Source organism: Bacillus sp. BB081 (assembly GCF_008368895.1).
In the GTDB taxonomy this organism is placed as follows: domain Bacteria; phylum Bacillota; class Bacilli; order Bacillales; family Bacillaceae_G; genus Bacillus_A; species Bacillus_A wiedmannii.
In genome coordinates this window covers 1-48,012 of sequence record NZ_QOZX01000057.1, presented here as the reverse complement: position 1 = coordinate 48,012, position 48,012 = coordinate 1, and the positions used below count along the sequence as shown (strand labels likewise).

Here is a 48,012-nt window from a genome sequence, read left to right as displayed (position 1 = left end):
GTCGCTCATTTGCGACTTCCTTATGTTAACATCTTCGTTTTTCGATGTCAACTAAGTTTTTCAATTTCTTTTTTGTCGTTTTCTGCGTTTCCGCATCAGCGACGGTTATTAATATATCATGCAGTATATAAAGGGTCAATACTTTTCACAAAAAAATTTCACAGCCCGTTAAAACTTTAAAAATATGTTCCAAAAATCATTATAGCCTCCCTTCATTCTTCGTTATACTCCATATTTCATATCTTATCGGTTTATCAAGTTTACGGACGAGTGAAAATTCTAAATTTTATGTTATATTATTGTTATAGGGGAGTGGTGAGAATGAGCATTAAGTATTCAAACAAAATCAATAAAATTCGGACCTTTGCATTAAGTTTAGTATTTATCGGCCTCTTCATTGCATACTTAGGTGTCTTTTTCCGTGAAAACATTATTATTATGACGACATTTATGATGGTTGGCTTTTTAGCTGTTATCGCTAGTACTGTTGTTTACTTTTGGATTGGCATGTTATCTACTAAAACTGTACAAATTATTTGTCCAAGCTGCGATAAGCCAACAAAAATGCTCGGTCGTGTCGATGCTTGTATGCATTGCAATCAACCTTTAACGATGGATCGGAATCTAGAGGGAAAAGAATTTGATGAGAAATATAATAAGAAAAGCTATAAATCATAGGTATATATGGGTAAAGCGATTAAAATGAAGCCTTACAAAACTAAAGAAGTTTTAACTCATTAAAAAGGTGATTTCTCAACCAAGAAATCACCTTTTATCTTTGTCCTTAATTAAGTTAGGTTCTTCACTTAACATTTTAAATCCTCCTGAACCTAACGTAATTACCATATATAATAAAGAAAGAGGTTGACGTATAGCCGTCAGCCTCTTTCTTTATTATATATTACGCCTTATGACACTCTGGACAAACGCCATAAATTTCTAAGCGATGACTATTAATAACGAAGCCTGTCGTTTTCGCAGCTTCCTCTTCAAGCTTTTCCAAGCCTCCATAAGGAAAATCAACAATCTTACCACATTTTTCACAAATCACATGATAATGTTGACTTGTAACATAATCAAATCTACTTGAAGCGTCCCCATAAGTTAATTCCTTTACAAGTCCAACCTCTTTAAATACACGTAAGTTATTATAGACAGTTGCAACACTCATATTTGGAAACTTACCTTCTAATGCTTTATAAATGTCATCCGCTGTTGGGTGCGTCATAGATTCCACAAGGTACTCTAAAATAGCATGACGCTGTGGAGTAATGCGTACACCCGTATTTTTCAGCATTTCTAGCGCTTCTTTTAATTCTTCTTTGACCACCGTCATGCACCCCGATTCTATACGGATTATTATTTTATAATTCTTATAAAGAGTGTACTCCTTTTCTTATAAATCGTCAATATTTCTACTATAAGTATGTGGTTTATTTTTATATACAGCCTTATTCTTATGTATCTTTCCCCATTTTCTATACATTTACATAGAAAAAAAGTGCGACATAATCGCACTTGGAATACTATCATCTGAGGAGGTATGCCCTACACTTCACTTTATGTAAGACGATAAAATATGTATAGACACTCGCCTTACTTCTATATATTTTATCTCCACAATGGATTTACTTTATATAAGAAAGAACATCTTCAGTATGTCCTTTCACTTTCACTTTACGCCACTCTTTTACAAGCTCACCGTCTTTATTAATAAGGAATGTAGAGCGCTCGATTCCCATATACTCTTTTCCAAAGTTCTTTTTCAATTTCCAAACGTCGTATAATTCCGCTACCTTATGATCTTCATCTACTAAAAGTACAAATGGAAGCTCATGCTTCTCAATGAATTTCAGATGTCTGTTCGCTGAATCAGGACTTACACCTAGAATAACTGTATCTTTCTCTTGAAATAATCCATACGCATCGCGAAAATCACATGCTTCAGTTGTACACCCTGGAGTCATATCTTTCGGATAAAAATATAGCACTACGTTTTTACCACGAAAATCAGTTAAGCGAACTTGTTCCCCGTTACTTCCCTCTAATGTAAATTCTGGAGCCATTTCTCCTACTGTGATCATTGTTATCACTCCTACTCTTTTCTTTTACTATATCAAATGCTATCTTATTTTTCATTGTCTATTACAGACCTCATTACAAAAGCAAACGGTAATGTATATCCAATTAGCGCTTCTGCAATCGCAATCCATCTCCCTATTCCAATCGGAGCTATATCACCGTACCCAACGGACAATAAAGTAACCGCGCTAAAATATAAGCAAATTTCTACAAGTTGAAAAGATTGGGCATGCAAGCTTTCTCCATCTTCTTTCAAAACTGCAAAACCCATTTCTTCTAATACAACATAACTTAACCCAAACGCAATCAATACCGTTGTATAAATTAAAAATAAGGAGGCTAAATTATAAAGCGAAAAGAAACGCCTAGAATCTGAATATGAACTCCATAACAATTGGACACTTCTCAAAATAGCAATTGCTGCAATTAATAGAATAAATCCCCATAACATGTCCTCCACCTCATTTTATATGTATGAGACAGCCATTGGATTTATCCCTTAGAAACAAACAAGCTTCTATAATTAATTCCCAGCACCACGGTACCTTTTTACTCCTTGATTCCAAAGAGTAATTGCAATCGTAAAACAGATAACACCAACGAGTGGTGTTGCAAATGCATAGCTATTCCACTCTGTTTTTCTTAAAAAGTATGCTGCTGGATACACTCCGACAAACGCAAATGGTAAAACAAACGTTAAAATGAAGCGAATCACACGGTTATAAATGTTAACAGGATAGCGACCATAGTTACCTATGTTATACATTAGCGGCATAATTGAACTTTTCGCATCCGACCAAAAACCAAGGCTCGCAAGCGTAACAAATATCCCTCCGTATACAAGTGCTCCTCCTCCTACCATCAGTAAGAATAAGAAGAAATCGTACCAGTAAAAAGATAATTGCAGCTCCACTGCTGCATATCCCATTACAATTATTCCTGTAATCGCTCCAATTAAAGATTCAAGTTCCATTCTTTCTAATATAATTTGAAATAAACTATGAATCGGTCTCGTTAATATACGATCCATTTCTCCTTTAATAATGTAACGATCATTAAAATCCCATATGTTAAAGAAAGCTGAGAATATGGCAAACGGTACTAAAAAGAAACCATAAATAAAGATTACTTCTTCTCTACTCCAGCCCTTTAATGCTTGTGTATGCCCAAACACAACGAGAATAAAGATTAAATTAACAGCCTGTAGTGCTAAATCAGAAAGTAATCCAACGATAAAATCGCCCCGATACTCCAATTTTGTTTTTATATATTGGCTTGCATATTGCAAAAATAGGTTTATATATATCATCTCATCATCCCCCTTGTACAATTAGACGTTTTCTCGCCGTTCTCCACATGAGTACAATTGGAATAATAAGTACAATTGCCCAAATTACTTGGAATAATAATGCCTCATACAATTTACTTCCTTGTATACCTTCTGAAAAAATCATACTCGGAATATAACTAATAGCCTGAAACGGTAAAAATACCATTGCTTTTTGGGCCCATAACGGATAAAAACTAATTGGTAATAATAGACCTGAAAATAAATCAATAACAACACGTTTTGCATACATAATTCCACTATTATTAAATAGGAAGAACGTGAGCATTCCCGTCATTAAATTAATTTGTGTATTAATAATAAAACTAAATATTAAAGATAAGAAGAAATATAACCACGTTTGAAAACTCGTTGTAATTTGCAATGAAAATAATAAGGTAACGATAACCATACCTGGAATTGAAAAGAAAGCAAAACGAAATATTCCTTCACCAAGACCTTGCATCACTTTCATGCCTAAATAGTTATATGGACGAATGAGTTCTACTGCTACACGTCCTTCTTGAATCTCCATCGCAATTTCCCTGTCTATATTATTAAAATAAAAGGCACGTGCCATCCATGCAATTGCGATATAAGTAGTCATTTGCGAAATAGATAAACTTTCAATATTCTCTTTTCCACTATAAATTGCTTGCCATAAAAAATAATACGCACCGATATTAATTGTATAAATTAAAATCCCGCTATAATAGTTTGTACGATACGCAAGCATCATTAAAAAGCGAATCCGAATCATTTCAATGTACTTACCCATGTTTAATACCTTCTTCATAAATGTTACGAATAATTTCCTCTGTAGACACTTCGTTAATTTTTAAATCTTTAATTTGAAAGGCTTGTACTACTTTAGAAATAAGCATTGAAATGATAACTTCTTCATTCGGTATTTTTGCAACCCACGCGTTTTCCTCTTTCGCTTTCGACCAAACGACATGACTATCTGGCATAACCATTGATAAAGCCTGATAGGAAACTGGTGCAATAAATTGAAAATGTATTTCCTTCTCTGCTCCCCACTGCGTACGAAGATTATTTAAAGAACCGTCATACATAATATTTCCTTCATCCAGCATGATAACGCGTTCACATAAAGCTTCAATATCAGTAATATCATGGGTTGTTAATAAAATTGTTGTTTTGTAACGTTCATTCATTTCTTTTAAAAATTCACGTATTTTTAATTTCACAAGAACATCCAATCCAATTGTTGGTTCATCTAAAAATAATAACGGCGGATTATGAATTAATGCTGCCGCTAATTCACAACGCATCCTTTGACCTAGAGATAACTTTCGAACTGGCTTATCTAATAAAGGACCAATATCTAACGTTTCAATCACGTGTTCCATATGCTCTTTATACTGAGCATCTGATACACCGTACACTTTTTTTAATAAACGAAAAGATTCTTGTACAGCAATATCCCACCAAAGTTGTGAGCGTTGACCGAAAACAACACCAATTGTTCTTACGAATTCTTCTCTCTGCTTATGCGGGTTCATCCCATTTACTAAAATTTCTCCTGATGTCGGAGTCAAAATCCCCGTAAGCATTTTAATAGTTGTTGATTTACCAGCACCGTTCTCACCGATATATCCAACCATTTCACCTTGTTTCACATTAAAAGATACATCATTTACTGCTGGTACTATTTTATAATTACGATTTAATAAATCGCGAAAAGCACCCTTTAATCCCGGACGACTTGAATAGGCTGTAAACTCTTTACGTAACCCTTGTACCTCAATTACCGATTTCATAATCGGACCCCCTTCCTAAATGTCACAACGAATAGTTTACCCAACTGCCTTCTCTATCACAAACAATACGTCTTTTCGAAAAACATGTTAGAATAATACATAGATTTTTGTAAGGAGATGAATTGTAGTGAAATTCACAAAATCAGAAGCATTACATAAAGAAGCTTTAGAACATATCGTTGGCGGCGTTAATAGTCCTTCTCGTTCTTTTAAAGCAGTTGGCGGCGGCGCTCCTGTTGCTATGGAACGTGGAAAAGGTGCTTATTTCTGGGATGTAGACGGAAATAAATATATCGATTATTTAGCAGCATACGGTCCTATTATTACTGGACATGCTCACCCGCACATTACAAAAGCAATTACAACAGCTGCTGAAAATGGTGTACTTTACGGAACACCAACAGCACTAGAAGTAAAATTTGCAAAAATGTTAAAAGAAGCAATGCCTGCATTAGATAAAGTACGCTTCGTAAACTCTGGTACTGAATCAGTAATGACAACAATTCGTGTCGCTCGTGCTTACACAGGCCGCACAAAAATTATGAAATTTGCTGGTTGTTACCACGGTCATTCTGATTTAGTACTTGTAGCAGCTGGATCTGGCCCTTCTACGCTAGGAACTCCTGACTCAGCCGGTGTACCACAAAGTATCGCTCAAGAAGTTATTACTGTTCCATTTAATAATGTAGAAACCTTAAAAGAAGCTTTAGATAAATGGGGACACGAAGTAGCAGCTATCCTTGTAGAACCGATTGTTGGAAACTTCGGTATTGTAGAGCCAAAACCTGGCTTCCTTGAGAAAGTGAATGAACTTGTTCACGAAGCTGGTGCACTAGTAATTTATGATGAAGTTATTACTGCTTTCCGCTTCATGTACGGTGGTGCTCAAGACTTACTTGGCGTAACACCAGACTTAACAGCGCTTGGTAAAGTTATTGGCGGCGGACTTCCAATCGGTGCTTATGGTGGTAAGAAAGAAATTATGGAACAAGTTGCCCCGCTCGGACCTGCATATCAAGCTGGTACAATGGCAGGAAATCCTGCTTCTATGGCATCCGGTATCGCTTGTCTAGAAGTTCTTCAACAAGAAGGTCTTTATGAGAAATTAGATGAACTTGGTGCAATGCTTGAAAAGGGAATTTTAGAGCAAGCTGCAAAACATAATATTGATATTACATTAAACCGACTAAAAGGTGCTTTAACTGTATACTTCACAACAAATACAATTGAAGATTACGATGCAGCACAAGATACAGACGGTGAAATGTTCGGTAAATTCTTCAAGCTTATGCTTCAAGAAGGAGTTAACTTAGCACCTTCTAAATACGAGGCATGGTTCTTAACGACAGAACATACAAAAGAAGATATTGAATATACAATTGAAGCTGTAGGCAGAGCATTCGCTGCTTTAGCGGATAATAAATAATCCCGCCATTAAAAGGAAAAAAGAAAGCACATCTTTCTTTTTTCCTTTTTTCTATTTCATAAATCCCTCATTAATAGTATAATTATTCATAATTATCTGTTTAAATTTCTTTTATATCCTTACTACCTTTGTATACAAGGCTGCTCACGCCTTAAATAGTAAGATTATTCAAACTTCAATAAGAGGGGGGATTGACGGATGCTCAATAAAACAAATACATGGACACCGTCTTTATTTCGAGATTATAAAAATGCAGAACATGATGCGTGTGGAATCGTTTCCGTTATGGAGAAACGAAAAGTTGCCACGAAAGAAAACATTGATCTTTGCATACAATCACTTGTCAAAATGAATCATCGAGCTGGTTTCATTAATGGTGAAGGAGATGGTATCGGAATTCACATTGATGTCCCAAAAGCACTTTGGAATGAAAAGCTGAAAAATAACGGATACAATCCAACGATTGTGGATCATCCCCACTTTATCGTTGGACATTTTTTTCTAAACAAAAACGCAAATATCGTTAATTTAAAAAATCATATTCGTACGCAATTAAATAACGAAAGTTTTACTATTATTTTTGAAAGTGATGATGTAATAAATTCCGATGCACTCGGTCCACTTGGTAAACAGGAAGAACCTTTATTTTGGCAAGTTGCTCTTATCGCAGAAAATAAAGTTGAAAATGTTGAGCAAACATTATTTTCAGTAACGATAAAAATAGAGGAAAACGAAGCGATTCATGTTGCTTCATTAAGTCGTGACCATGTTGTATATAAAGTTCTAGGCGCTGGGGATACACTTGTTGCCTATTACAATGATTTACAACATCCACTTATCGCTTCAACTATGACACTAGGACATAACCGCTATTCTACTAATACATTATCTAATTTTTTTCGTGTACAACCATTTAGCATTCTCGGACATAATGGTGAAATTAACACAATTGCAAAATTACGTGATCAAGCTGACATGATTCATGTTCCACTTACTGCTGGGGGCAGTGACTCCCAAGATTTAAACCGCACCTTAGAAACTCTACTTGTTCAATACGACTACAGTTTATTTGAAGCAATGGATATACTATTCCCACCAATTATTAATGAAATGAAACTATATGAACCGCATTTACAAGATTTATATACGTATATACGTGAAGCTTGGGGCCATTTTGCGCAAGGTCCAGCTGGTATTATTTCACGTTATAAAGATGAGGCTGTTTTCAGCGTTGATTCCCTTGGACTACGACCAGTATGGAAAGTAGAGACAGCGAGTTCTTACGTTTTCTCTTCTGAACCTGGAGTTGTATCACCAACTGAATATGTAGCAGAACCAAAACCACTCGCTCCTGGAGAAAAAGTCGGTCTAAAGTGGAATGAACAAGATGAACTTGTACTCTACGAATACGATGACTACCAAACTCAAGTATATAACCGTTTTAAAAAGCGAGTTGATACTAAAGATTATCATTTAAACTTATCTATCCCTGAAACGAAAGAAATCCCAGGATTATGTGATTCTATACAAGTCGAAACGAAACAATACGTTGCTTTTGGATGGGACCGAGAACATATTCAGCTTCTTGAACAGATGGCAACAAAAGGCGTTGAGCCAATTCGCTCACTTGGGCATGACTCACCACTTGCAGCACTCGATACTGATAGACGAAATATCGCTGATTTCATTAAGGAAAGTGTAGCCGTTGTTACAAATCCAGCAATCGATCGTGATCGAGAGGTCGAGCACTTCTCCACACGAACAATACTTGGAGAGCGCCCAAGTTTATTAAGCGGAGCTAAACGGCCATTTGTAGTTGAGATGCTTTCCCCCATTATTTTAGAAGGAAGTGTAGCACAATCTATTACAGAGGAATTACACACAATTACGTACGAACAACTTATACAGCTATTCAATACTCATAGCTCTATCGCTACAATCTCTGCTACATTCAGTCCGACAGAAACTTTACAATGCGCCTTAAATCGAATTAGTTCTGAAGCGATAAAGGCCGTGAACGATGGAGCTTCCCTACTATTAATAGACGATGCCAACGCTCATCTAAATGAACAGTTATGGATTGATCCGCATTTAGTTACCGCTAAAGTACATCAAGTATTATGCGAAAATAAATTACGCCGAAACTGCTCTCTCGTTATACGTTCTGGTGCCCTTCGCTCTTTACATGATATCGTCACACTGTATGGATTAGGAGCAGATGGTATGAATCCATATTTATTATTTGCAACCGTAAATGATGGAACAAAAACGCCAATTACGAATTTGTATAATGCTCTTAATAAAGGACTAGAAAAAGTCATTTCAACAATTGGAATTCATGAATTACGTGGTTACGGTCGCCTCTATTCTTCTATCGGATTACATGAGGAAATCGCAAATATATTACAAATTACGAATTTCTTCGGTTCAAATGATTTAGCTTTTTCGCTTGAATCACTTGCTGAAGATGCACAATTGCGAGCGGATGATTATAACAATCCTAAAGTTAGAATGCGAAAATCTTTTCATATATTCCCGCGAATTTGGAAAGCAATCGGCGATGTCGCAAAAGGAAATTCTTATGATGATTACCGTGACAAATTAAGTGAGTTAGAAGAAAATAATCCAATCGCGATTAGACATCTTGTTCAAACGAAAGAAACAAAACATGTCGTTCCGGCCGAAGAAGTATCCATCAGCATTCAAAATCATGATTTACCATTTATTATTAGTTCCATGTCATTCGGTTCTCAAAATGAAATTGCCTTTCGTGCATATGCAGAAGCGGCCGATCAGCTAAATATGATTAGCTTGAACGGTGAAGGCGGCGAAATTAAAGATATGATTGGAAAATATCCACATACACGTGGACAACAAGTTGCATCTGGGCGATTTGGTGTAAACGCCGAACTACTAAATTCATCAAACTTAATTGAAATAAAAATTGGGCAAGGCGCAAAGCCTGGTGAAGGCGGACATTTGCCTGGTTCAAAAGTAACAGCAAAAATCGCTGAAGCGCGTAATGCTACAATTGGCTCTGATTTAATTTCACCTTCTAACAACCATGATATTTATTCCATTGAAGATTTAGCTCAAATGATTACAGAAATTAAAACGGCTAATCAACTTGCGAAAGTAGCTGTAAAGGTCCCTGTTGTCCCTAACATTGGAACAATTGCTGTCGGTATCGCAAAGGCTGGTGCTGACTTTATTAACATTAGCGGATTTGATGGTGGTACAGGTGCCGCACGTATTCACGCATTGCAACATGTAGGCCTTCCTGTAGAAATTGGTGTGAAAGCCGCTCACAATGCTTTATTAGAAGCAAATATGAGACAAAAGGTAGAAATTTGGGCTGACGGTGGTATTCGAAGTGTTAATGATGCCTTGAAAATCATGCTCCTTGGGGCAAACCGTATTGGATTTGGTACATTATCCATGATTGCAATCGGCTGTACAACTTGCCGCGGATGTCATCTAGATACTTGTCACGTTGGAATTGCAACACAAATCGATTCTGAAGCTCAGGCGAAAGAACACGGATTACGCCGCTTCGTCCCGCGCGAATTAGAAAGCGCCGTTGCTGGATTATTACATTTATTCACCACTTTTGGCGTAGAACTAAAACGATTAACAGGAAATCTTGGTTATACAAATTTACAAGAAATTGTCGGACATTCCGATTTATTAGAACAAGTTCGAGGCGAAAATTTATTAGACTTATGTAATTTACTACAAACGATAGAACACCCATCTGTTACAAAAACAGAATACGTACCGGAAAAACAATTTGAAACAGTTCATTCCCCTCATTCAAAGGAATTAGTAGGCGTTGGCGTAGAGCAACGCGTTATGGGTGGTCTAGAATCTTGCTATCGCGTTCGTAGTAAATTATATGAAGACACGAAGCTTGAACCACTTACATTAAAGTATACGAATGGCTCTATTCCTGGAAATGGATTAGGTGCTTATAATAGTGAGAACTTATTTATACACGTAAATGGCGGTGCACAAGATGGTATTGGTAAAACCTCCTTTGGTGGTGGTATTTATATAACGAAAGCAAAAGGAAAAGACGGCATATATTATAACGGTTCTGTCGGAAAAGGTTTTGGGTACGGTGCACAAAAAGGAGCGCTATACGTTCAAGGTAACGCTGATGCTCGCGCTGGCATTCGCCTCTCTGGAGCAGACATGATAATTGGAGGGCGAATGACAAAGCCACTCCGTGAAAAAGAGCAAGGGAATATAGGTGTATACTCTAATATTAAAGGTTTCGCTTTTGAATATATGACAAATGGGCGAGCGCTTGTTTTAGGGGATCCTGGTCCATGGATTTGTGCTGGTATGACTGGTGGTGTTGTTTATTTACGTCATGATTCAAGCTCGGGTTTAACAGAACACGCCTTAAAAAGAAGAATCGCAAAAGGGGCAAATGTTACATTACAACCAATTAGTAAAAACGGCGTGCAAGATGTGACTGAGTTATTGGTAGATTACATTCGTGTATTAAATGAACATGAGCAATACGAGGAAGTTGCTTTATTAACACCGTTACTCGATGATATGCAGCAACAGTTTTTTGAAATTATCCCGAAAAAAGAGCAGGCTGATCCATCTATCTCCACAGAGTGATATACCAACTTTTCATTTTCAAGAAAAAATTGACGAAGTACACTTCTCATAGTAATCTATAGTAACAATTTGAAACCTGCTGAAATTCAGCAGGTTTTTTCACTAAAAATTGATGTTTAAAAAGAATTAGGAAAAAGTATAAAATGAATCTTAATTTCTTATTAACGTCACTAAAATATCACTTGCTAACATATTGTAATGAATGTATAGTATCATGTTGTACATTCATTATGACAAGAGAAAGGATCTTATTAAGGGTATGAAACTTGGTGCTCGCATTTTAAAAACGGGTATTGCCATCACATTAGCTTTATTTGCTTGTATTTTACTTCAATTACCGAGTCCAGTATTCGCGGGAATCTCAGCTATATTCGCTGTTCAACCGTCTGTATACCGCTCGTATTTAACAGCTCTTGAGCAAATTCAAGCAAACGTCATTGGTGCGGTATTCGCTATCGTATTTGCTACTGCTTTTGGACATAATCCTTTTATTATTGGATTAACATGTATATTAGTAATTGCGCTTACGTTACAATTACGATTAGAAAACACAATATCAATTGCTTTAGTAACAGTTATCGCCATTATGGAGTATCAGGGCGACGATTTCTTTAGTTTTGCCTTACTTCGCTTTGCGACGATTATGATTGGAATTATTGCGGCTTCACTTGTAAATTTAGTGTTTATGCCGCCAAAATACGAAACAAAACTATATCATCGTATCGTTGATAATACAGAAGAAATTGTAAAATGGATTCGAATGAATAGCAGGCAAGCTTCTGATTTTACAACGCTAAAAACTGATATTGATCGTATGAAAGAAAAAATGATCAAACTAAACCATTACTATTTGCTGTATAAAGAAGAAAGAAGCTACACGAAAAAAGTAAAGTTCGCAAAAATTCGTAAGCTCGTTTTATTCAGACAAATGTTAGCGACGACAAGCCGTGCTTTAAGTACGTTAAAATCATTACATCGTACTGAAAATGAACTGCGCTATATGCCAGAAGAATTTCAGGAATCTATCCAAAACGAACTTGACTCGTTAACCCATTACCATGAACAAGTTTTATTAAAATTTATTGGTAAAGCAAAAAAACAACAATCCGTTGAAATGCTTGATGAAGTTGAAACAGGTAAACAAGAATTAATTGATATCTTTATGGATTATCAAAACAAGGACGATGAGGAAGCGTATAAAACATGGCTACACCTTTTCCCTCTTATTTCTGCCATTATTAACTATAGTGAAGAAGTAGAGCATTTAGATTTACTTGTGGATAGCTTCTACACATACCATAAACCAGAAGCAGAACTCCAAATCGAAGATAAAAAAGAAGACGAATAAAGAAAACAGCTCCTTTTACGCTAAAGGAGCTGTTTCTGTTATATGTTGAAGTTGATATAAATTGTAATAAAACCCTCTTTTTTTCATTAACTCTTCATGAGAACCTGTTTCTTTAATTTCACCATCTTCAATGTAAATAATCGTATCCACATGTGTAATCGTCGCCAATCGATGTGCGATTACGATCGTCGTCCGATCAGCAGCTAACGTCTGAAGCGCCTGCTGAATATACCGTTCATTTTCTAAATCTAAAGCGGAAGTCGCCTCATCTAATATAAGTAACGATGGATTCTTTAGAAACACTCTTGCAATCGCTACACGTTGCCTTTGCCCACCAGATAACTTCACACCGCGTTCCCCAACGACAGTATTATAGCCATCAGGTAACTCTATAATAAAATCATGGATTTGCGCAGCTTTAGCAGCTGCAATCACTTCTTCCTCTGTAGCTTTCGGGTTTCCATATAAAATATTTGCCCCGATTGTATCACTAAATAACAAATTATCTTGCAGTACAATTCCAATATGACTACGTAAATTTCTCATATCATACTTTCTAACATCTATCCCATCTACATAAACTGCACCTGAAGAAACATCATAGAAACGTGGGATTAAGCTAGCAAGAGATGACTTCCCTCCCCCACTTGCTCCTACAAGTGCTACCTTCTCTCCTGGCAACATAGTTAACGAAAGGTTATGTAATATCTCTTTTTCATCCGAATTGTAACGAAAAGATACATTATCAAATATCACTTCACCATTTAATTTTGTCGTTTTTACCGCACTTGGCACATTGACAATATCGTATTTTTCATCTAACAATTCAAACACTCGATCCATCGATGCGAAAGACTGTGTTAATGTTGTAGAGGAATTGACAAGGCGGCGAAGCGGACTATACAAACTATCCATATATCCAACAAAGGCAACCATAGTCCCTAATGTTAACTGCCCCTGAATTACTTCATATGCTGCAAAACCGATCACCAGTAACGGGCCTAAATCGGTTAACGTATTCACTACCGAAAATGTCCTTGCAGTCCAACTCGTATGCGTTAATGCTTTCGTCAAAAATTCATTATTTCTTTTTTCAAATTGCTTACCCTCATACTCTTCTAATGCAAAGCTACGTGTCACTTGCATCCCTTGAATACGTTCATGTAAATACCCTTGCATCGTTGCTAAAGCTTGCGAACGCTCTTTCGTTAATTTTCGAAGACGCCCGAAAAAATATTTCACTGCCACTACATAAATAGGTAAAATTAATAACGCAACAAATGTTAATTTTATATTCATAGAAAACATAACAATAATAGCAATAGCAATCGTTGCCGTATCTAGCCAAACATTCATCAAACCAGTAATTACAAAATCCTTTGTTTGTTCTACATCATGGATTACACGTGAAATAAGCTCCCCTGTTTTTGTATTCGAATAATAGCGTAAACTCAACTTTTGTAAATGACCAAAAATATGTTTTCGTAAATCATATAGTATTGTATTTGCGATACGCTGCGCGAAATATTGACGATAATATTCAATTGGCGGTCTTACTACTGCAAAAATAAAAAAAGCAATCCCAACGGCTGTTACTAATTGGGATGTTTTATCTTGAAGTGACCCTCCGCCTTGAATTACATCATCGATAATATATTTTAATAACCACGGCATAATAAGCGGGATGCCGAATTTAACTAGACCAATCATAATTGTAATAGCAATAAGCCATCGATACGGTTTAACAAATTGCAAATATCTTTTTATACCTTGCACATAATCCCCCCTCTAATAGGACAAACCTGCCGGGAAATCCCCTGCAGGTTTGTTTTAATTTCTGTACATTAAATATCTTTCATACCACATATCTACGAAATCTGGCGCGAATGGCCCTTTTCTTTGATGAATCCATTGTGTTAATTGTGCTACATTTCGTTTTAAAATAGTATCAATAACAGGTGGATACTGCATAATTTGACTATGCTTTTCATACTCATCTTCATCTAAAAGCGTATATGTCATATCTGGATATACTTTAATATCTAAATCATAATCAATGTACTTTAATGCTTCAGAATCATATGCAAAAGGTGAGCCTAAATTACAATAATAATATACTCCCTCTTCCCTTAGCATCCCAATCACATTAAACCAATAGTTTGCATGAAAATAACAAATTGCTGGTTCACGAGTAATCCATGTTCGGCCATCTGATTCTGTCACTACTGTACGATCATTTGCTCCGATCACAAGGCTCTGTGTCCCTTTTAAAATTGTTGTCTCTTCCCACATTCTATGAATGGAGCCATTATGTTTATAACTATGTATTTGTACTTTTTCTCCTTCTTTGGGAAATCCCATATATACTCCCTTCTTTCAACTGCAAATGCCCTTTGAGCTGCATTCACTTTTTTTTCTATTATAACTTTTTTGTCGAAATTTTAAAACTAAAGCGACAAGACTCTATTTTTCACACTGAATACCATATCCCTAATCTTCTTAGGAGACGGGGCCTTCGCTGAATGATTTACAAACGAGGAAATGGAAATAGAAAAAGCCCTTCCTTATTTCTATCTAAAGAAGGACCTTTCACCGGAAGGTAACAATATGCCTTATCCTAAACTCGAAATCATTTTTTCAGTTTCAAAAGATTGAATCACACTATTTGTTTGCTCTTCAAATTTCTCATGTAACAGTTTTAATGCTAATTCTGTTCTATATATTTCTTGGCGGATAAAATGTAATTCCTTTTTATCGCACGTATCCTTTTCGCTCATTTCAATTTGCTGATACTTCTCTAGATGAGCTTGTAACTTTAACAACTCATCCATCGTTTCCAATTGCTCTCCTACCAACTTATCAAAATCGTTCATTACTTACCCCCTTTTGAACTTATTTATCAGTTATTATTCCTCATTACATATTTCTCATCTTTACCTTCCTTCTCCTTTGACTACATTTGTTGACTTATTAGAAGTTATGTCGTTCACTTTATTTTCATTACCATGACCCAGGCACAAAGAAAACACTTCTCCCGAATTAGAGAAGTGTTTTTCTTTCATTACTGATTTGAACTAGAAGATTGTGATTGTTTTGCAGCTGATTGTGCATTTTGTTTTTTCACAGCGTGCACATCTGTTTCAGTTGCGAATTCTGTACCATAACTAGCGTTTGCACTTTGTGCACCGGAAGCTTGTGCTTTCTTTGCTTCTGATTGTGCGTTTGCTTGTTTTACTGCTTGTACATTTGTTTCAGTTGCGAACTCTGTACCATAACTAGCATTTGTACTTTGAATGCTAGCACCAGAAGTTGCCTTGTTATAACCTTGTTGTTTTTTACTCATCTTTCTCACCTCCACAACCAATAATGTAACCAATTTACTTAGAAGCTATCCGTAATTTTCTTTTTAAAAAATTTCGCATATATCTCTTATTACTCATTCAAACTATAGGAAATGGAGGTGGGAGTATGTATATAGGACGCGATATGACTGAACTAACGATGATTTCAAAAAATGAATGGAAAGAAGATGAATTAGCTTATTTTCATCACTCATTACAACAGATTTTGCCGTATTTAAATTCAGAAGGTCAAAGTATCTATAAAGAAATTGTAGTAGAAATTGAATCAAGAGGTGGCTTACAACAAGGTGAAGCTAATTGGACTCATGGGACAAAAATTTCTTACGATTAAAAAAGTGTTCCCAATCTAGGGAACACTTTTTTAATTTATTGCATTGTAATTTTCTCAACGCAATTCTCATAAATCGTACGATGCGATTTCGAGAATGGTAACTGCTCAAATGCTTCTTTCGATACAAATTTCAATGTATCTGTTTCAACAATATCACCAGTTACTTTTCCGTAAAATACGAATATATCCCAAGTGCGATGTGTAAATGTATGTTGTACATTCATTGCGTATTCTTCAATAGAAATCGAGAGCTCAAATTTTTCTTTCATATAATCTGTAAGCTGCTCTTTCTGATTCCGAATCCCTTCCCCAAGTTCAGCATTTGGAAACTCCCACATGTTAGCTAATAACCCGGTACTTGGACGTTTATTAATGACGTAACGACCATCTTCTGTTTGAAGTACCCCTGCAACAATCGGTACCATTGTAGGAGCCTTCGCTTTACTTTTTACTGGTAACTCCTTTTGAACACCTTCAGCATATCCTCGGCAATGTTCACGTACAGGACAAAGTAAGCAAGATGGATTTTTGGGAATACAAATTAGTGCACCTAATTCCATCAAACCTTGATTAAAATAAGATGGATTTTCAGCCGAAATAATTTCACGTACAATCTCTTCAAACACTTTTCTAGTTTTCGGTTTTGCAATGTCATCCCATACTGATAAAATGCGAGATAATACACGCATAACATTTCCGTCAACTGCCGGCTCTGGTATACCATATGCGATACTTAAAATAGCACCTTTTGTATATGGGCCAACCCCTTTTAATTTTTCAATTTTCTTTACATCACTCGGTACTATCCCGCCGTATACTTCTTTCACTTCTTTTACAGCCGCATGTAAATTTCGTGCTCTAGAATAATACCCTAAACCTTCCCATGCTTTTAACACTTCTTCATCACCAGCATTTGCCAAAGCTTCTAGAGTAGGAAACTTCCCCATAAAATTCGCGTAATATGGTTTTACAGCTTCTACCCTCGTTTGCTGCAACATAATTTCCGAAACCCAGACGCGGTATGGATCTTTATTTTTACGCCACGGTAAGTCGCGTTGCTCTTTTTCAAACCAACCAATTAAATCATTTTGAAACTGCTCTATGTTAAAATTATTTAATATTTCAAGTGTCAAACTTGATCCCCCTCATTTTTTTGCATATAAGTACTATTATAAAGATTTTAGGAAAAAATTTAAGTAAGATGACATAGGAAATAGAAGGCAAAGGACTTGAGGTATCGAATAAAAAGAGTTACATTAATAAAAAAACGGAGGTGGATTTCTATGGACACAGCCACTCACCTTGTTATGGGCGTTACTCTAGGCAGTTTGGCAATGTTAGATCCAGCCATAGCACAAAGTGATATTGGGCCACAAGCAGTTATGCTTGCTACAATTGCCGGTTCCAATATTCCTGACATCGATACAGTTTTAAAATTGCGTAATAACGCTAAATATATAAGAAATCATCGCGGGATTACTCATTCCATTCCTGCAGTGATTCTTTGGTCATTCCTTATAAGTGGCATCTCTTTCGCCTTCTTTTCAGACGCTCCATATTTGCATCTACTACTTTGGTCATTTATTGCCGTCTTTCTTCATGTCTTTGTAGATATTTTCAACGCCTACGGTACACAGGCATTACGGCCCTTCACAAAAAAATGGGTAGCACTCGGCATCATTAATACATTTGATACCGTCATTTTCTTTATCCACCTACTCGCGATTGCTTGTATGCTTGTAGGTTCCCATAAAGGGTATACTGCTTTAGCAGCGTATATATTGATGATTATTTACTATATCGGACGGATTATGATGCATAGAAACATACGTAGCGTCGTATATAAACGTTTCAATCATGTGGAGAAAATAATCATTTCCCCTTCTTACAGATTTTATCATTATCATTTAGCAATCGTTACAACTGATTATTACTACGTTGCTAGATGGCATCGTGGTAACATCATGATATATGATAAGTTCGACCGGGTACCGTTCCCAGATAATACTATTATGCGCGCAGCTAAACAAGATGAAAACATCTCAGCATTTCTATCTTTCTCCCCTGTGTATCGCTGGGACATTTTCGATTATGATCATTATTACGAAGTTCGCTTCATTGATTTGCGCTATCGCAGTAAAGATTATTATCCATTCGTTGCAATCGTTCAACTCGACCACAATTTAAATATTATTAGTTCCTATACAGGATGGATTTTTAGTGAAGAAAAACTTCGAAAAAAACTGGAATTACTTCCACATTAAAAAAAGCGACTTAAGTCGCTTTTTTTAATGTTTCAAATGATCTTCTTGATTGATTAAATGGCTATATTTCGGATTATTTGTACGCATTTCATGAAGGCGACCTCCATGATTATTAATCCATGTTCGTACCACTTGTTCAGTCATTTCATCACCTTGATAACGACCTGATTTAGCATAAGTTGTTTGAAAGTCTTCCCACAATAATTCAACCCACGCACGAGCTTGTGCGTAAGAAAGTTTGTCATTTTTGTCTAATAATTCTTTTGTTAATGTTTCGTGAATATCATTCATGTTCTATTCTCCTTTTACCTATTTATTCCCTTAATTTCTAAAGGATAGTTTCCTCTATTTTGCACATTCTATAAGTGATACTTCTTAAAGAGGTATCAACTGATGATGAGGAGGGCGTTCGCAATGGGTAAACAAGCCGAATTTTGGTCTGAGTCAAAAAACAACAGCAAAATCGATGGTCAGCCGAAAGCGAAATCACGCTTCGCTTCGAAACGACCTAACGGCACAATTAACACGCACCCACAAGAACGTATGCGTGCTGCAAATCAGCAGGAAGAATAGTTCAGGTACAACCTAAAAAATTAACTTCCTACACGAGGTGATAAAGATGAGCTACCGTGATCGCTTAGATAGTCGTTCTGAATTATTTAACCATACGTGGACTCGTCCGAAACATGCAAAAGCGCAAGTTAACGGACAGACGCAACAAACCCAGTCTCTCATTATACTGGCGAATGAATGTAAAAAACGCCAATTTTAGAATCTCCTATCTCCTGTAACGCCTACCAAAGATGAAAACCAGAGAGATATTCGCTCTCTGGTTTTCATTTTTCTTGCAATAAAGAAATCGGTATTCCAATCTCTTCATTATCATTTTGCTTATGTCCCCAAGCAAATACCCCGTTGAAATACGTAATTTCAAATAATATACCAGGTTCTTCTACTAATTCATATGTCTCACCAATATGAAATTTGTTTATATCAGTCATATAAGCACGAGCCATTGCCATCTTTCGCATTAATACATCGAACTCATTTACAATACCAAGCTGCTCTGCCTTTATTGCTTGCTCTTTCAAAACCCCAATTTCTTCCCTTAGCTCATGTGGTGTCATTTCACTGTAGCGCTTTGGCATATTCATCTTATTCCCCTCATCCCTCTTCACGTTTCATCTGCAAAAATATCTCTATCTCATCAATAGAGAACCCTTTGCGATATAACGCTTGTTTCATCTTATTTTCGAATGTCCATCCATCATACTTCTTATATTTCTCATAATATTTATTCCCATGATAGTGTAACGCTTCTTGTTGCTGTTCGTCATCTTTTTCGTCTTTCAATTCTTCCAAACAAATTTGAATCACATCTCTAGAATATCCTTTACGAACAAGCATTTCGTCTAACTTTAGCTTCATTTGTAAAAAGGAATGCTTTTGATAAGACCTTTTCTTCTTTTCTATAAGAAGTAAAGCATTCTCAATTTGCTTTTCCTTCGGATATTCTTGTAAACTATGTGTAATGATTAGATCCTGAACACCTTTATTTAATAACTCTCTTTTAATAACAGTCGGACCCTTTCGATTCACATTACTTTGCGTTCGCGTATATAAAACAGCGTACTCTTTATCATTAATATATCGATCATGTAATAATTTCGAAACGACTTCAGAGATGACGGCCTGTCCCACTTCTTTTTTTCGTAAATAGTCTTCTACTTCTTTTTTTGTTCTCATTTGATAGGATAGATAGGAAATTGCTTGTAAATATGCTTTTTGTACCTCTTCATTGTATAAAATATTCCCTAACGCTATTTCATCAATTTCTAATCCTTTTTGTAATCCATGTTTCATTAAGATTACTTGATCCACACTAAATCCGTATTCTTCACCTTGACCTTTATCAATATAAATATTAAATCGTTCTTTCGATCGTTTTTGCACTTCTATTTTTGTAATGACAGCCATACTCTCACCTCTCTATTATTTTAACATAGTCAAGGAACGTTTTTGCTTTTCAAGAATATATATAATGAGGAGGAAATAATTGTGAGAATCGCAATTTCTGGTGGTACCGGCTTTATCGGTAAATACCTTTCTACTTTTTTTATTCAAAAAGGATATAATGTTTACATTCTTACTCGAAACAAAACTACTGAAACTTCCCATCCTAACCTTCAGTATGTAGAATGGACACCAGATTTACAAACCTTCCCCCTCTCTTCTATCGATGTAGTTATTAATCTAGCTGGAGAGTCTATTAATAGTAGATGGACAAAGAAACAAAAGGAATCCATTTTAAACAGTCGAATTCAAACAACAAAAGGACTCATTAAACAATTGCAAACACTTGGTACAAAGCCAAATACATTTATTAACGCAAGTGCTATTGGATACTATGGAACGTCTGAAACTGAGTCTTTTACAGAACAGCATGAGATTCCTGGAAATGACTTTTTAGCAAATACAGTATATTCATGGGAACAAGAAGCATCTAAAGCACGTTCTCTTGGAATGCGAACAATCTACGCAAGACTTGGAGTTGTATTAGGCGCAGACGGAGGAGCTCTTCCCAAAATGCTACTCCCCTATCAATTCTATATTGGAGGTACAATTGGATCTGGAAACCAATGGTTATCATGGATTCATATAGACGACGTCGTTCGCCTAATTGATTTCATCATACACAAAGAAGAAATTGATGGCCCTTTTAACATCACAGCTCCCCTACCTATAAGAATGAAGGAATTTGGAGAAACCATTGCAACTATAATGAAAAAACCTCATTGGTTACCTGTCCCTTCATTTATGCTTCACACTTTATTAGGTGAGATGAGTATACTTGTACTCGAAGGACAACATGTATTACCTAGTAAAGCAATTGAACATGGGTATCAATACACATTTCCGGCAATAGACCATGCATTACAAAATATACTTTCGCATACAATGTAGTACTTCTAAAACACAGTTTTACAGGGTCCCCTTTCAAAACTTTCATTTTCTAGAATCCGGAGCATTATTACACAAATAACCTTTCAGTTACTTTCCCTTAAATTCCATTAACATTGTAAAGTAACAGAAATGAGGTACCTATGAAAATATTGCTCAAACAAGCCATTGTCTATCCTATTACATCCCAAAAATTTCAAGGGGATGTACTCGTTATAGGAGAAAGAATTGCCGAGGTCAAGCCTTCCATTCAACCTACTCAAGATATGACAGTTATAGACGCTCGTGCTCTTCATCTTTTACCTGGATTTATTGATGTCCATACTCATCTTGGTCTCTATGATGAAGGTACTGGTTGGGCTGGCAATGATGCAAATGAAACATCTGAAGTTTCAACACCACATATCCGTTCTTTGGACGGAATCCACCCTTTTGATATTGCATTTCAAGATGCTGTACAAAACGGAATCACAACTGTTCACGTTATGCCAGGAAGTCAAAACATTATCGGTGGTACGACTTGTGTAATAAAAACAGCTGGAACTTGTATTGATCATATGATTATTCAAGAACCTGCCGGCTTAAAGATTGCCTTTGGAGAAAATCCTAAAAAGGTCCATAGTAATGGAACAAAAGAATCCATAACACGTATGGGAATTATGGGATTACTTCGGGAATCATTCTATGAAGCACAGCACTACGGGCATGAAGCTGATTTTCGAATGCTTCCTATCTTAAAAGCATTACGCCGCGAAATACCCGTACGTATCCACGCTCACCGAGCAGATGATATTAGTTCTGCTCTACGCTTTGCAACAGAGTTCAATCTCGATTTACGTATTGAACATTGTACAGAAGGACACTTTATTGTTGAAGAGCTTTCGAAACACAATTTGAAGGTTTCAGTTGGCCCCACTCTTACACGCCGTTCTAAAATCGAACTTAAAAACAAAACATGGGATACTTACCATATATTATCGAAAAATGGAGTGGAAGTTTCTATAACAACAGATCACCCTTATACACCAATTCAATATTTAAATATTTGTGCTGCTGTCGCAGTAAGAGAAGGATTAGACGAAAAAACTGCACTAGAAGGAATCACCATATTTCCAGCACGAAATTTACGTTTAGAGGATAGAATTGGAAGCATTGAGGTTGGAAAAGACGCTGATCTCGTGTTATGGACTCATCATCCTTTCCATTATTTAGCCAAGCCTGTACTAACCATGATTGATGGAAAAATAATTTACAAAAAAAATAAAAAAAACTAGTTTATTTTTTTGACTAGATAAAGTATTATACGATTATAAACTGAATGAAACCATAATCAATTTGTGTCGTGATTATCATTTTCAAATTGATGAATGGGGAAGGCAAATGGTGCGCCACCAGCGTTAGAAACTGGTTCTAGTGGGTTCGATTCCCACCCCGAAATTTTTTAAAGATTGATATAAAAATTTCGAGGGTGGGGTGTTTTTTCGTCATGCTACCCTCGTGTGAGGAGGAGTTAGTATGTTGAAAAAACGCGACTTACACGACAGCCACGTTCTATACGAGTTAATGGTGGACCCAGCTGTCTTCCCTTTTGTGCGTCAAAAGGCTTATTCTTATGAAGAGTATTTATTTTTAACGAAACAAACGATTGAAGCTGAAGAGCGTGGGGAATTAATTTCACGCACAATTTTAGATGAATGGGGTAACCCTATCGGAACAATTACTTTATTTGATGTGCAAGAAAAAGCCGGATTTCTCGGAACATGGCTTGGCAAACCCTATCATGGAAAAGGCTATAATAAATTGGCGAAAGATTCATTTTTTAGTGAACTTTTCTATGAATTAGATATTGAAACAATCTTTATGCGTATTCGTAAAATAAATATTCGTTCTATTAAAGCTGCCGAAAAACTACAATATGTAAATCTAGCAAACGAAACAAGAAAAGCTGTTTATGATGAAATTAACGCAAATGAAGAAGTATATAACTTATATGAAATCCCAAAAGATCAATATACACTTGCTACAATGCGAGATACAACGTTCCAAGATACTCACCAATTAAAAGAAGCATAATCTAAATTTTTAGAAAAAATAATTAATCATTAACATTTTGCCATATACGTATATCACCCTATGTCTTTGGAAACGATAGATAGTGACTTTAGGACACGAGGTGATTTGTAATGGATAAAAAGAAACGTGACAAAACAAAAAACACATTATCTAGTACACAAGAAGTTCTTTACCAACGAGAATTTCGCAAAGCAGATCGCGCAGCGGGTTATCGCTCGAAAAGTATTTAAAGTGAGAATGAATAATTAGACGTTTTCCCCCCTAATTATTCATTCTCATTACATATTTTTTCTACGTGATAGAATAGACAAAAAGGTTCCTTATAAATAAGGAACCTTTTTTGTGTGGATAAAGTTATCCACACAATTTATAGAATTGTGAATAAATTCAACAAACCCTTCACAAGTTTATATGTTGTAACGCATAGTAAATGTTAGAATTGTGGATAGTTTTCTAAAAATTGTGGACAATGTGGATATAGTTGTTAATATTTCGACTTTACTGTTTAATGAAAGCGTAATCTTCATGTGGATAAGTTACTACTTTATCTTATAAAACAATAAAAAACCCTCTTTAAACATATAAAAGAGGGTTTCATATTAAGTAAATAATTGTGCAAGAGCAGGTGATTTAATAGGTATATGATTCGGTTCTACATGATTTTCTGCCAAAATTGTATCCACAATATGACCCGCTGGCTCCGGACGATAAATGCTTTTCATCGCTTCTTTCATTTGAAGAAGCTTCATATCATCTTGTAATAACGCCTCTGTCTTTGCAAAAACCTCACTATCATCACGAATGACAACTGCAGCTCCTTTTCTTTCAAAGTACATCGCATTTTCATTTTCTTGTCCTGGAACAGGCTTATATAAAATGACAGGTACTTGCAATGCTGCCGCTTCACTTAACGTAATACCGCCTGGCTTCGTAATCATACAAGAAGTAACACGGAATAATTCATCAATATTTTCAACATAACCAAATACTTTTAATGCATCAGGATTTTTTTCCTGTACTCCTAATAAATCCTGTTTTAACGCTTCATTCTTTCCACAAACGACAACTACTTGTAAATTAGGTAATGACATAAATGATTGGCATAGTTCTTTTACACTTCCTAATACCCCATGAGCACCTGCTACAATTAGTAAAATCTTTTTATTCTTACATAACTGATATTTATTATATATAATGTCTGGATTGATCTTCAGCTCAAAACTACTACGAATCGGAATTCCAGTTTCAACAATTTGCTCCGAGGGCACACCAATATCAACCATAATTTTTTTCACGTGATCCGTTGCTACAAAATAACGATCTACTTCCCGATGAATCCATATTTTGTGCACACAAAAATCCGTTAATACGTTATAAACAGGAATTGAAATACCTGTTTGCTTTTTTAACTCTGGTACAGCTATGATCGGAAAAGTATTAATAACAATATCCGGTTTCTCTGCTTGTAAAAGTAATTTCAAACGTTTTCTTCCAAAGTTCGCATACCAAGATGCTATCTTTTTATCATAAATTTTTTCTACGCCATAATAAAACAAGCGGTATAATTCTTTTCCTATTGTATAACTTTTTAAATATAAATATTTTGTAATATCGGTTATAACTGGATGTGATTCTCCAAACAAATCGCATACAATTACATCTTTAATTCCTTTTTGGCGAAATGTTTGTTCTAATGTTTTCGCTACTTGCACATGACCATTACCGTAATGTGCAGTTAATATTAAAACCTTGGGGTTTTTTATCAAACAAATCCACTCCTAGCTTATTGTTTCTCCATATTGCATATACGACAATAGGAAAAACATTTTCCTTAAAAATTACATAAACAGATTTTAATACTTCTCTTTCAGCTATGTACCTGTCGTGGATATGCAAAGCATATAAGATTGACCCCTTAATCCTATCTGTGCTCATATCTTTACATTATACTTTCCTATAAGAGCTTTCGCAATAACTTACAAATGTTCTCTATTCCATGATACTCACTCTTTTACTTCTTAATTCTTTTTACTATTTTGATTTCCCTTTACAATTATGTAAATTTCTCCACTTATTCCTTACAAAAATATGGATATTCTATTTTTAGTATACTCTTTTCTATATACATACTCTAGGTTTTATTGTAAAGAAAGCAAAAAGCCTAATCCAACATTTGGATTAGACTGCTTGTAAAATATGTCTTGCTTGCTCTACATTTTTTTCAGTAGGTGGTTCTACATTCGCGAGTGGATACTTATGCCCAAGTGCCTCCCATTTATATACCCCAAGCTTATGATATGGTAGCACTTCAACCTTCTGAACATTAGACAGGCTTTGAATAAAGCTAGATAATTTTTGTAGATCCTCTTCATTATCCGTAACACCAGGAACTAATACGTGTCTTACCCAAATTGGTTTATTTTTATCCGATAAATAACGAGCAAATTGTAAAATATGTTCATTTGGTTTCCCTGTTAATTTACGGTGTTTCTTTGAATCAATATGTTTCAAATCCAATAAAACTAAATCTGTGTAATCCATTAAAATATCTAGCTTATTTTGGAATTCTGGTTCTTCAGAATAACAACCACCCGAAGAATCAATTGTTGTATGGATTCCAACTTCCTTACATTTCTTAAATAATTCAATTAAGAAATCTAGCTGTAATAATGGTTCACCACCACTAACTGTTATACCGCCTCCAGAAGCTTCAATAAAAGGAAGGTAACATGTCACATCCTGCATTACTTCTTCAACTGTTATTTCTTTTCCTTTACCAATCTCCCACGTATCAGCATTATGACAGTATTGACAACGTAATAAACACCCTTGTGTAAATATGACATAACGAATTCCTGGGCCATCAACAGTACCACAAGACTCTACAGAATGAATTCTTCCTTTTATCATGTTACTTCCTCCTTTATTGAAGCAGCCCCCCTCTGCTATTTATAAAAAACAGAGGGGCACTTTTTCACTTACATACTTTCATGCATTGTACGATTAATTACATCGATTTGTTGTTCACGAGTTAATTTAATAAAGTTTACAGCGTAACCAGATACGCGAATTGTTAATTGTGGATATTTCTCAGGATGTTCCATCGCATCCATTAATGTTTCACGATTAAATACGTTAATATTTAAGTGATGGCCTTCTTTTACTGCATAACCATCAAGCATTGATACTAAGTTACGTACTTGTACATCATCTTCTTTACCAAGTGCTTTTGGAATAATAGAGAATGTATTAGAAATACCATCTTGTGCATCTTCATATGGTAATTTAGCTACAGATAATAATGAAGCTAATGCACCTTTTGTATCACGGCCATGCATTGGGTTCGCACCTGGTGCAAATGGTTCTCCAGTACGGCGACCATCTGGAGTGTTACCAGTTTTCTTACCGTATACAACGTTAGATGTGATTGTTAAGATCGACATTGTATGAACAGAATTTCTGTATGTTTTATGTTTACGAAGTTTATTCATAAATGTTTTTACAAGATTTACAGCGATTTCATCTACACGATCATCATTGTTACCGTATTTAGGGAAATCTCCTTCGATTTCAAAGTCAACTGCAATACCGTTTTCATCACGAATTGGTTTTACTTTTGCGTGTTTAATTGCACTTAAAGAGTCTGCTACTACAGATAGACCCGCGATACCTGTTGCCATTGTACGAAGAACATTTGTATCATGAAGTGCCATTTCAATACGTTCGTAGCTATATTTATCATGCATGTAATGAATAACATTTAATGTGTTTAAATATAGACCTGCTAACCATTCCATTGTCATATCAAACTTACGCATAACTTCTTCATAATCTAATACTTCAGAAGTAATTGGTGCGTACTCAGGACCAACTTGTGCTTTAGATTTTTCATCTTTACCACCGTTAATCGCATATAGTAATGCTTTTGCTAAGTTTGCACGTGCGCCGAAGAACTGCATTTGTTTACCAATTCTCATTGCAGATACACAACAAGCAATTCCGTAGTCATCGCCGTAGTCAGCACGCATAATGTCATCATTTTCATATTGAATTGCTGATGTTTTAATAGACATTTTCGCACAGTAGTTTTTAAAGTTCTGCGGTAATTGTTTAGACCAAAGAACTGTTAAGTTTGGTTCTGGAGCTGGTCCTAAATTATCTAATGTATGCAAGAAACGGAATGAGTTCTTTGTTACTAATGGACGACCATCTAATGCTATACCACCGATAGACTCAGTTACCCAAGTTGGGTCACCAGAGAATAATTCATTATAATCAGGTGTTCTTGCAAATTTCACAAGACGTAATTTCATAATGAAGTGATCCACAATTTCTTGTACTTCTTCTTCTGTTAAAGTACCATTTGCTAAATCTCTTTCAATATAAATATCTAAGAATGTAGAAGTACGTCCAAGACTCATTGCAGCTCCATTTTGCTCTTTAATCGCTGCTAGATATGCGAAGTATAACCATTGGAATGCTTCTTGTGTATTTGTTGCAGGCTTAGAAATATCAAAGCCATGAGAAGCAGCCATTTGTTTTAACTCTTGAAGTGCACGCATTTGCTCAGATAACTCTTCGCGTAAACGCATTGTATCTTCGCTCATTACACCGCCAGTTAAATTCAAATCAGCTTTTTTTACTTCAATTAAATGATCAATACCATATAATGCTACGCGTCGGTAGTCACCGATAATACGTCCACGTCCGTATGCATCTGGAAGGCCAGTAATTACACCTGATTTACGAGCCGCTTTCATTTCTGGTGTGTATGCATCAAATACACCCTGATTATGCGTTTTTCTCCAGTCTCTGAAAATACGACTAAGTTCTTTATCCATTTCGTATCCATAAGATTCACAAGCTTGTTCCGCCATACGAATACCACCATATGGTTGTAAAGAACGTTTAAATGGTTTTTCAGTTTGGAAACCGACTACTTTTTCAATATCTTTATTTAAATATCCTGGTTCATGTGATGTAATAGAAGAAACAATTTTTGTATCCATATCAAGAACGCCACCGTTTTCACGTTCTTTCGTTGTTAAATCCATTACTTGATCCCAAAGTTGTTTCGTTGCTTCAGTTGCTCCCGCTAAGAAAGATTCGTCCCCTTCGAAAACGTTTACATTATTTAAAATGAAATCGCGAACATCAATCTCTGCTTTCCATTTTTCACCTTTAAAGTTTTCCCATGCGTTTTTAACATTTTCTAATACTTGAGTCATCCTAATCTCCTCCATTTTTGATTAGTACAGGACTAAGATTTTTTATATAACAGCTTACACACTTAGAATACTACTTTTTTGCTAAAGTGAACGAAATAGTTGTGACATGTTTGTGAAATGTTGAGCAAACTACTATATACATAGTGTTAACTTCACTTAAAAGTCTTTATAATTAACCCTTTCCTTAATTGTATTTTTTTGGTATCCTTATATACGAGTCCTATTTTGTAATATAAGAACAATACCCATTGTAGAGCTGTAATACTCTTATCTCCTAGTCTGTTATAGTTTTTATAACAGAACAAAAAAAGTGTACATATGTTGTACACTTTTTTTGTTACTACTCTAAAACATCTCTTTTTCTATTCCCATCATAGAATCCACCACGACTACCTTCTAATACAATTAATTGCTCTAATCCTTCTATATGATCACCTATAATTCGCAAGACAGCTGGAGGATGACCTATTTTTGCAAAATGTTCACTGGGACGAATGCGGTTCATCTTATCGACCTCTACACGACTTACACACGCAATTTCGAATCCTGAAAGAATAGCTTTCACTTGCGCTACGCAAGGTGACAATAAAGATCTATACCCAATTGATTTCAAACACTTCTGGCTAAACGCATTAGGTACAGCGATAAGAGATCCTACTCCTAAATCTTTTCTATCACAAGCTAAATTTAATGCATATTTAAATGCAGTTACAAGATGAAGCGGTACTCTTAAATCTAAATAATGATTTAGATCATTTAATGCGACATCCATTCCATCTGCAATAGCTTTTGCAAATGGATATAGCTCACTAGCTGGAGTAACAAAATCACCGTCTATAAATAATACAATTTCTCCTTTGGCGAAATAAGTTCCAAGTGAACGCCCCACATCGTTGCCAAGTGCTTCTTTATATACAATTGTTGTTGCTCCCTTGTCTTTTGCAATCGTTGCTGTTTTATCAGACGAACCATTTACAACAACGATAATTTCAAAAGGTTCAATTTTGCGAAGCTCTTCTATAACATTTCCAATTGTTTTCTCTTCATCTTGTACAGGAATAATGACCGATAATTGTTTTCCTTTATACAACTTAGATGTAACGCCCCATCCTTGATAAAAATCTTCGAAACTTAAAGTATGATAGACACACTCTCTTTTCCTATTTCCATCATAATACCCTCCGCGCTCATCACTGCCTACTATTCGCTCCGCTACAGCTTCTATATGATCACCTATCATCCGTTTTTCAGATTGAGAAAGAACCGTGCCATACGCAGCATGCTCGGCCGGCCGAAATTTATTCGGTGTAATAACGTCAATTGCACAATGACGACTAATTCTCCATTTGCTTTGTACTAGGCGTAAATGAGCGACAATAGGATTAACGAAACATTCATATCCAATGCTTTGAACAACTTCTTTCGTCAATGCATGCGGTACAGCTAATAAAGAATCAATCTTTAATTCTTCGCGCTCTAATATTGCATTTAATATTTGGCGCCATACTGTCACGGCGTGCGGTTTTTGTTTCTTTAAAAATAATGCGTCCAAATTATTTAAAACGATGTCGGCCTGATCATGTAAAATCGGATTAAGGAATAATTGTAATTTTGAAGTTTGAATAGCAAAATCACCATCTATAAATAGTAATACATCACCTATAGCTTGTTTTGCACCAGCTGCACGTCCAACATCATTTCCAAGCTGCTCTGTATACCGCAGTACTTTACATCCTAAATGCTCAGCAACTGTTTCTGTACCATCAGTACAACCATTTGCTACTACAATAATCTCTAATGGATTTAATTCTTTTACCGATTGAACAACGTCTGAAATCGTATCAATTTCATTACATGCAGGAATAATAACTGATAACGACTTAGCCATTACTTTCTTCACGAAACCAATTAATTGTTTCTTTTAATCCGTTCTCCCACGTTACTTTCGCCTGAAATTGAACAAGTTCTTTTAATTTCGTTACATCTGGTCTTCTATTTGGAATTTCTTCAAAGCCATGTGGGTATACCTCTTCAAAAGGAACTTGGACAATCTTTGAAGAAGATTTCGTTAGCTTTTTAATTACTTCTGCTACTTCTTTTATACTCTTTTCATTCTCAGAACCTATATTAATAATTTCACCATTTACCTTCTCATCCATTGCTCGAATCGTTGCCTCTACCGCATCACTTACATACGTGAAGCAACGTGTCTGCTTTCCATCTCCATATACGAGAATGTCTTCTCCTTGCAAAGCTGCACGGATAAATCGTGGGATTACCCCTGCATACGGACCATCTTTCGCTCTTGGACCATAAATATTAAAATAACGAACAATCGTGACAGGTAAACCTTCTAATGCGTAACCTAAACATAATGTTTCTTCTAATGTTTTACAAATTGCATAACTCCAACGTATTTTTGAAGTTGCCCCGTATAATCGATCCCCCTCTTCAGAGAAGGGTGGCTTTGCCTTACCATATACTTCTGAAGTAGAAGCAAAGACTACTTTCTTCTTTTCTTTTAGCGCTGCTTGTAAAATGTTTCTCGTGCCATCAAAATTCGTTTCAATAAGCTCTATACTCTTTTCCATTGTCGTTTTCACACCTAAAATTGCCGCTAAATGAAAAACTACATCATGTTGATTTACTAATTCATAAATAGAATTTTTATCTAAAACACTTATTGGAATAACCCGAATTTCTTTCATTAACTCATCATGATATTTATTTTTCCCTTTATAGAAGTTATCAACAATCGTAACCCCATAGCCTCTTTTCACCAGCTCTTCGGCTAAATGTGATCCAATAAATCCTGCTCCACCTGTAATTAAACATTTCTTACTCATACACTCACCTTCTTTATAATTCCACGCGTATCTATTACTCGCTTCATTGCTTTAAAAAGCTTCCAATCGATATTAGAGTGATCAGTTAAAATTAAAATACAACCCGCTTGTTTAACGACTTGTTCATCCAAAGAAACAGATTGGTACACCTTATCTCCAAATTTTGCAGAAGAAATATATGGATCGTGATATTCTATCTCATATCCTTCTTTTATTAACAATTCGATAATTGGCAACGCTGGTGATTCTCTTAAGTCATTTACATCTTTCTTATACGCAATTCCTACAATTAAAACTGATGCAGGCGATTGCACCATGCCTTTTACTTTCCTAACTATTTTCTCTGGCATTTCTTCATTAATCACATGTGCTGCTTCAATTAATTGACTAATTGTCCCATTCTTTTTTATTCTCCATTGGAAATATAAAGGATCTACTGGAATACAATGTCCTCCTATTCCTGGTCCTGGCCAATATGGGGTAAATCCAAACGGTTTTGTAGATGCAGCTTCAATCGCCTCATAAAAATCAATTCCTAAACTTTCACATAGTGTGTTTAACTCATTTACTAATGAAATATTGACTAGGCGTTGAATATTTTCAAATAACTTACACATTTCCGCTACTTTTGGAGAGCTAACAGGAACGATTACATCGAAGATCGTGCTATATAAATCCTGTACTTTTTGTTTGCACTGCTCTGTTTGTCCACTAATAACCTTTGGAATAGCTTGAACTGAATATTGACTATTTGCTGGATCAATTCTCTCAGGAGAATATCCGATATAGAAATCTTCTCCTACCTTTTGGCCGCCTTGAGAAACAATCGGAATAATAACTTCCTCGAGTGTACCTGGATATGTGGAGCTTTCAAAAATGAAGGTTTGTCCTTTTTGAAGGTTTTTTTGTATATAATGTGAGGCTGAAATGAGGGCACTTAAGTCTGGTTCTCTTTGTTCATTAATTGGAGTCGGGACAGTGACAATAACATAATCACTATTTTGAAAATCAGCAATGCCTTGCTCTGGTGTATTTACTATTAATTTTTTTTTCGTCAATAAACTTTGTAACTCTTTAGAAGAAACATCCGGAATATAACTTTCCCCTTTTATAATTGATTCTATTTTTCTAATATCTTTATCTAACCCAAGTACTGTATGCCCTCTTTCCGCAAAATGGACTGCTAAAGGAAGGCCAACATACCCTAAGCCAATAATAGCTACTTTACTACTATTCATTTGTATTCTCTTCTTCCCTTCTCAATTGTTGAATGATATCTCTATCTCTATCTCCATCCGTAAAGCCACCGCGTTCGTCTGTACATTGTAATAAATACGCAATCGCCTCAATTTGATCACCGAAAATACGATCAAATGCTGAAATACGCCCATTTACAAATTCGTGTTGCTCTGGACGTACTCGATTTGTTTTTATAACATCTACTAACTCTACTGCTGTAATAGAGAATCCTTCTAAAATAGCTTCCACCTGAGCTAATGGAGGAATCACAAGAGAATCATAACCAATTTTCTCTATTACTTTTTTATGCATAGCGTGTGGTACTGCTGTTAGTGAGTTATTCCATAAATCTGGTCGCTTCGCTATCAAATTCACAAAATATTTTCCCATGCTAATTGGATCTGCTGGATGAAACATATCTAATAAACACTGTAAATCATTTAATGCCACATCACTTCCATCTTCAATATCACGCAAAAATAGAATTAAATTTGTTGCTGGAATAACAAAATCACTATCAACAAATAAGCAAATATCTGCCGTAGCATACATGGCCCCTATCGCCCGTGCTACATTATGCCCACGCACTTCCTCCAACTCAACAACAATAACATTCTCTAGCTTTACTTGTTTAATGGTCTTTACGGCAGCTCCATTCACAACAACTATAATTTCATCTACACCTGCTTTTTTCACTTCTTGTATAACAGACCTTATAGTTGTTTTCTCTTCTGATACTGGGATAATGGCACTATATTTCGCTTTTTTCTTTTGTAATAAAACTGGTTTATACTTTCCTACAAACTCCCTATCTTTATTGCCCTCTGAAAAACCACCGCGATTACCGTATGTTTCGATTACGTATTGTAAAGCTCGCAAATGATCACCCATAATACGACTAGTCGCTTTCGGATAAGGAGAGCCAGGTGATGTGCCCGTATGGACAGGACGAACTTTATTTGTGTAAATGACATCAACTGAAGCCATATCAGAAATATCTACTCCTCTAGACATCGCCATCGCTTGAAATAGTGCTGGATCCGCTAAATTCCACCACCCTAGTTCTTCAATCACTTCACGACTTATCGCATGTGGTATCGCAATTAAAGATCCTACAACAAATTCTTTTTTGTTCAAATAACGGTTTAACATATATTTTCCAACCGTCGTATAATGCGGTCTCATCTTCAAATAAACGGACCATGTTAAATTATTTAAAACAATCTCATGTCCTTGCTGTATTCCTTTAATAAAATTGTATAATTCTTCACTTTTCATAACGATATCACCATCTAAAAATAAAACAATTTCACCTTTTGCTTCTCTAGCACCAATTGCCCGTCCCACATCATTACCAAGGGAATATCTATAATAAATCACACGGCAATTATGCTGTAATGCTATTTCTTTCGTACCATCTGTCGATCCATTATCTACTATGATAATTTCATATGGTTCCAACTTTCTCACTTCTACTAAAACTTTTGATAAAGTACTTGCTTCATTATGCACTGGAATAACAACTGACACTCTCATACTTGTATCACTCTTACCCTTCCAAGCGAACATAAGCAATAATAGGAATACGTACAACTACATCTTCTGGTGGTCCATAAGAAGGAGAAGTACGTACAATTACTGCCCCATCTGTCACAGATAAAAGAACTCCTGCAATGATTTCTACAGCTGTCACAACTTGCACTAGTTCACCAACATGGTTACGTAATTCATCAGTAAATAACATATATAACTCTCCTTTCTTACACTTCTTTAATTGATATAATACTTGTAAATGGTAATAAAACTTCTGTTCCTATTCCTTCTTGCAATGTTAAGAAATCATCACCAACTGCTACAATCACACCCGTTAACTGTCCAACTGTCACAGTAATTTCCACGTTTTTACCCAAATATTGCTCTGCAATTTCTTTAAAAGGTGATGTATTACATTCTTTTAAAATGTTACAAATAATAGATTGGAATCTACTTGATTCAATAACTTCTTCCGTAGCTTGCTTAGAGTTTCTTTGAATAAATCTCGCGAAGTTTTGTGAAAATAAAAGTCTCTCCACAGCAGGCAATAACTTATTATCTAAAAAATAATCTAATTGTCTATTAAACAATCTCGATAGCTTTTTCCAATATTTACCGAACAAACACATACACTTCTCCTCCTATTATTTTTAAAGTATAAAAAATACATCTATACATCTTAATGTATACAAAGCAGACTTTTTTGTGATAGGTAAGACATACATTTTTCAAAGAAACAATCTTTTTTAATCACATAAAAAAGATAGATGGTATCCCATCTATCTTTATATATATTTTAATTTTTAATTGTAACAATGGCAGCTGCACTATAATAAACCGCTCGTGGTAATTCAGCCTGTTCACTTATAGAAGCTGTAACAAGTGAACCACCACTTGCCGAGAAATACTTAACAGCTTCTAAAGGAATACCATCTTCTTTTACATCAATATGCGTTCCATCTCGCCAATCTATTTTCTGTATTGTTGCTGAAAGGTCCCCAGTCACTTTACCAAATTCTTTACCATCCACCCCTAAAAAGATCCATTCCCACTTTGTTAAACTTAGTACTTGTTTCAACTCTCCAATTTTCTTTCCATCTACATTAAAAAAAGTATAGAAATTGCGTACTCCCTTCTCCTTTTGAACACGCAACAACCTTTCTCCCGAGTGATTATATAAATAAAATTGTTGCTTATGTAGTCCCTTAAACAGAAAAGAAAGTACAGCTTGCCATACACGTTGAATAACCAAATCATACTCTTCTTTTAAAAATCCTACTGCACTGCCATCTAATCCAAAGTACGTTATTACTTGAAATACCCCTACCTCTTTGCGAACAACAAATTTTTTTTGCTCAAATAATTCAGAAGTCTCTATATTATAATTTTCCTGTTTAAGCATTTTTGACCTTCGTTTTTCCATAAAACTATATATTAATAATCCAAATGCTAGTAGTACAACACTTATTAATTTCAGATTTTCTTTCTCCGAAGTAAATAGCATCCCTTTTTTATATTCCATCACTAATACAATTGCGACGATAATCCATACAATGACAGATACAAAAAATATGCGTTTTGCATTACGTGCGTGATGCTTATGTATACTCATATCCCTCCCCCTTTTCCATTTATCCCGCTATTCGCCGGGCAGTAAGACCCCCACTTCAAAATTCAGCGAAAGCAAAGAAGTTAGGTGTGGGATCAACTGCCCGTAAAAGCCCGATTGGTGAGGGCTAATAATCAGTGGGGGATGAAGAAAACCCCCACTGATTAAAGTTTCACTTTATTTCATTATCTCATTGTCCCCTACACTTCCTCAATAAAAAAAGACCATCCAATAGGATAGCCTCTTACACTTCAATATTTCGCAACATCGTATAAATGTCGTTATTCACTTTACCAAACGATTTAATGTTGTTTTGAATGTTAGATAATAAAACGACATATACACTTCCGTTTTTACTAAATCCATTTAAACAATTCCATCCTGGCATTACACCGTGATTCGAATAACTTCCCGGATCTACATACCAACCAAATCCGTAATCCTTTTTCACAGCCGTAAACATTTGATCATAGCTCTCTTTTGAAATTAACTTTCCAGAGAAGAGCGCTTCATTAAATAAATATAAATCATGTGCACTTGTATATATATCACCACAACCATATAGTTGTGACATACTTGGAATATTAGGTGTTGTCATATTGTTATTTACTATTTTATAACCTGTCGATGGAAACCTTGTTTGCTCTAACGCTTTGCCGAAACCAGACTGCTTCATACCCGCAGTAGCAAAAATATGTTGTTTAATATATTCTTCTAACGATTGTCCACTTACCTTCTCAGCGATGTAGGCAAGTATCGAATAGTTCGAATCGGAATATTTCCATTTCTCTCCTGGACCCCCAACACGCTTTTGCTTTCCTATTCGTTTTATCAATTCTTCATGAGAAATATCCTCTGTTCCCTGCTCATACTCTGGAATTCCTGATGTATGTGTTAGTAAATGTTTTAACTGAATACCATTACCTTGAGGGAAATCTGGAATATACTTTGCAACCGTATCCTCTACGTTTAATTTATTTTGATCCTTTAATTGCATAATAGCAGTCGCTACAAATGCCTTTGAAATAGAACCAATATAAAAAGTTGTCTCTGAATTATTCGGTACTTGTTTCTCTTTGTTCGCCATACCGTATCCTTTATTCAAAAGAACTTTTCCATTCTTCACAATAACAGCTGTCCCGCTAAATCCTGCGTTTTGTAAATATTGATCTAATTGAGCGTTTTCATTAATTTCTTGAGGTGGTCCCTCAGCATGCTTCTCCACAGCTTGTACTTGCTTTACTTGTTCTTCCTGCTCTTTTTGTTTTTGTACTTCTCGCTTCTTTTTTTCTTCTGCTTTCTTTTTTAGATCTTCTTGTTTCTTCATTTCTGCCGCTACTTTTAAAGTTTCTTCTTTCTTATTATGCGCAACAATTTTTGTATACATGAAATATACAAGTGAAAATAGTAAGACGAGAATGATTGTTCTTTTTATGTATACAATCGGCCGACGTGCTTTCCCATTCGCATGATTTTTTTCCTGATCCATGATTGCTTTTTTCCCCTTATTTACCGATAATTTACTTTAAATCTTTTCCCTATATTATGGATAATCTATTCTATAACATCACTACTTTATCACGCACTGCACATATTACCAACCTATATGTATGAAAAAGAAAAAGAAAATTTACAAAAGTAAGATTCCCGTTAAATTGTTAACAAAAAAAGAGGATATCCTCTAAAAAATTGATGTTATCAATCTTTTGGGATATCCTCTTATCTCATTATTTATACGTGTTTTTTCATATCATCGGCAACAGATTCAACATTTGTACCTACGATAACTTGGACACTCGTGTTACTTAATTTCATAACACCTTTTGCACCTGCACGTTTTAATGCTGCTTCGTTTACTTGACCAGCATCTTTCACTTGTAAGCGTAGACGTGTTGCACAGTTATCAATAACTGTTAAGTTTTCTTTTCCACCTAAAGCTGCTACGTAAGTTTCACCAATTGAACCTGCAACTGGCGCATCATCCTCTTCAGCTAACTCATCGTCATCTTCACGACCAGGAGTTTTCAAGTTAAACTTCTTAATTAAGAAGTAGAATACTACAAAGTAAATTACTGCGTAAATTAAGCCGATTCCCGCTAGCAATACTGGTTTTGTTGCAATACCAAAATTTAAGAAGTAATCAATTGCACCGGCACTAAATGTGAAACCATCGTGAATGCCAAGTGCTGTTGTTACAAATAAAGAAATACCTGTTAACACGGCATGAATACCATATAATACTGGTGATAAGAACATGAATGAGAATTCAATTGGTTCTGTAATACCAGTTAAGAATGAAGTTAATGCTAGACCACCTAACATACCTGTAACCATTTTACGTTTTTCTGGTTTAGCAGCTGCAATCATTGCGAAACATGCTGCTGGTAAACCGAACATCATAACTGGGAAGAAACCAGTCATAAACATACCTGCTGTTTTATCTCCTGCAAGGAAGCGAGCAATATCACCATTTACAACATTACCTGCTGCATTTGTAAAGTCACCAAATACGAACCAGAAGTATGTGTTCATTACATGGTGTAAACCAATTGGAATTAATAGACGGTTTAATAAACCAAATAGACCTGAACCAACTGCGCCTAAATTAACAATTCCATGAGCTAATGCATCGATGCCATTTTGAATTGCTGGCCAAATTTGTGCGAATAGAATTCCTAATATTAACATCACAACCGATGTAACAATCGGAACGAAACGTTTTCCAGCAAAGAAACCTAACCATTCCGGAAGTTTAATCTTATGGAATTTATTATAAAGGAACCCTGCTATAACGCCGACAATAATACCACCTAAAACTTTCATATCCACTTTAGTCGATAATTCGGCGGCCTTAGATACTTGTGTCATTGTATCTGCCAGCTTAGATGGATCTACATTTGCGCTATTGCCTATTAAATCTTGAACTTTACCTAATTTATCTTGTAATTCTACAGTAGAATATCCCTTACTAAGTGCATCAATACTGTTTTTCATAACCAGATAACCAATTGCACCTGCAAGACCTGCTGCACCACTACCATCAACTGAAAGACCGATTGCAATACCAATTGCAAAAATAAGTGCTAAATTATCAAAAACCGCTGCGCCGGCCTGTGCCATAACAGGAATATCAAATACATCCGGTTGCCCTAAACGAAGCAATAATCCTGCTGCTGGTAGTACGGCGATTGGAAGCATTAACGCTTTACCAATACGTTGTAAAAACTGCAACATTTTAATTCCCCCTATCAAATTTATGAAATCGTTATCATTATAAGTACGCTTTAGAAAACGCTTTCTATTTACATAACCATAATAACATATAGTTGTATAGATGTGTAGTTTTTATTTTTGAATTTTTTATGGATAAATCTCCTATTTCCAAACTGTTATATAAAAGGGAAATTCTCCTTTTTGAATACAGAATACTCGAAACGAAAGACCCACTATAGAACATGCAACTTTCGTTTTATCATTCCACTTTTTCATGTTATTATTTATTTCCGAGCATATCGGGAAAAGTAAACGTAGTTAATTCGAAATAGGAGCGTTGGTACTATGCAGTGCATTGAAACAAACAACTTACAACAGTTGTTAGAACAAGTAAAACCATATACGAAAAAAGGAAAGCTTGCTACTTATATCCCCGAACTAGGAAATGCAAATCCAGATGATTTAGGGATTGCCATTTTCCATAAAGAAACAGAATACATTCATGCTGGCAACTCACAAACACTATTTACTCTTCAAAGTATTTCAAAAGTAATTACACTTGCGCTTGCCCTTTTAGATCGTGGTGAAGAATATGTATTTTCTAAAGTTGGAATGGAACCAACTGGTGATCCATTTAATTCTATTATTAAGTTAGAAACGACAAGTCCTTCTAAACCACTTAATCCAATGATTAATGCAGGGGCACTAGCTATTACAAGCATGTTAGCAGGAAAAGATAATGAGGAAAAGATGGAGCGCATCCTTCATTTTGTACGTGAAATAACAGATAATCCTACCATTAATTATTCTTCTAAAGTTGCCAATTCAGAATTAGAGACAGCTTACTTAAACCGTTCACTTTGTTACTATATGAAACAAAATGGCATTATCGATTGTGACATTGAAGAACTTATGGATTTATACACTCGTCAATGTGCAGTTGAAGTAAATTGTATCGATTTAGCACGTATCGGCTTAATTTTTGCGATGGATGGCTATGATCCATATAAGAAAAAACAAATTATCCCTAAGCATATTACAAAAATTTGTAAAACATTTATGGTTACATGCGGTATGTATAACGAGTCTGGTGAATTTGCGATTCGTGTTGGTATCCCCGCAAAAAGCGGTGTAGCTGGTGGCATTTTCGGCTGCGTAAAAGGAGAAATGGGAATTGGTATTTTTGGACCAGCTTTAGATGCGAACGGAAATAGTATCGCTGGTTTTAAAATTCTTGAACTTCTTTCTGCTCAAGAAGGTTGGAGCATTTTTTAATCACGAGTTATCCTGCTATACTAGCAGGATTTTTTTATTTCATAAAACCCTCAACTTTCTCAACTATCAATCTCCTTACAAAAACCGTACTGAAAGTTTCTCTATATCATGCATATTTGCTCCCCCTCCCTGAATAATATAGTACAACCTAGCGCTACATGTGGAGGTGTGAAAGATGAAACTAATATTTCAAATGGGAAAACAGCCTGTTCTTGAAAAAACAATTCTTCTTTTTATATTGAGTATTGTAGAAAGCTTAAAGTTAAAAGTTGTTTCACTCGATGAAGCTCACCGATACATATTCAATTTAGAAGTGCTTGAACTACTAATGGATCGGAACATCGATGATCAAGTACTTGAACTCATCCATTTCGGAATGGGACTTGAAGACATTCATCATGTGCTTCCTGAAGAACTTGAACATACTATCGAAGAATTAAAGTGGCTTTGCATTCAAGTTCTAAGTGAATACAGTATGCATGAAGAATCGGAACAATTAATTGAAGATATACGTTAAAAAAGCACCTATGTAGGTGCTTTTAATGTTTTTTCAAACTATTTTTATACGTCTCAATATTTACTGGTAGTTCTTCCTCTTCTAAAGTATGTTCATTTACATCTTTATGAATGAACGCACCTTTAGGCGGTTGATGGTCATGCCCTTTTTTCTTATGATCAAATGCTTTTCCGCGTCCCATACGGATCCCCCTTTCTTTAAAAGAAATCCGTATTAGTATGGGGAAAAGTACGTCGACATATGCAATCCTTTGCCGTATTTCCAAGGAAATACTCGAACATTGTTTTCTGTTCTCCTTACAACAACTGATCGATCCCAATAAGAATTAATAACACTCCTGCGATAACAGTAGCCCATTTCCCTAAGTATTCTGCTAAAAATCGTTTTCCTACATAAGCAAAACCACTAATACAAATAAAACTAAACACCCCAGAAATAGTTGCTGTAAGCCACAGATTCAAGTTTGTTACCCCAGCGTCAAATCCACCTGCAATATTATTAATAGACAACGCAACCCCTAAAACAATTGCTTCTGAAAAACTAATTGTTTTAGAACCATCAAAATCTGCTTTTTCTGGATCACGTAAAATGCCCATAAGTACATTACCATCTTTAGAACCTACAGTATTTCTTTGCCCCAAGAAAGGCTGGCACAAAATAAACACACCGATTATACCTAAAACGATTGCTCCAATTAGGTTTGCAGTAAACTCTGAAATAAATAACGCTATCCAGTTCCCAAAAAAGCCAGCTAATAAAGTAAATAAAAACCCAAAAAATGCGATGATAAAATTGTTAAGCCACGAAATTCGAATTTTACGAATGCCATATGCAATCCCAACACCTGCATTATCTAAATTAGAAGCAATACCGATTAAAAAAATTGAAAATAGACCTGCCGTACTCATAAACAGCCACCCCTTTTTCTCACTTTTCAATGCATATTATGAAAATGTTGAGCAACTGTGCCTGTCTGTTTCATATACATGTAAGAAATGCTCAACATTTTTTCAACAATAAAAAAAGGAGTGCCTTCACTATGCCTAAAGAAAACCCAAATGAGCGGCTTAGTACATTAATAAAAAAACTTTTAAAAGAACGTGCCTTATCCATGCGTCAATTAGGAATGCATACAAATATTGATCCTGCAACAATCTCAAGAATTATGAATGGTAAACAACCGCCAAAACAAAAACATCTACAAAAATTTGCAGAATGTTTGCAAGTTCCACCCCAATTGTTATTTGATGAAATGTATCCTGATTCTCCTCACATTAATAAAGAAAAGACGGATATGTACACATCTCTTGATACAATTCAGCAAACGCTGCAATCCTCTAACTTATTCGATTTTGACTATACAACAACTCGCGTAAAACAAGAACTTGAAAACTATGAACGCTATGCTCAGACAACAGAAGGTGAAAAACGTATTCATGAAAGTTTCGCGAGTAAATTAGAACAAATTGATAGCGCTGGTCCTTTTATTGAACAATTAACCGATATGTATCAACAATTTTGCAATGAAACTATCTCAAAAGAAGAGCGTGCAGTTCTTGGAGGCGCATTACTGTATTTCATTTTATCGACAGATATTATTCCCGACTATCTCTTTCCAATTGGCTATTTAGATGATGCAATTGCTGTTGAATTGGCGAAAGAGAAATTAATCGAACTAAAACGAAAAACATAGAAAAATAAAGAACTATTTCAGTTGTTTCTGTTCAACTCTGAAATAGTTCACTAAAAAATCGTACAAGTATACATACCTGTACGATTTCAACACACTAATCTATTTTTTCGTGTGACACCATTCATATATAAATGCTGTTATTACTTTTGTAAATTCAATTAACTGTTCTACTTCAACTTTCTCATTTATTGAATGAGCTTCTTCTAATGTACCTGGTCCGTAAATAACAGCTGGAATATGAAATTCACTAAACCACCCACCATCCGTTACCGTTGCAGACATATCTAAAATTGCATTTTTAGATAGAATTGATTCGTGTACTGAGCTAAGAGTTTTTACTGCTTCATGTTCACTATCTACTTCTAAAGAAGGGAAAATTTCGCCACGATCCACAATCATTGATTCTCCGCCCCACTTAAATTGTGGTAGATTTTCACTTAACCATGGATCAGCAGCCGCTACTTTCTCAATATACTCTTCAATTTCTTTTATTATTTGTTCATGTGTTTCATTCGGATAGAAGTGCACCGTTATCCATAATCGGCACTCATCCGCAATAAATGCTGCATGCCGTCCGCCTTCAATAACAGCTGGGTTAATTGTTGTTGTTCCAGATGGATAACCTTCATATGTTTTCATAACTGCCCAATGACGCTCTAATTCTTGTAAACTTTGCACAATTTTCATCATTTTTTCAATCGCACTCGCTCCGAATAAACGTCCTCCAGCATGAATCATTTGCCTGCGTGTTGCATCATGAAACGTCTGGGGGCTTTTCACATTAATCCATCCAGTAATTACGCCGCCCTGTCCTTGCATATGTAAATCACTTGTATCCACTACGACTGCAAAATCAGCATCATAACCTCTTTTGCAGCATTGAAGTGTACCTGCTTCTCCAACTTCTTCCCCAATTACGGATTGAAAGATTAAATCTCCAGGTAATTCAATGCCAGCTTCTTGTAAAAGTTGAATAGCAAATAGTGCTCCAGCCAGTCCTCCTTTCATATCCGCCGCACCACGTCCAACTAACCAACCATCTTTTATAAATGGCTCAAACGGATTGGTTTCCCACGCTTCATCTGCTGATACTTCAGCTACATCCACATGTCCATTAATAATAAGACTTTTATGTGTGTCACTTTCTAGCCCTTTTCTCACCCCAACAACGTTCGGGTCATTCGGATATACATCCCATTTATCAACACTAAAATTTCGTTTTCTTAGAAAACCTGCAACAAATTCTTGCGCCTCATTTGTGTTTCTTGCCGGCGGTGCTGGTGTTTCAAAACGAATTAAAGTCTTTGTAAGCTCTAGTAACTCATCTTTTCGTAAATCAATCTGTTCTAATAGCTGTGAAACTTCTTGATTCATCGCTAATTCCCCTTTGCATACATAGTATGTTTCCAGCTTTATTGTCACAAAAAAAGAGACTGTTTACAATTTTACAGTCTCTTTTTTTAGCATAAGTTTCTAATATATTTACAAACTTTCTGCCTCTGTTGTATTCGTTTTTTCAATATGTTCTACCTTACGTGCCTTATTTCTTGTCGCACGGTAAAACAGTAAACAAACAATCATAAATGGAATACCACAATATAATGCCATTCTTTGTTCTGGAATAAAAGCCATACCAACAATTACTGTTACATTTAATACTAACGCAAGCAGTGGTACGAATGGATATAGCGGTGTTTTAAATTTCAAGTCCTTCACATCCCCGCCCTGCTTAATGTATGACCTTCTGGCCAATAAGTTAGATAGAGCGATAGATGCCCAAACTAATATCGCCCCGAACCCGGCAATAGAAAGTAGCCATAAATAAACTGTATCTTCCGCATAAATACCTGATAGTAATGAAAGGCAACCTACAATTGTACTTACAATCAATGCATAAATAGGAACACCATTTTTAGATAACTTACCGAAAATTGGACTAATCATTCCTTGATTAGACATAGACCATAGCATACGAGAAGTTGCATATAATCCTGAATTCGCAACGGATAGAACCGCTGTAATAATAACGAAATTTATAATATCGGCTGCATAAGGAATACCAATTTTATCAAATACAACTACGAATGGACTTTCTATCACTCCCGCTTGCTGCCAAGGGAATAAGCCTGCAAGAATGAAAATAGATAATACAAAGAACACAAGTATACGCCAAACTGTATTATTAATTGCCTTCGGAATCGTTTTCTCTGGATTTTCACTCTCTCCAGCTGCAATACCAACTAGTTCCGTTCCTTGGAAGGAAAAATTAACTGCAATCATCGTAATTAAAATGGCTGATAATCCATTTGGAAACAACCCACCATAATCAGTAAAGCTAGAGAACATCGGTGCTGGTTCATTTCCTTTCATATCTAGAAAACCAAACATTGCTGCCCCGCCTAAAATAATAAATGCAATGATTGTAATTACTTTAATACTTGCAAACCAAAATTCAACTTCTGCAAAACTTCTTGAAGATAACGCATTGATAGCAAAGAGAAGCACCGCAAACGCTACACACCAAATCCATGACGGTACATCAGGAAACCATCGTTTCATTAAAATACTAACTGCAATCAGTTCAATACCTATCGTAGCAGACCAGTTTAGCCATGACATCCAGCCGACTACATAACCCGCTGCAGGGGAAATGTGCTTTGTAGCATACGTTTGATAAGATCCTGCGTCAGGCATCGCAACAGCTAACTCTCCAAGACAGAGCATCGTTAAATACATAACAAATCCTCCAACAAGATACGCTACAATCGCTCCTCCAGGCCCAGCTTCATGAATTGTATACCCAGATCCTAAAAAAAGACCGGTACCAATAACTCCTCCAAGTGCAATCATAAAGATGTGCCTACTTTTCAATTCCCGTTTTAACCCTTGGTTTTGATCCATCATATGAATCCCCCCTTTTCCCTTTGGAAACCTATTTCATGTAAGCGTTTTTAAAAACATGCATAATAAGAATAATTATTGAAAAGAGCAAAATACATAGTATCAATCACTACCTGTTATTAAAAGATCATCCCTCACTGTTATTAATAACTTTTTATTAGCGATAGCTTGTCCTTCTACTACTTCTAATGATTCGATATATCCACTGATTCCTACCTTAATTTCTACTTTCTGTTTATCTATTGTTTCAATTAACGCTAATTTCTCCCACTCGTATACGTAAGAGCTTTCCGTAACAAATAGCTTCTCTACTTTCCCGTAACAAGGACTATACACGCCTTCTATAACCATCTTCACTTTATAAACTCCTCCTTCTTATTAATTGGTACTGAAACGTTGCATATCCCTCCTTTAGAGATTTCAACTATTATTTATGCAAAATGCGTACCAATCTCCAATTCCTATTTAAAATGAAGGTTTCTCAAAAAAAAATCTTCATAACCGCAAAATTTTTCTATCATTTGAGAAGTTTTAAAGGGAAAATAGCAAAAAAATTTTGCGATTTTATAAGAATTTTAATAAAATTATAAAAAGTCAGTCTTCATAGGGTGAAATGAGGAGAAGATAATCTATGCGTACAGAAGAAATTAATTTTAAACAGATCATTGAAATGAATATGCTATATGAAACTTTACTCAATGAGCTCGATATCGGGATTCATATTATTAATGAGGAAAGTAAAACGATTATCTATAACCGCAAAATGATGGAAATTGAATCAATGGAACGCTCAGATGTGCTATATAAAAGTCCTTTAGAAGTATTCGCATTTGAAGAAAATAAAAATAGTACTCTAATAGAGGCATTAAAATTAGGAAAAACAAACAAAAATATAAAACAAACGTATTTTAACAATAAAGGGCAAGAAATTACAACAATTAACAATACTTTCCCTATAATAGAAAGCGGAAAAATTAAAGGCGCTATTGAAATTTCAACAGAGATTAGCCATTTCAAACAAACAATGAAAACGAACCTTTCTCGAAAACAAAATAATAAGTTTACCTTTGATCACATAATTGGTGATTCTAATGCTCTTCAATCTGTCATTACAGAAGCAAAGAGAGTAATTCGTACATCCTCATCCATACTTCTCGTAGGAGAAACAGGGACCGGTAAAGAACTATTTGCACAAAGTATCCATAATGAAAGTCAACGTTCAACAAAACCATTTATTTCACAAAACTGTGCCGCTATACCTGATACACTCATGGAAAGCTTATTATTTGGTACGAACCGAGGTGCATTTACAGGAGCTATCGATAAAGCTGGTTTATTTGAAGAAGCAAATGGAGGAACTTTGTTATTAGATGAGATCAACTCATTAAGTCCAGCACTTCAAGCGAAGTTACTACGAGCTATACAAGAAAAAACAATACGAAGAATCGGAGGCACACAAGAAAAAGAAATTGATGTTCGTATTATAGCAACTATTAATGAAGATCCTCTTGAAGCTATTACACATAATCGATTACGGGAAGACTTATATTACCGATTAAGCGTCGTTACTTTATGTCTCCCGCCTTTACGTGAACGAAAAGAAGATATTCCTGATCTTGTGCAGCACTTTATCGAAAAGTACAACATTCAATTTGGACTTGGCGTAACGGATCTAGATGTACATGTAAGAGAATTCTTGTATGCATATGATTGGCCTGGAAACGTACGAGAATTGGAACATATCATTGAAGGTTCGATGAATTTAGTTGAAGATGAAAATATCATTACAGCGTTTCATCTTCCCACTCGCTTTCGTGAACGAATAAAAAAAGAATTCAATATGCAACCTTCCCTAACTAATAACGATGCTGATGCACCTAAAACGTTAAAGCACACAATAGAGGCAATGGAGAAGAACTACATCAATCAAATTCTGACAGAGTATCACGGTAATATCTCACAGGCTGCAAAGTTTTTAGGATTAAGTAGGCAAAACTTACAATATCGAATTAAAAAATTGCATTTACACATATGAAATGAAACTTTAATCAAATGTAGGATTAATCCGCTTCTAAGTGTAAATAAAAATTTGGAAAAATATGCTACAATAAACATATAACATACTAGAAAGGAACGATATATATGAGTAATGATAACAAATTAAAGTTATTACAATACTTAGCCTTCTTCCCTACCCTTGTATGTATGATGTTACTAGTTGATATGAATGCTTATCCTTATGCAAAACTATTAGCAACAATTAGCGGCTCCTTTGCAGCTATTATTCTTGCTACTTTTTGGAATTTGAAGATACGTATGAAGAAAGAAAAATCTTCTTAATGCCAAAACAATAAAAAAATCGAGC

Annotated in this window: 49 protein-coding genes; 17 read left to right on the top strand and 32 right to left on the bottom strand. The window is 35.5% G+C overall.

Annotated elements, in window-relative coordinates; genetic code table 11:
- The first annotated feature begins 321 nt into the window (after positions 1 to 321).
- A complete protein-coding gene (locus tag DN394_RS22175) occupies positions 322 to 678 on the top strand; it encodes a YgzB family protein (RefSeq protein WP_000025063.1) in 357 nt (118 codons plus the stop codon).
- Positions 679 to 901: 223 nt separating this feature from the next.
- On the opposite strand, the gene perR is transcribed toward DN394_RS22175, so the two are convergent.
- From perR to DN394_RS22145, 6 genes are all read right to left on the bottom strand, one after another.
- Positions 902 to 1,330, bottom strand: coding sequence for a peroxide-responsive transcriptional repressor PerR (perR, locus tag DN394_RS22170; protein WP_000237829.1), 429 nt, complete (start codon positions 1,328 to 1,330; stop codon positions 902 to 904).
- A 298-nt stretch (positions 1,331 to 1,628) separates the two neighbouring features.
- Positions 1,629 to 2,084, bottom strand: coding sequence for a thioredoxin-dependent thiol peroxidase (gene bcp, locus DN394_RS22165; RefSeq protein WP_046958137.1), 456 nt, complete (start codon positions 2,082 to 2,084; stop codon positions 1,629 to 1,631).
- A gap of 44 nt (positions 2,085 to 2,128) precedes the next feature.
- A complete protein-coding gene (locus DN394_RS22160; protein WP_000964347.1) occupies positions 2,129 to 2,533 on the bottom strand; it encodes a potassium channel family protein in 405 nt (134 codons plus the stop codon).
- 72 nt (positions 2,534 to 2,605) lie between these two features.
- Positions 2,606 to 3,391: an ABC transporter permease gene (locus DN394_RS22155; protein ID WP_000639386.1), complete on the bottom strand. Its 786-nt coding sequence runs from the start codon at positions 3,389 to 3,391 to the stop codon at positions 2,606 to 2,608.
- Between the two features lie 4 nt (positions 3,392 to 3,395).
- On the bottom strand, positions 3,396 to 4,187 hold the full coding sequence (locus tag DN394_RS22150; protein ID WP_097914579.1) for an ABC transporter permease: 792 nt from the start codon (positions 4,185 to 4,187) through the stop codon (positions 3,396 to 3,398).
- Positions 4,180 to 5,193 carry an ABC transporter ATP-binding protein gene (locus DN394_RS22145; RefSeq protein ID WP_000843640.1) on the bottom strand — a complete coding sequence of 338 codons (1,014 nt, stop codon included), beginning with the start codon at positions 5,191 to 5,193 and terminating at the stop codon, positions 4,180 to 4,182. Before DN394_RS22145 ends, DN394_RS22150 begins: the two co-directional genes overlap by 8 nt.
- A 127-nt stretch (positions 5,194 to 5,320) precedes the next feature.
- Here DN394_RS22145 and hemL point away from each other — a divergent pair, with 127 nt between their 5' ends.
- The 3 genes from hemL (at position 5,321) to DN394_RS22130 (ending at position 12,602) form a co-directional block, all read left to right on the top strand.
- Positions 5,321 to 6,619, top strand: coding sequence for a glutamate-1-semialdehyde-2,1-aminomutase (gene hemL, locus DN394_RS22140; RefSeq protein ID WP_000673249.1), 1,299 nt, complete (start codon positions 5,321 to 5,323; stop codon positions 6,617 to 6,619).
- Between the two features lie 198 nt (positions 6,620 to 6,817).
- On the top strand, positions 6,818 to 11,254 hold the full coding sequence (locus tag DN394_RS22135) for a glutamate synthase-related protein (RefSeq protein ID WP_097914582.1): 4,437 nt from the start codon (positions 6,818 to 6,820) through the stop codon (positions 11,252 to 11,254).
- Positions 11,255 to 11,513: 259 nt separating this feature from the next.
- Entirely contained in the window at positions 11,514 to 12,602 is a 1,089-nt protein-coding gene (locus DN394_RS22130) for an aromatic acid exporter family protein (protein ID WP_000765792.1), read from the top strand.
- Between the two features lie 15 nt (positions 12,603 to 12,617).
- Here DN394_RS22130 and DN394_RS22125 read toward each other — a convergent pair whose 3' ends face one another.
- The 4 genes from DN394_RS22125 to DN394_RS22110 all read right to left on the bottom strand — a co-directional run bounded on the left by DN394_RS22125 (position 12,618) and on the right by DN394_RS22110 (position 15,945).
- Positions 12,618 to 14,378 carry an ABC transporter ATP-binding protein gene (locus tag DN394_RS22125; RefSeq protein ID WP_097914585.1) on the bottom strand — a complete coding sequence of 587 codons (1,761 nt, stop codon included), beginning with the start codon at positions 14,376 to 14,378 and terminating at the stop codon, positions 12,618 to 12,620.
- Positions 14,379 to 14,432: 54 nt separating this feature from the next.
- Positions 14,433 to 14,963, bottom strand: a complete 531-nt coding sequence (ntdP, locus tag DN394_RS22120; RefSeq protein WP_000506626.1) for a nucleoside tri-diphosphate phosphatase — start codon at positions 14,961 to 14,963, stop codon at positions 14,433 to 14,435.
- A 251-nt stretch (positions 14,964 to 15,214) separates the two neighbouring features.
- On the bottom strand, positions 15,215 to 15,475 hold the full coding sequence (locus DN394_RS22115) for a YgaB family protein (protein WP_000997583.1): 261 nt from the start codon (positions 15,473 to 15,475) through the stop codon (positions 15,215 to 15,217).
- A gap of 188 nt (positions 15,476 to 15,663) precedes the next feature.
- On the bottom strand, positions 15,664 to 15,945 hold the full coding sequence (locus DN394_RS22110; protein WP_000039039.1) for a gamma-type small acid-soluble spore protein: 282 nt from the start codon (positions 15,943 to 15,945) through the stop codon (positions 15,664 to 15,666).
- A gap of 125 nt (positions 15,946 to 16,070) precedes the next feature.
- Between DN394_RS22110 and DN394_RS22105 the strand changes: the two genes are divergently transcribed.
- Positions 16,071 to 16,295, top strand: a complete 225-nt coding sequence (locus DN394_RS22105) for a hypothetical protein (protein ID WP_141475251.1) — start codon at positions 16,071 to 16,073, stop codon at positions 16,293 to 16,295.
- 35 nt (positions 16,296 to 16,330) lie between these two features.
- Here the strand turns inward: DN394_RS22105 and mutY are convergent, their stop codons facing one another.
- A complete protein-coding gene (mutY, locus tag DN394_RS22100; RefSeq protein ID WP_046953679.1) occupies positions 16,331 to 17,428 on the bottom strand; it encodes an A/G-specific adenine glycosylase in 1,098 nt (365 codons plus the stop codon).
- 150 nt (positions 17,429 to 17,578) lie between these two features.
- On the opposite strand from mutY, the gene DN394_RS22095 reads away from it, so the two are divergent.
- On the top strand, positions 17,579 to 18,559 hold the full coding sequence (locus tag DN394_RS22095; protein ID WP_046953680.1) for a metal-dependent hydrolase: 981 nt from the start codon (positions 17,579 to 17,581) through the stop codon (positions 18,557 to 18,559).
- Between the two features lie 24 nt (positions 18,560 to 18,583).
- Here the strand turns inward: DN394_RS22095 and DN394_RS22090 are convergent, their stop codons facing one another.
- Positions 18,584 to 18,850 carry a YfhJ family protein gene (locus DN394_RS22090; RefSeq protein WP_000997857.1) on the bottom strand — a complete coding sequence of 89 codons (267 nt, stop codon included), beginning with the start codon at positions 18,848 to 18,850 and terminating at the stop codon, positions 18,584 to 18,586.
- 123 nt (positions 18,851 to 18,973) lie between these two features.
- On the opposite strand from DN394_RS22090, the gene DN394_RS22085 reads away from it, so the two are divergent.
- Complete coding sequence (locus DN394_RS22085; RefSeq protein WP_000517891.1) at positions 18,974 to 19,132, top strand: small, acid-soluble spore protein K; 159 nt, start codon at positions 18,974 to 18,976, stop codon at positions 19,130 to 19,132.
- A gap of 46 nt (positions 19,133 to 19,178) precedes the next feature.
- Positions 19,179 to 19,331, top strand: a complete 153-nt coding sequence (locus tag DN394_RS22080) for a YpzG family protein (protein ID WP_000122093.1) — start codon at positions 19,179 to 19,181, stop codon at positions 19,329 to 19,331.
- 64 nt (positions 19,332 to 19,395) lie between these two features.
- Here DN394_RS22080 and DN394_RS22075 read toward each other — a convergent pair whose 3' ends face one another.
- Together DN394_RS22075 and recX are read right to left on the bottom strand one after the other, a co-directional pair.
- A complete protein-coding gene (locus DN394_RS22075; protein WP_001057030.1) occupies positions 19,396 to 19,713 on the bottom strand; it encodes a YfhH family protein in 318 nt (105 codons plus the stop codon).
- Between the two features lie 10 nt (positions 19,714 to 19,723).
- Positions 19,724 to 20,536, bottom strand: a complete 813-nt coding sequence (recX, locus tag DN394_RS22070) for a recombination regulator RecX (RefSeq protein ID WP_000268506.1) — start codon at positions 20,534 to 20,536, stop codon at positions 19,724 to 19,726.
- A gap of 81 nt (positions 20,537 to 20,617) precedes the next feature.
- On the opposite strand from recX, the gene DN394_RS22065 reads away from it, so the two are divergent.
- The 4 genes from DN394_RS22065 to DN394_RS22050 all read left to right on the top strand — a co-directional run bounded on the left by DN394_RS22065 (position 20,618) and on the right by DN394_RS22050 (position 23,823).
- Positions 20,618 to 21,523: a TIGR01777 family oxidoreductase gene (locus DN394_RS22065; RefSeq protein WP_098954005.1), complete on the top strand. Its 906-nt coding sequence runs from the start codon at positions 20,618 to 20,620 to the stop codon at positions 21,521 to 21,523.
- A 140-nt stretch (positions 21,524 to 21,663) separates the two neighbouring features.
- Complete coding sequence (locus DN394_RS22060) at positions 21,664 to 22,794, top strand: amidohydrolase (RefSeq protein ID WP_000698306.1); 1,131 nt, start codon at positions 21,664 to 21,666, stop codon at positions 22,792 to 22,794.
- A gap of 241 nt (positions 22,795 to 23,035) precedes the next feature.
- Positions 23,036 to 23,593, top strand: coding sequence for a GNAT family N-acetyltransferase (locus tag DN394_RS22055; RefSeq protein WP_098664416.1), 558 nt, complete (start codon positions 23,036 to 23,038; stop codon positions 23,591 to 23,593).
- A gap of 110 nt (positions 23,594 to 23,703) precedes the next feature.
- Positions 23,704 to 23,823: a YfhE family protein gene (locus DN394_RS22050; RefSeq protein ID WP_000358487.1), complete on the top strand. Its 120-nt coding sequence runs from the start codon at positions 23,704 to 23,706 to the stop codon at positions 23,821 to 23,823.
- 369 nt (positions 23,824 to 24,192) lie between these two features.
- Here DN394_RS22050 and DN394_RS22045 read toward each other — a convergent pair whose 3' ends face one another.
- The 13 genes from DN394_RS22045 to DN394_RS29870 all read right to left on the bottom strand — a co-directional run bounded on the left by DN394_RS22045 (position 24,193) and on the right by DN394_RS29870 (position 39,537).
- The gene (locus DN394_RS22045) at positions 24,193 to 25,359 is read right to left on the bottom strand and encodes a diglucosyl diacylglycerol synthase (RefSeq protein ID WP_098954006.1); all 1,167 of its coding nucleotides are present in this window, start codon (positions 25,357 to 25,359) and stop codon (positions 24,193 to 24,195) included.
- 412 nt (positions 25,360 to 25,771) lie between these two features.
- On the bottom strand, positions 25,772 to 26,503 hold the full coding sequence (pflA, locus tag DN394_RS22040; RefSeq protein WP_000589742.1) for a pyruvate formate-lyase-activating protein: 732 nt from the start codon (positions 26,501 to 26,503) through the stop codon (positions 25,772 to 25,774).
- 68 nt (positions 26,504 to 26,571) lie between these two features.
- A complete protein-coding gene (gene pflB, locus DN394_RS22035) occupies positions 26,572 to 28,821 on the bottom strand; it encodes a formate C-acetyltransferase (protein WP_000195475.1) in 2,250 nt (749 codons plus the stop codon).
- A gap of 340 nt (positions 28,822 to 29,161) precedes the next feature.
- Entirely contained in the window at positions 29,162 to 30,709 is a 1,548-nt protein-coding gene (locus DN394_RS22030) for a glycosyltransferase family 2 protein (protein WP_141551010.1), read from the bottom strand.
- Positions 30,702 to 31,667 (bottom strand): NAD-dependent epimerase/dehydratase family protein, encoded by a 966-nt coding sequence (locus tag DN394_RS22025; protein ID WP_098954008.1) that lies wholly within the window; start codon positions 31,665 to 31,667, stop codon positions 30,702 to 30,704. Before DN394_RS22025 ends, DN394_RS22030 begins: the two co-directional genes overlap by 8 nt.
- Entirely contained in the window at positions 31,664 to 32,905 is a 1,242-nt protein-coding gene (locus tag DN394_RS22020; protein WP_098954009.1) for a nucleotide sugar dehydrogenase, read from the bottom strand. The genes DN394_RS22025 and DN394_RS22020 overlap by 4 nt, the downstream gene beginning before the upstream one ends.
- On the bottom strand, positions 32,898 to 34,442 hold the full coding sequence (locus DN394_RS22015; protein ID WP_149294235.1) for a glycosyltransferase family 2 protein: 1,545 nt from the start codon (positions 34,440 to 34,442) through the stop codon (positions 32,898 to 32,900). Before DN394_RS22015 ends, DN394_RS22020 begins: the two co-directional genes overlap by 8 nt.
- Positions 34,443 to 34,455: 13 nt before the next feature.
- A complete protein-coding gene (locus DN394_RS22010) occupies positions 34,456 to 34,650 on the bottom strand; it encodes an LSm family protein (protein ID WP_000899469.1) in 195 nt (64 codons plus the stop codon).
- 16 nt (positions 34,651 to 34,666) lie between these two features.
- The gene (locus DN394_RS22005) at positions 34,667 to 35,068 is read right to left on the bottom strand and encodes an LSm family protein (protein ID WP_000335522.1); all 402 of its coding nucleotides are present in this window, start codon (positions 35,066 to 35,068) and stop codon (positions 34,667 to 34,669) included.
- Between the two features lie 167 nt (positions 35,069 to 35,235).
- Positions 35,236 to 36,051: a sugar ABC transporter ATP-binding protein gene (locus tag DN394_RS22000; protein WP_098086323.1), complete on the bottom strand. Its 816-nt coding sequence runs from the start codon at positions 36,049 to 36,051 to the stop codon at positions 35,236 to 35,238.
- A gap of 241 nt (positions 36,052 to 36,292) precedes the next feature.
- Positions 36,293 to 37,537 (bottom strand): serine hydrolase domain-containing protein, encoded by a 1,245-nt coding sequence (locus DN394_RS21995; protein ID WP_098086322.1) that lies wholly within the window; start codon positions 37,535 to 37,537, stop codon positions 36,293 to 36,295.
- A 242-nt stretch (positions 37,538 to 37,779) separates the two neighbouring features.
- Positions 37,780 to 39,282, bottom strand: coding sequence for an N-acetylglucosamine-specific PTS transporter subunit IIBC (gene nagE / locus DN394_RS21990; RefSeq protein ID WP_097914609.1), 1,503 nt, complete (start codon positions 39,280 to 39,282; stop codon positions 37,780 to 37,782).
- A gap of 141 nt (positions 39,283 to 39,423) precedes the next feature.
- The gene (locus tag DN394_RS29870; RefSeq protein WP_097914611.1) at positions 39,424 to 39,537 is read right to left on the bottom strand and encodes a transcriptional regulator; all 114 of its coding nucleotides are present in this window, start codon (positions 39,535 to 39,537) and stop codon (positions 39,424 to 39,426) included.
- Positions 39,538 to 39,606: 69 nt separating this feature from the next.
- On the opposite strand from DN394_RS29870, the gene glsA reads away from it, so the two are divergent.
- Together glsA and DN394_RS21975 are read left to right on the top strand one after the other, a co-directional pair.
- On the top strand, positions 39,607 to 40,536 hold the full coding sequence (gene glsA / locus DN394_RS21980; RefSeq protein WP_001149853.1) for a glutaminase A: 930 nt from the start codon (positions 39,607 to 39,609) through the stop codon (positions 40,534 to 40,536).
- Positions 40,537 to 40,711: 175 nt separating this feature from the next.
- Complete coding sequence (locus tag DN394_RS21975) at positions 40,712 to 41,053, top strand: DUF3969 family protein (protein ID WP_000766603.1); 342 nt, start codon at positions 40,712 to 40,714, stop codon at positions 41,051 to 41,053.
- A gap of 22 nt (positions 41,054 to 41,075) precedes the next feature.
- Here DN394_RS21975 and DN394_RS29065 read toward each other — a convergent pair whose 3' ends face one another.
- Both DN394_RS29065 and DN394_RS21970 read right to left on the bottom strand, forming a co-directional pair.
- Positions 41,076 to 41,234, bottom strand: coding sequence for a hypothetical protein (locus DN394_RS29065; protein WP_000532411.1), 159 nt, complete (start codon positions 41,232 to 41,234; stop codon positions 41,076 to 41,078).
- 115 nt (positions 41,235 to 41,349) lie between these two features.
- A complete protein-coding gene (locus tag DN394_RS21970) occupies positions 41,350 to 41,961 on the bottom strand; it encodes a manganese efflux pump (RefSeq protein ID WP_000100745.1) in 612 nt (203 codons plus the stop codon).
- A gap of 131 nt (positions 41,962 to 42,092) precedes the next feature.
- On the opposite strand from DN394_RS21970, the gene DN394_RS21965 reads away from it, so the two are divergent.
- Positions 42,093 to 42,746, top strand: coding sequence for a DUF1232 domain-containing protein (locus DN394_RS21965; RefSeq protein ID WP_001123723.1), 654 nt, complete (start codon positions 42,093 to 42,095; stop codon positions 42,744 to 42,746).
- 99 nt (positions 42,747 to 42,845) lie between these two features.
- Here the strand turns inward: DN394_RS21965 and DN394_RS21960 are convergent, their stop codons facing one another.
- From DN394_RS21960 to DN394_RS21950, 3 genes are all read right to left on the bottom strand, one after another.
- Positions 42,846 to 44,120: an acetylornithine deacetylase gene (locus DN394_RS21960; protein ID WP_149294234.1), complete on the bottom strand. Its 1,275-nt coding sequence runs from the start codon at positions 44,118 to 44,120 to the stop codon at positions 42,846 to 42,848.
- Between the two features lie 108 nt (positions 44,121 to 44,228).
- A complete protein-coding gene (locus DN394_RS21955; RefSeq protein WP_000969239.1) occupies positions 44,229 to 45,650 on the bottom strand; it encodes an amino acid permease in 1,422 nt (473 codons plus the stop codon).
- 99 nt (positions 45,651 to 45,749) lie between these two features.
- Complete coding sequence (locus tag DN394_RS21950; protein WP_097914620.1) at positions 45,750 to 46,004, bottom strand: biotin/lipoyl-containing protein; 255 nt, start codon at positions 46,002 to 46,004, stop codon at positions 45,750 to 45,752.
- 274 nt (positions 46,005 to 46,278) lie between these two features.
- On the opposite strand from DN394_RS21950, the gene DN394_RS21945 reads away from it, so the two are divergent.
- Together DN394_RS21945 and DN394_RS21940 are read left to right on the top strand one after the other, a co-directional pair.
- Positions 46,279 to 47,682: a sigma-54 interaction domain-containing protein gene (locus DN394_RS21945; RefSeq protein WP_097914623.1), complete on the top strand. Its 1,404-nt coding sequence runs from the start codon at positions 46,279 to 46,281 to the stop codon at positions 47,680 to 47,682.
- A gap of 107 nt (positions 47,683 to 47,789) precedes the next feature.
- Entirely contained in the window at positions 47,790 to 47,987 is a 198-nt protein-coding gene (locus tag DN394_RS21940) for a hypothetical protein (RefSeq protein WP_097914626.1), read from the top strand.
- Positions 47,988 to 48,012 lie beyond the last annotated feature (25 nt).

Bases quoted from the DNA above. Each gene is read 5' to 3' on its own strand.
- DN394_RS22135 (WP_097914582.1), top strand. From the start codon at position 6,818: ATGCTCAATAAAACAAATACATGGACACCGTCTTTATTTCGAGATTAT.
- DN394_RS22155 (WP_000639386.1), bottom strand. From the start codon at position 3,391: ATGATATATATAAACCTATTTTTGCAATATGCAAGCCAATATATAAAA.
- DN394_RS21995 (WP_098086322.1), bottom strand. From the start codon at position 37,537: ATGGATCAGGAAAAAAATCATGCGAATGGGAAAGCACGTCGGCCGATT.
- ntdP (WP_000506626.1), bottom strand. From the start codon at position 14,963: ATGGGATTTCCCAAAGAAGGAGAAAAAGTACAAATACATAGTTATAAA.
- DN394_RS22050 (WP_000358487.1), top strand. From the start codon at position 23,704: ATGGATAAAAAGAAACGTGACAAAACAAAAAACACATTATCTAGTACA.
- DN394_RS21975 (WP_000766603.1), top strand. From the start codon at position 40,712: ATGAAACTAATATTTCAAATGGGAAAACAGCCTGTTCTTGAAAAAACA.
- DN394_RS22095 (WP_046953680.1), top strand. From the start codon at position 17,579: ATGGACACAGCCACTCACCTTGTTATGGGCGTTACTCTAGGCAGTTTG.
- DN394_RS29065 (WP_000532411.1), bottom strand. From the start codon at position 41,234: ATGGGACGCGGAAAAGCATTTGATCATAAGAAAAAAGGGCATGACCAT.
- DN394_RS22005 (WP_000335522.1), bottom strand. From the start codon at position 35,068: ATGTGTTTGTTCGGTAAATATTGGAAAAAGCTATCGAGATTGTTTAAT.
- pflB (WP_000195475.1), bottom strand. From the start codon at position 28,821: ATGACTCAAGTATTAGAAAATGTTAAAAACGCATGGGAAAACTTTAAA.
- glsA (WP_001149853.1), top strand. From the start codon at position 39,607: ATGCAGTGCATTGAAACAAACAACTTACAACAGTTGTTAGAACAAGTA.
- bcp (WP_046958137.1), bottom strand. From the start codon at position 2,084: ATGATCACAGTAGGAGAAATGGCTCCAGAATTTACATTAGAGGGAAGT.
- DN394_RS22055 (WP_098664416.1), top strand. From the start codon at position 23,036: ATGTTGAAAAAACGCGACTTACACGACAGCCACGTTCTATACGAGTTA.
- DN394_RS22150 (WP_097914579.1), bottom strand. From the start codon at position 4,187: ATGGGTAAGTACATTGAAATGATTCGGATTCGCTTTTTAATGATGCTT.
- DN394_RS21955 (WP_000969239.1), bottom strand. From the start codon at position 45,650: ATGATGGATCAAAACCAAGGGTTAAAACGGGAATTGAAAAGTAGGCAC.
- DN394_RS22085 (WP_000517891.1), top strand. From the start codon at position 18,974: ATGGGTAAACAAGCCGAATTTTGGTCTGAGTCAAAAAACAACAGCAAA.
- nagE (WP_097914609.1), bottom strand. From the start codon at position 39,282: ATGTTGCAGTTTTTACAACGTATTGGTAAAGCGTTAATGCTTCCAATC.
- DN394_RS21970 (WP_000100745.1), bottom strand. From the start codon at position 41,961: ATGAGTACGGCAGGTCTATTTTCAATTTTTTTAATCGGTATTGCTTCT.
- DN394_RS22110 (WP_000039039.1), bottom strand. From the start codon at position 15,945: ATGAGTAAAAAACAACAAGGTTATAACAAGGCAACTTCTGGTGCTAGC.
- DN394_RS21940 (WP_097914626.1), top strand. From the start codon at position 47,790: ATGAGTAATGATAACAAATTAAAGTTATTACAATACTTAGCCTTCTTC.
- DN394_RS22090 (WP_000997857.1), bottom strand. From the start codon at position 18,850: ATGAATGATATTCACGAAACATTAACAAAAGAATTATTAGACAAAAAT.
- DN394_RS22000 (WP_098086323.1), bottom strand. From the start codon at position 36,051: ATGAGTATACATAAGCATCACGCACGTAATGCAAAACGCATATTTTTT.
- DN394_RS22130 (WP_000765792.1), top strand. From the start codon at position 11,514: ATGAAACTTGGTGCTCGCATTTTAAAAACGGGTATTGCCATCACATTA.
- DN394_RS22010 (WP_000899469.1), bottom strand. From the start codon at position 34,650: ATGTTATTTACTGATGAATTACGTAACCATGTTGGTGAACTAGTGCAA.
- DN394_RS22020 (WP_098954009.1), bottom strand. From the start codon at position 32,905: ATGAATAGTAGTAAAGTAGCTATTATTGGCTTAGGGTATGTTGGCCTT.
- DN394_RS22115 (WP_000997583.1), bottom strand. From the start codon at position 15,475: ATGAACGATTTTGATAAGTTGGTAGGAGAGCAATTGGAAACGATGGAT.
- DN394_RS22060 (WP_000698306.1), top strand. From the start codon at position 21,664: ATGAAAATATTGCTCAAACAAGCCATTGTCTATCCTATTACATCCCAA.
- DN394_RS22160 (WP_000964347.1), bottom strand. From the start codon at position 2,533: ATGTTATGGGGATTTATTCTATTAATTGCAGCAATTGCTATTTTGAGA.
- DN394_RS22175 (WP_000025063.1), top strand. From the start codon at position 322: ATGAGCATTAAGTATTCAAACAAAATCAATAAAATTCGGACCTTTGCA.
- DN394_RS22015 (WP_149294235.1), bottom strand. From the start codon at position 34,442: ATGAGAGTGTCAGTTGTTATTCCAGTGCATAATGAAGCAAGTACTTTA.
- DN394_RS22025 (WP_098954008.1), bottom strand. From the start codon at position 31,667: ATGAGTAAGAAATGTTTAATTACAGGTGGAGCAGGATTTATTGGATCA.
- DN394_RS21965 (WP_001123723.1), top strand. From the start codon at position 42,093: ATGCCTAAAGAAAACCCAAATGAGCGGCTTAGTACATTAATAAAAAAA.
- DN394_RS22145 (WP_000843640.1), bottom strand. From the start codon at position 5,193: ATGAAATCGGTAATTGAGGTACAAGGGTTACGTAAAGAGTTTACAGCC.
- DN394_RS21960 (WP_149294234.1), bottom strand. From the start codon at position 44,120: ATGAATCAAGAAGTTTCACAGCTATTAGAACAGATTGATTTACGAAAA.
- recX (WP_000268506.1), bottom strand. From the start codon at position 20,536: ATGGCTGTCATTACAAAAATAGAAGTGCAAAAACGATCGAAAGAACGA.
- DN394_RS22105 (WP_141475251.1), top strand. From the start codon at position 16,071: ATGTATATAGGACGCGATATGACTGAACTAACGATGATTTCAAAAAAT.
- DN394_RS22030 (WP_141551010.1), bottom strand. From the start codon at position 30,709: ATGGCTAAGTCGTTATCAGTTATTATTCCTGCATGTAATGAAATTGAT.
- DN394_RS22080 (WP_000122093.1), top strand. From the start codon at position 19,179: ATGAGCTACCGTGATCGCTTAGATAGTCGTTCTGAATTATTTAACCAT.
- DN394_RS29870 (WP_097914611.1), bottom strand. From the start codon at position 39,537: ATGAAAAAGTGGAATGATAAAACGAAAGTTGCATGTTCTATAGTGGGT.
- DN394_RS22075 (WP_001057030.1), bottom strand. From the start codon at position 19,713: ATGAATATGCCAAAGCGCTACAGTGAAATGACACCACATGAGCTAAGG.
- pflA (WP_000589742.1), bottom strand. From the start codon at position 26,503: ATGATAAAAGGAAGAATTCATTCTGTAGAGTCTTGTGGTACTGTTGAT.
- DN394_RS21945 (WP_097914623.1), top strand. From the start codon at position 46,279: ATGCGTACAGAAGAAATTAATTTTAAACAGATCATTGAAATGAATATG.